This window comes from Proteus sp. Marseille-Q3619 (genome assembly GCF_965283115.1).
The window spans coordinates 2,249,188-2,306,858 of record NZ_CBDIMP010000001.1 but is presented as its reverse complement, the minus strand read 5'-3'; the positions used below and the strand labels follow the sequence as shown (position 1 = coordinate 2,306,858).

61 protein-coding genes (1 of these 61 running past the window's edge) are annotated in these 57,671 nt (G+C 37.6%); 37 read left to right on the top strand and 24 right to left on the bottom strand.

Going from position 1 to position 57,671, the window contains the following annotated elements:
• Both ACWPWK_RS10515 and glpK read left to right on the top strand, forming a co-directional pair.
• Positions 1-116, top strand: the end of a protein-coding gene (locus ACWPWK_RS10515; protein ID WP_109373413.1) for an MIP/aquaporin family protein. It extends 700 nt beyond the left edge of the window; 116 of the gene's 816 nt are visible here — the last part of the coding sequence; the start codon falls outside the window, past its left edge; it ends in the stop codon at positions 114-116.
• Between the two features lie 42 nt (positions 117-158).
• Complete coding sequence (glpK, locus tag ACWPWK_RS10510; protein ID WP_088494086.1) at positions 159-1,691, top strand: glycerol kinase GlpK; 1,533 nt, start codon at positions 159-161, stop codon at positions 1,689-1,691.
• A 97-nt stretch (positions 1,692-1,788) separates the two neighbouring features.
• Here the strand turns inward: glpK and emrD are convergent, their stop codons facing one another.
• Positions 1,789-2,973 carry a multidrug efflux MFS transporter EmrD gene (gene emrD / locus ACWPWK_RS10505; RefSeq protein WP_109373445.1) on the bottom strand — a complete coding sequence of 395 codons (1,185 nt, stop codon included), beginning with the start codon at positions 2,971-2,973 and terminating at the stop codon, positions 1,789-1,791.
• A gap of 337 nt (positions 2,974-3,310) precedes the next feature.
• Here emrD and fpr point away from each other — a divergent pair, with 337 nt between their 5' ends.
• Positions 3,311-4,057: a ferredoxin--NADP(+) reductase gene (gene fpr / locus ACWPWK_RS10500; RefSeq protein WP_109373412.1), complete on the top strand. Its 747-nt coding sequence runs from the start codon at positions 3,311-3,313 to the stop codon at positions 4,055-4,057.
• Positions 4,058-4,130: 73 nt separating this feature from the next.
• Here the strand turns inward: fpr and ACWPWK_RS10495 are convergent, their stop codons facing one another.
• Positions 4,131-4,562 carry a DUF805 domain-containing protein gene (locus ACWPWK_RS10495; RefSeq protein ID WP_109373411.1) on the bottom strand — a complete coding sequence of 144 codons (432 nt, stop codon included), beginning with the start codon at positions 4,560-4,562 and terminating at the stop codon, positions 4,131-4,133.
• Between the two features lie 97 nt (positions 4,563-4,659).
• Between ACWPWK_RS10495 and ACWPWK_RS10490 the strand changes: the two genes are divergently transcribed.
• Positions 4,660-5,295 (top strand): DUF1454 family protein, encoded by a 636-nt coding sequence (locus tag ACWPWK_RS10490; protein ID WP_109373410.1) that lies wholly within the window; start codon positions 4,660-4,662, stop codon positions 5,293-5,295.
• Positions 5,296-5,401: 106 nt separating this feature from the next.
• Positions 5,402-6,172 carry a triose-phosphate isomerase gene (tpiA, locus tag ACWPWK_RS10485; RefSeq protein ID WP_069366847.1) on the top strand — a complete coding sequence of 257 codons (771 nt, stop codon included), beginning with the start codon at positions 5,402-5,404 and terminating at the stop codon, positions 6,170-6,172.
• Between the two features lie 100 nt (positions 6,173-6,272).
• Here tpiA and ACWPWK_RS10480 read toward each other — a convergent pair whose 3' ends face one another.
• Positions 6,273-7,274, bottom strand: coding sequence for a sulfate ABC transporter substrate-binding protein (locus ACWPWK_RS10480; protein WP_109373409.1), 1,002 nt, complete (start codon positions 7,272-7,274; stop codon positions 6,273-6,275).
• Between the two features lie 257 nt (positions 7,275-7,531).
• Positions 7,532-8,509, bottom strand: a complete 978-nt coding sequence (gene pfkA / locus ACWPWK_RS10475; protein WP_075673000.1) for a 6-phosphofructokinase — start codon at positions 8,507-8,509, stop codon at positions 7,532-7,534.
• Between the two features lie 532 nt (positions 8,510-9,041).
• On the opposite strand from pfkA, the gene fabG reads away from it, so the two are divergent.
• The 3 genes from fabG (at position 9,042) to ACWPWK_RS10460 (ending at position 11,133) form a co-directional block, all read left to right on the top strand.
• On the top strand, positions 9,042-9,797 hold the full coding sequence (gene fabG / locus ACWPWK_RS10470; protein WP_109373408.1) for a 3-oxoacyl-ACP reductase FabG: 756 nt from the start codon (positions 9,042-9,044) through the stop codon (positions 9,795-9,797).
• A 269-nt stretch (positions 9,798-10,066) separates the two neighbouring features.
• On the top strand, positions 10,067-10,621 hold the full coding sequence (locus ACWPWK_RS10465) for a hypothetical protein (protein WP_454208846.1): 555 nt from the start codon (positions 10,067-10,069) through the stop codon (positions 10,619-10,621).
• Positions 10,618-11,133, top strand: a complete 516-nt coding sequence (locus ACWPWK_RS10460) for a glycosyltransferase family 9 protein (protein WP_454209239.1) — start codon at positions 10,618-10,620, stop codon at positions 11,131-11,133. Before ACWPWK_RS10465 ends, ACWPWK_RS10460 begins: the two co-directional genes overlap by 4 nt.
• Before the next feature lie 231 nt (positions 11,134-11,364).
• On the opposite strand, the gene cpxP is transcribed toward ACWPWK_RS10460, so the two are convergent.
• Positions 11,365-11,928 carry a cell-envelope stress modulator CpxP gene (gene cpxP, locus ACWPWK_RS10455; RefSeq protein WP_109373406.1) on the bottom strand — a complete coding sequence of 188 codons (564 nt, stop codon included), beginning with the start codon at positions 11,926-11,928 and terminating at the stop codon, positions 11,365-11,367.
• 198 nt (positions 11,929-12,126) lie between these two features.
• Here cpxP and cpxR point away from each other — a divergent pair, with 198 nt between their 5' ends.
• From cpxR to trmL, 13 genes are all read left to right on the top strand, one after another.
• Positions 12,127-12,825, top strand: a complete 699-nt coding sequence (gene cpxR, locus ACWPWK_RS10450; RefSeq protein ID WP_023583423.1) for an envelope stress response regulator transcription factor CpxR — start codon at positions 12,127-12,129, stop codon at positions 12,823-12,825.
• A 12-nt stretch (positions 12,826-12,837) separates the two neighbouring features.
• A complete protein-coding gene (gene cpxA, locus ACWPWK_RS10445; RefSeq protein ID WP_109373405.1) occupies positions 12,838-14,229 on the top strand; it encodes an envelope stress sensor histidine kinase CpxA in 1,392 nt (463 codons plus the stop codon).
• 361 nt (positions 14,230-14,590) lie between these two features.
• A complete protein-coding gene (locus ACWPWK_RS10440; RefSeq protein ID WP_109373404.1) occupies positions 14,591-15,859 on the top strand; it encodes a lipopolysaccharide biosynthesis protein in 1,269 nt (422 codons plus the stop codon).
• Complete coding sequence (locus tag ACWPWK_RS10435; protein WP_208623310.1) at positions 15,856-16,422, top strand: acyltransferase; 567 nt, start codon at positions 15,856-15,858, stop codon at positions 16,420-16,422. Before ACWPWK_RS10440 ends, ACWPWK_RS10435 begins: the two co-directional genes overlap by 4 nt.
• Positions 16,423-16,428: 6 nt before the next feature.
• Complete coding sequence (locus ACWPWK_RS10430; RefSeq protein ID WP_454208843.1) at positions 16,429-17,658, top strand: hypothetical protein; 1,230 nt, start codon at positions 16,429-16,431, stop codon at positions 17,656-17,658.
• Between the two features lie 33 nt (positions 17,659-17,691).
• Positions 17,692-18,237: a glycosyltransferase family A protein gene (locus tag ACWPWK_RS10425; protein WP_454208841.1), complete on the top strand. Its 546-nt coding sequence runs from the start codon at positions 17,692-17,694 to the stop codon at positions 18,235-18,237.
• Positions 18,238-18,472: 235 nt separating this feature from the next.
• Positions 18,473-18,742 carry a hypothetical protein gene (locus ACWPWK_RS10420; RefSeq protein ID WP_454208839.1) on the top strand — a complete coding sequence of 90 codons (270 nt, stop codon included), beginning with the start codon at positions 18,473-18,475 and terminating at the stop codon, positions 18,740-18,742.
• 427 nt (positions 18,743-19,169) lie between these two features.
• Positions 19,170-19,871 (top strand): ChbG/HpnK family deacetylase, encoded by a 702-nt coding sequence (locus ACWPWK_RS10415; RefSeq protein WP_109373400.1) that lies wholly within the window; start codon positions 19,170-19,172, stop codon positions 19,869-19,871.
• A complete protein-coding gene (locus tag ACWPWK_RS10410; RefSeq protein WP_454208837.1) occupies positions 19,868-20,464 on the top strand; it encodes a glycosyltransferase in 597 nt (198 codons plus the stop codon). Before ACWPWK_RS10415 ends, ACWPWK_RS10410 begins: the two co-directional genes overlap by 4 nt.
• The gene (locus ACWPWK_RS10405; protein WP_454209238.1) at positions 20,434-21,003 is read left to right on the top strand and encodes a glycosyltransferase; all 570 of its coding nucleotides are present in this window, start codon (positions 20,434-20,436) and stop codon (positions 21,001-21,003) included. Before ACWPWK_RS10410 ends, ACWPWK_RS10405 begins: the two co-directional genes overlap by 31 nt.
• Positions 21,004-21,075: 72 nt before the next feature.
• Positions 21,076-22,242: a nucleotide sugar dehydrogenase gene (locus ACWPWK_RS10400; protein ID WP_109373398.1), complete on the top strand. Its 1,167-nt coding sequence runs from the start codon at positions 21,076-21,078 to the stop codon at positions 22,240-22,242.
• Positions 22,243-22,278: 36 nt separating this feature from the next.
• Positions 22,279-23,070 carry a glycosyltransferase family 2 protein gene (locus ACWPWK_RS10395; protein WP_109373397.1) on the top strand — a complete coding sequence of 264 codons (792 nt, stop codon included), beginning with the start codon at positions 22,279-22,281 and terminating at the stop codon, positions 23,068-23,070.
• Between the two features lie 33 nt (positions 23,071-23,103).
• Positions 23,104-23,607, top strand: coding sequence for a tRNA (uridine(34)/cytosine(34)/5-carboxymethylaminomethyluridine(34)-2'-O)-methyltransferase TrmL (gene trmL / locus ACWPWK_RS10390; RefSeq protein ID WP_036933349.1), 504 nt, complete (start codon positions 23,104-23,106; stop codon positions 23,605-23,607).
• Between the two features lie 74 nt (positions 23,608-23,681).
• On the opposite strand, the gene ACWPWK_RS10385 is transcribed toward trmL, so the two are convergent.
• The 5 genes from ACWPWK_RS10385 to ACWPWK_RS10365 all read right to left on the bottom strand — a co-directional run bounded on the left by ACWPWK_RS10385 (position 23,682) and on the right by ACWPWK_RS10365 (position 27,150).
• Positions 23,682-24,242, bottom strand: a complete 561-nt coding sequence (locus ACWPWK_RS10385; protein WP_109373396.1) for a serine acetyltransferase — start codon at positions 24,240-24,242, stop codon at positions 23,682-23,684.
• Positions 24,242-25,063 (bottom strand): serine O-acetyltransferase, encoded by an 822-nt coding sequence (gene cysE / locus ACWPWK_RS10380; protein WP_109373395.1) that lies wholly within the window; start codon positions 25,061-25,063, stop codon positions 24,242-24,244. The genes ACWPWK_RS10385 and cysE overlap by 1 nt, the downstream gene beginning before the upstream one ends.
• Positions 25,064-25,156: 93 nt before the next feature.
• Positions 25,157-26,173 carry an NAD(P)H-dependent glycerol-3-phosphate dehydrogenase gene (gene gpsA, locus ACWPWK_RS10375; protein WP_099073939.1) on the bottom strand — a complete coding sequence of 339 codons (1,017 nt, stop codon included), beginning with the start codon at positions 26,171-26,173 and terminating at the stop codon, positions 25,157-25,159.
• Positions 26,173-26,643 carry a protein-export chaperone SecB gene (secB, locus tag ACWPWK_RS10370; protein ID WP_109373394.1) on the bottom strand — a complete coding sequence of 157 codons (471 nt, stop codon included), beginning with the start codon at positions 26,641-26,643 and terminating at the stop codon, positions 26,173-26,175. The genes gpsA and secB overlap by 1 nt, the downstream gene beginning before the upstream one ends.
• Before the next feature lie 69 nt (positions 26,644-26,712).
• Positions 26,713-27,150, bottom strand: coding sequence for a rhodanese-like domain-containing protein (locus ACWPWK_RS10365; RefSeq protein WP_109373443.1), 438 nt, complete (start codon positions 27,148-27,150; stop codon positions 26,713-26,715).
• A gap of 359 nt (positions 27,151-27,509) precedes the next feature.
• Between ACWPWK_RS10365 and rimO the strand changes: the two genes are divergently transcribed.
• The 3 genes from rimO (at position 27,510) to ACWPWK_RS10350 (ending at position 31,314) form a co-directional block, all read left to right on the top strand.
• On the top strand, positions 27,510-28,838 hold the full coding sequence (rimO, locus tag ACWPWK_RS10360; RefSeq protein WP_099073937.1) for a 30S ribosomal protein S12 methylthiotransferase RimO: 1,329 nt from the start codon (positions 27,510-27,512) through the stop codon (positions 28,836-28,838).
• A 215-nt stretch (positions 28,839-29,053) separates the two neighbouring features.
• On the top strand, positions 29,054-30,346 hold the full coding sequence (envC, locus tag ACWPWK_RS10355) for a murein hydrolase activator EnvC (protein ID WP_109373392.1): 1,293 nt from the start codon (positions 29,054-29,056) through the stop codon (positions 30,344-30,346).
• A gap of 2 nt (positions 30,347-30,348) precedes the next feature.
• Positions 30,349-31,314 (top strand): divergent polysaccharide deacetylase family protein, encoded by a 966-nt coding sequence (locus ACWPWK_RS10350; RefSeq protein ID WP_109373391.1) that lies wholly within the window; start codon positions 30,349-30,351, stop codon positions 31,312-31,314.
• A gap of 51 nt (positions 31,315-31,365) precedes the next feature.
• On the opposite strand, the gene tdh is transcribed toward ACWPWK_RS10350, so the two are convergent.
• The gene (gene tdh, locus ACWPWK_RS10345) at positions 31,366-32,391 is read right to left on the bottom strand and encodes an L-threonine 3-dehydrogenase (protein WP_023583402.1); all 1,026 of its coding nucleotides are present in this window, start codon (positions 32,389-32,391) and stop codon (positions 31,366-31,368) included.
• A gap of 9 nt (positions 32,392-32,400) precedes the next feature.
• On the bottom strand, positions 32,401-33,600 hold the full coding sequence (locus tag ACWPWK_RS10340; protein ID WP_109373390.1) for a glycine C-acetyltransferase: 1,200 nt from the start codon (positions 33,598-33,600) through the stop codon (positions 32,401-32,403).
• A 270-nt stretch (positions 33,601-33,870) separates the two neighbouring features.
• On the opposite strand from ACWPWK_RS10340, the gene rfaD reads away from it, so the two are divergent.
• From rfaD to rfaC, 3 genes are read left to right on the top strand one after another with little or no spacing between them, the layout of a single operon-like run.
• The gene (gene rfaD / locus ACWPWK_RS10335; protein WP_109373389.1) at positions 33,871-34,809 is read left to right on the top strand and encodes an ADP-glyceromanno-heptose 6-epimerase; all 939 of its coding nucleotides are present in this window, start codon (positions 33,871-33,873) and stop codon (positions 34,807-34,809) included.
• A 9-nt stretch (positions 34,810-34,818) separates the two neighbouring features.
• Positions 34,819-35,871 carry an ADP-heptose--LPS heptosyltransferase RfaF gene (gene rfaF, locus ACWPWK_RS10330; protein ID WP_109373388.1) on the top strand — a complete coding sequence of 351 codons (1,053 nt, stop codon included), beginning with the start codon at positions 34,819-34,821 and terminating at the stop codon, positions 35,869-35,871.
• A complete protein-coding gene (gene rfaC, locus ACWPWK_RS10325) occupies positions 35,868-36,827 on the top strand; it encodes a lipopolysaccharide heptosyltransferase RfaC (RefSeq protein WP_109373387.1) in 960 nt (319 codons plus the stop codon). The genes rfaF and rfaC overlap by 4 nt, the downstream gene beginning before the upstream one ends.
• Positions 36,828-36,848: 21 nt before the next feature.
• On the opposite strand, the gene ACWPWK_RS10320 is transcribed toward rfaC, so the two are convergent.
• Both ACWPWK_RS10320 and ACWPWK_RS10315 read right to left on the bottom strand, forming a co-directional pair.
• Positions 36,849-37,922, bottom strand: coding sequence for a glycosyltransferase family 9 protein (locus ACWPWK_RS10320; RefSeq protein WP_109373386.1), 1,074 nt, complete (start codon positions 37,920-37,922; stop codon positions 36,849-36,851).
• 1 nt (position 37,923) lies between these two features.
• Positions 37,924-38,886, bottom strand: coding sequence for a polysaccharide deacetylase family protein (locus tag ACWPWK_RS10315; protein WP_109373385.1), 963 nt, complete (start codon positions 38,884-38,886; stop codon positions 37,924-37,926).
• A gap of 159 nt (positions 38,887-39,045) precedes the next feature.
• Here ACWPWK_RS10315 and rfaQ point away from each other — a divergent pair, with 159 nt between their 5' ends.
• The 6 genes from rfaQ (at position 39,046) to coaD (ending at position 44,959) form a co-directional block, all read left to right on the top strand.
• Positions 39,046-40,113, top strand: coding sequence for a putative lipopolysaccharide heptosyltransferase III (gene rfaQ, locus ACWPWK_RS10310; protein WP_109373384.1), 1,068 nt, complete (start codon positions 39,046-39,048; stop codon positions 40,111-40,113).
• Positions 40,113-41,246, top strand: a complete 1,134-nt coding sequence (locus ACWPWK_RS10305; protein ID WP_109373383.1) for a glycosyltransferase family 4 protein — start codon at positions 40,113-40,115, stop codon at positions 41,244-41,246. Before rfaQ ends, ACWPWK_RS10305 begins: the two co-directional genes overlap by 1 nt.
• The gene (locus ACWPWK_RS10300) at positions 41,243-42,346 is read left to right on the top strand and encodes a glycosyltransferase (RefSeq protein ID WP_109373382.1); all 1,104 of its coding nucleotides are present in this window, start codon (positions 41,243-41,245) and stop codon (positions 42,344-42,346) included. The genes ACWPWK_RS10305 and ACWPWK_RS10300 overlap by 4 nt, the downstream gene beginning before the upstream one ends.
• 81 nt (positions 42,347-42,427) lie before the next feature.
• Complete coding sequence (waaA, locus tag ACWPWK_RS10295) at positions 42,428-43,705, top strand: lipid IV(A) 3-deoxy-D-manno-octulosonic acid transferase (RefSeq protein ID WP_075673244.1); 1,278 nt, start codon at positions 42,428-42,430, stop codon at positions 43,703-43,705.
• Complete coding sequence (locus ACWPWK_RS10290) at positions 43,705-44,484, top strand: glycosyltransferase family 2 protein (protein ID WP_109373381.1); 780 nt, start codon at positions 43,705-43,707, stop codon at positions 44,482-44,484. The genes waaA and ACWPWK_RS10290 overlap by 1 nt, the downstream gene beginning before the upstream one ends.
• A complete protein-coding gene (gene coaD / locus ACWPWK_RS10285; RefSeq protein ID WP_109373380.1) occupies positions 44,474-44,959 on the top strand; it encodes a pantetheine-phosphate adenylyltransferase in 486 nt (161 codons plus the stop codon). Before ACWPWK_RS10290 ends, coaD begins: the two co-directional genes overlap by 11 nt.
• Here coaD and mutM read toward each other — a convergent pair.
• Positions 44,956-45,780 carry a bifunctional DNA-formamidopyrimidine glycosylase/DNA-(apurinic or apyrimidinic site) lyase gene (mutM, locus tag ACWPWK_RS10280; RefSeq protein WP_109373442.1) on the bottom strand — a complete coding sequence of 275 codons (825 nt, stop codon included), beginning with the start codon at positions 45,778-45,780 and terminating at the stop codon, positions 44,956-44,958. The genes coaD and mutM overlap by 4 nt on opposite strands.
• Positions 45,781-45,881: 101 nt before the next feature.
• On the opposite strand from mutM, the gene rfaL reads away from it, so the two are divergent.
• Entirely contained in the window at positions 45,882-47,141 is a 1,260-nt protein-coding gene (rfaL, locus tag ACWPWK_RS10275; RefSeq protein WP_109373379.1) for an O-antigen ligase RfaL, read from the top strand.
• Between the two features lies 1 nt (position 47,142).
• Here rfaL and ACWPWK_RS10270 read toward each other — a convergent pair whose 3' ends face one another.
• The 7 genes from ACWPWK_RS10270 to radC form a co-directional block, all read right to left on the bottom strand.
• Positions 47,143-48,312: a glycosyltransferase family 4 protein gene (locus tag ACWPWK_RS10270; protein ID WP_109373441.1), complete on the bottom strand. Its 1,170-nt coding sequence runs from the start codon at positions 48,310-48,312 to the stop codon at positions 47,143-47,145.
• On the bottom strand, positions 48,312-49,415 hold the full coding sequence (locus ACWPWK_RS10265) for a glycosyltransferase family 4 protein (protein WP_109373378.1): 1,104 nt from the start codon (positions 49,413-49,415) through the stop codon (positions 48,312-48,314). Before ACWPWK_RS10265 ends, ACWPWK_RS10270 begins: the two co-directional genes overlap by 1 nt.
• A 3-nt stretch (positions 49,416-49,418) precedes the next feature.
• Positions 49,419-50,420, bottom strand: a complete 1,002-nt coding sequence (locus ACWPWK_RS10260; protein WP_109373377.1) for a glycosyltransferase family 9 protein — start codon at positions 50,418-50,420, stop codon at positions 49,419-49,421.
• A 138-nt stretch (positions 50,421-50,558) separates the two neighbouring features.
• Positions 50,559-51,686: a glycosyltransferase family 4 protein gene (locus ACWPWK_RS10255; RefSeq protein ID WP_109373376.1), complete on the bottom strand. Its 1,128-nt coding sequence runs from the start codon at positions 51,684-51,686 to the stop codon at positions 50,559-50,561.
• A 149-nt stretch (positions 51,687-51,835) separates the two neighbouring features.
• Positions 51,836-52,003: a 50S ribosomal protein L33 gene (rpmG, locus tag ACWPWK_RS10250; protein WP_006534250.1), complete on the bottom strand. Its 168-nt coding sequence runs from the start codon at positions 52,001-52,003 to the stop codon at positions 51,836-51,838.
• A gap of 11 nt (positions 52,004-52,014) precedes the next feature.
• Positions 52,015-52,251: a 50S ribosomal protein L28 gene (gene rpmB, locus ACWPWK_RS10245; RefSeq protein WP_036914542.1), complete on the bottom strand. Its 237-nt coding sequence runs from the start codon at positions 52,249-52,251 to the stop codon at positions 52,015-52,017.
• 247 nt (positions 52,252-52,498) lie between these two features.
• A complete protein-coding gene (gene radC, locus ACWPWK_RS10240) occupies positions 52,499-53,170 on the bottom strand; it encodes a RadC family protein (RefSeq protein ID WP_109373375.1) in 672 nt (223 codons plus the stop codon).
• A gap of 302 nt (positions 53,171-53,472) precedes the next feature.
• Here radC and coaBC point away from each other — a divergent pair, with 302 nt between their 5' ends.
• The 3 genes from coaBC to slmA all read left to right on the top strand — a co-directional run bounded on the left by coaBC (position 53,473) and on the right by slmA (position 55,841).
• On the top strand, positions 53,473-54,684 hold the full coding sequence (gene coaBC / locus ACWPWK_RS10235; RefSeq protein WP_109373374.1) for a bifunctional phosphopantothenoylcysteine decarboxylase/phosphopantothenate--cysteine ligase CoaBC: 1,212 nt from the start codon (positions 53,473-53,475) through the stop codon (positions 54,682-54,684).
• Positions 54,668-55,126: a dUTP diphosphatase gene (gene dut / locus ACWPWK_RS10230; protein WP_006534255.1), complete on the top strand. Its 459-nt coding sequence runs from the start codon at positions 54,668-54,670 to the stop codon at positions 55,124-55,126. Before coaBC ends, dut begins: the two co-directional genes overlap by 17 nt.
• 112 nt (positions 55,127-55,238) lie before the next feature.
• Positions 55,239-55,841: a nucleoid occlusion factor SlmA gene (gene slmA / locus ACWPWK_RS10225; RefSeq protein ID WP_109373373.1), complete on the top strand. Its 603-nt coding sequence runs from the start codon at positions 55,239-55,241 to the stop codon at positions 55,839-55,841.
• 308 nt (positions 55,842-56,149) lie between these two features.
• On the opposite strand, the gene pyrE is transcribed toward slmA, so the two are convergent.
• On the bottom strand, positions 56,150-56,794 hold the full coding sequence (gene pyrE / locus ACWPWK_RS10220; protein WP_109373372.1) for an orotate phosphoribosyltransferase: 645 nt from the start codon (positions 56,792-56,794) through the stop codon (positions 56,150-56,152).
• Between the two features lie 81 nt (positions 56,795-56,875).
• A complete protein-coding gene (gene rph / locus ACWPWK_RS10215; protein ID WP_072064701.1) occupies positions 56,876-57,592 on the bottom strand; it encodes a ribonuclease PH in 717 nt (238 codons plus the stop codon).
• Between the last annotated feature and the right edge of the window lie 79 nt (positions 57,593-57,671).

Sequence of the window (57,671 nt, the reverse complement as noted above, 5' to 3'; positions counted from 1 at the left end):
TCTTAGTTCCAATGATTGCTCCATTTATCGGTGGTATCTTAGGTGCATTGGCTTACCGTAAATTAATTGGCCGTCACTTACCTTGCGATACCTGCAAAATTGAAGACGATAAATAAAGTTAAGAGCAATATTGTTGATTATCAGAACAGGTTACTAACATGACAACAGAAACAAATACATCGAATACCGAGAAAAAATACATTGTTGCACTGGATCAGGGTACAACCAGTTCACGCGCCGTAGTCATTGACCACGATGCCAATATCGTCAGTATTTCACAACGTGAATTCACCCAAATCTATCCTAAGCCAGGCTGGGTTGAACACGATCCAATGGAAATTTGGGCGACACAAAGTGCAACCTTAGTTGAAGTATTAGCAAAAGCAGATATTCCATCCGACCACGTTGCAGGTATTGGTATCACAAACCAACGTGAAACCACTATTGTATGGGATAAAGAAACGGGTAAACCTGTTTATAATGCAATTGTATGGCAATGCCGTCGTACTGCGGATTTCTGTACTCGCTTAAAAGATAAAGAAGGTGTTGAAGAATATATCCGTCAAAACACGGGTTTAATGGTTGACCCTTATTTCTCTGGTACAAAATTAAAATGGATCCTCGACAACGTCGAAGGTGCTCGTGAAAAAGCAGAAAAAGGCGAATTGTTATTCGGTACTGTTGATACTTGGTTAGTTTGGAAAATGACACAAGGTCGCGTTCACGTTACAGATTTCACTAACGCCTCACGCACCATGTTATTTAATATCCACTCTTTAGATTGGGATCAAAAAATCCTCGATCTGCTGGATATTCCTCGCAATATGCTACCAAAAGTTGTGCCATCTTCAGAAGTTTATGGCCAAACAAACATTGGTGGTAAAGGGGGTACACGTATTCCTATCGCGGGTATGGCGGGTGACCAACAAGCTGCACTTTATGGTCAACTTTGCGTACAAAGCGGTATGGCAAAAAATACCTATGGTACAGGTTGCTTCTTACTGATGAACACAGGTAAAGAAGCGGTTCGCTCTAATCATGGTTTGTTAACAACAATCTGTTGTGGTCCTCGCGGTGAAGTGAACTATGCCCTAGAAGGTGCGGTATTCGTTGGTGGTGCTTCCATTCAATGGCTACGTGATGAGTTAAAACTCATTGATGAAGCCACTGACTCTGAATACTTCGCAACTAAAGTTAATGATACTAATGGCGTCTATGTTGTTCCTGCATTTACAGGTTTAGGCGCACCATATTGGGATCCGTATGCCCGTGGCGCTATTTTTGGTTTAACCCGTGGCGCTAACCGTAATCACATTATTCGTGCAACCTTAGAATCTATCGCTTATCAAACACGCGATGTGCTTGATGCAATGCAAGCTGATTCAGGTGCACGTTTACAATCACTACGTGTTGATGGTGGTGCTGTTGCTAACAACTTCTTAATGCAATTCCAATCCGATATTTTAGGTACTCGTGTAGAACGCCCTGTTGTTCGTGAAAGTACCGCATTAGGTGCAGCATTCCTTGCAGGTCTTGCTATCGGTTTCTGGAATGATTTAGAAGAAGTGAAAAACAAAGCCGCTATTGATAAAGAATTCCGCCCTGGCATCGAAACCACTGAGCGTAACTATCGCTATAATGGTTGGAAAAAAGCCGTCGCTCGCGCTCAAGAGTGGGAAGATCGCGGTTAATTGCAGTAAAACAGTTTGAGAGAGAAGTAGCCTAGGCTACAAAACCAAAATGCCGAGACTTTTATCTCGGCATTTTTTATTTCAGTCACTGCATCAATTAAATAGTATGTTCTTCATGGCTAAAACGATGAGCCAAAGGAAGCCAACAAAGCATAATCGCCACTGACATAGCAAACATAATCATACCTAAACTAAATTGATTATGTTGTGGCAGTAAAGCAGAAAACCATGTTGCTACACCGGAACCTACATTTTGTAAACCACCCACCAGCGCACCTGCTGAACCCGCTAAATAAGGGAATGGCTCCATCGCCCCTGTTGTTGCTAATGGGAATAGCATACCTGCACCAAAGAAAAACAGTGCTGCGGGTACTAATAAAGTCCAAATATTAATAATATTTAGCCAACCAGGGATCCACATTAAAATCCCTGCGGATAAACAACAAAACACAGAATGCCACATCAGCTGTACAAAGGTTTTGCCTTCACGACCTGCATACCAAGCACCAAAAAATGCAGCAGGAATAGGCAAAATAAATAATATACTGATAGTGATACTATTTAATCCCAATACGCCGCCCATCAATACACCGCTTGATGCCTCAAAGACGGCAATACCTGATAACGCACAAATCAGCATAATTAAAAATGCACTGAAGGTACTGTTTGAAAGCAGTAAGTAAAATGATGATAACATTTTACGCTTTTCAACTTGTACAGGACGTGTTTCAGGCATCCAACGATACATACAGAAAAGAACGCTACTTCCCAATAATAATAAGAAGATATAACACGCATGCCAGCCAAAGAAGTGAGCGACCACACCACCAATCATAGGCGCTAATAATGGGCTAACTAAAACGCCCATATTTAACAAGCTATTGGCGTAACGTAATGCAGTTCCTGTATATAAATCACGAGGTTGGGTACGTGTCATTACACCTGCAACACCAGTTCCCATCCCTTGTAAGGTACTTGCAATCACCAGTGTGGTTAAATTTTGCGAGAAAATCGCCACAAGTGTTGATAAACAAAAAATAGTCATACCGACTAAAATAACAGGACGGCGCCCTACTTTGTCGGAAATAGGTCCATAAATTAGTTGTGAAAAACCATAAGAAAAAAGATAGGCACCCATAACTTGCTGTACCGCTCCGGTTGGCTCACCAAAGTAAACGGCTATATCAGCAATAACAGGAACATAAATAGTTTGAGTCATTTGACCCACAGCAACCAGTGCAATTATCAATAATAATAGATTTGCATGCTCTAACTTTCTCATTTCTTTTCTTTGCTCAAGAATTTCAGATAAATAAATTAACGGACAAGCACACACCACAGAGAATTTATAAAAATAAACTCCGCAAAATGCATGCCTTTTCAGAATGAGACTAAGTTAACAAATTTGGAGAAATTTGCGAGATAGCCAGCAATTTTTGTATGACACCTAATGTCAGAGAAAAACACCATAGCTGTCAATATAAATGTACATATTGTGTCATTGATTGACAAAATCTCAGATAAATAACATCACCACACCATCTTGATAAATAAAAAATCGCTTTCTATTTAGAATAAATAACCAACGTAAGCATGTTTATCAAAAGGAGATAATCTCTATGGCTAATTGGGTGAATGGAAAAGTTACTCAAGTTCATCACTGGACTGATGCATTAATGAGTCTTGTCATCAATGCTCCTATTGATAAGTTTACAGCTGGGCAATTTGCAAAATTAGCATTAGATATTGATGGCGAGCGAGTACAACGAGCCTACTCTTATGTGAATGCACCTAATGATCCCAATTTAGAGTTCTATCTGGTGACTGTGCCTGATGGAAAATTAAGCCCTAAATTGTGCGCGCTAAAAATAGGTGATGAAGTTCTTGTGACCAAACAAGCCAGTGGCTTTTTTGTATTAGAAGAAGTACCCACCGCGAATACACTTTGGATGCTTTCGACAGGCACCGCTATCGGCCCTTTCCTCTCTATTTTACAATTAGGTGAAGATCTCTCTCGATTTGAAAATATCGTTCTTGTCCACGCTGTTCGATATGCTAATGACTTAAGCTATTTACTTTTAATGGAAAAACTCGTTGAACGTTATCAAGGCAAATTACGCATTCAAACCGTTGTCAGCCGTGAAAATCATATTGGCTCATTAACAGGACGTATTCCTGCACTCATTGAAAGTGGGGCCTTAGAAAAAACAGTTGGCCTAACCATCAGCCCAGAAGAGAGCCATATTATGTTGTGTGGTAATCCACAAATGGTCAGAGACACTCAACAACTCTTGAAAGAGCAGCGGGAAATGCGTAAGCACTTACGACGAAAACCTGGGCATATCACCAGTGAGCAATATTGGTAATATGAAAAAGAGAAATAATAATAGGGGCGAATTCTTCTCTTTCGCCCTTATTAATTTATTTTAATAAAAAGTATTAGCGTAAGCGTCGGTAATTCACTTGCTCAGTTTGTTTACCAAAATAGTTTTCACCGTCATTACCAATAAATACACCACAATCAAGCAACATAATCACCCCAATAAAAGAAGGAAGAAAACGTCCAATCGCCCATTGCCAAAAAGGTTCTAAACTACTGGTATCGGCTAATCCTAACATCACGGCAAGTAAGAGTAATAAGAGCCATATTCCTCTTTTATTTCTATCATGCAGTCTTTTTGTAAAAATCGCGCATAAAGGATAAAGAATAAAAAAGATGAGTATCCACGTAACAATAGCTGGTAAGGGATAAATCATATCATTAATAATAAATAAGCCTAAAAAAAGAGCAAAACAAGCCCCTAAACCAGCCCAAAAATCACGACGTCCAATTCGTCCTTTGAATGAAAATGCCCAATGTTGTAAGGTCATAAATTCTCAATAATTTACTTAATTTGTGAATTACACTGTCCATTTGGTATCAAATAATACAGACTAGCCAATAACAGCACAGATAAGCGGAGGACAGATGATAAAAGCAAACACACTTTCTACGTTATACCTGATAATCATAAGTATTGCTCTTTGTTTGCCAGCTTCTGTTTTTGCAACAGAAATGTCTGTCGCACAAAAACAGCCCACTAAAGATGATATTGCCTATCTTAAACAAGATGCACCTGTTTTTGAAATAACCATTCCAGAGCTAAGAGCTAAGTTCAATCAACAAAATCCATTGTTATCGCTTAACGAATATAAAATTATTACTAATCACGATATTGCGATCCCTCTTGTTAGAGCCGCAACGCGTATCACGCCTTATCTCTATTCATCTGCAATATTAGAGCGCGGGAGCGAAAAAATAAAAAGTTTACAACTCACGCTGATCCACTCCCCTGATTCACCTGAATTAGAAAAGATAAATCGCGAGATCACAACGCAATACATTATCACTTTGATCGCCCAATTTGACTCATCAATAACCCAAGAGCAAATTCAAGAGGCTCTCAATTTATTCGCATTTAAAAATCAAAATTCTGATTATATTAGCCATGATGTGGGTGCTATTCGCTATATTATTGCTCATGAAGATAATCAATTAACCACCTTCGCCATTGAACCGATTAAGCTTTCTTTAAACAGCAAGATCGTTTCAGCTATTCCGTGATAAAAAACAAAGCTATTCTATTCATTGTTCTCTATACTGTTGTGCATCAACAGAATTCGTGTTTATTAGCAAACTAAATTTAAACCACTCGGTTGGAGGAAAAGTTATGCGCCATCCATTAGTCATGGGTAACTGGAAACTCAACGGCAGCATTCATATGGTTCATGAATTAATTGCTGCATTACGTAAAGAAGTTAGCGGTGTTGCGGGTTGTGATGTTGCTATCGCACCACCAGCAGTTTATCTATGCCAAGCACGCCATGAAATTGGTGGAAGCCGTATTGCATTAGGTGCTCAAGATACAGGTGTTAACTTATCAGGTGCTTTCACTGGTGAAACTTCAGCAGAAATGCTGAAAAACGTTGATGTTAAATACGTTATCATTGGTCACTCTGAGCGTCGTACTTATCATAAAGAATCTGACGAGTTTATCGCTCAAAAATTCGGCGTGTTAAAAGAGTTAGGTTTAACACCAGTATTATGTATTGGTGAAACTGAAGCTGAAAACGAAGCTGGCAAAACTCAAGAAGTATGCGCTCGCCAAATCGATGCTGTGTTAAATGCACACGGCGCAGCAGCATTTAAAGACGCGGTTATCGCTTATGAGCCAATATGGGCTATCGGTACAGGTAAATCTGCAACTCCAGCACAAGCTCAAGCTGTTCATAAATTTATTCGTGATCATATTGCGAAGAAAGATGCCGCTATCGCTGAACAAGTGATCATTCAATACGGTGGCTCTGTTAACGATAAAAATGCAGCAGAACTGTTTGGTCAACCAGACATCGATGGCGCATTAGTTGGTGGCGCTTCACTGAAAGCGGACGCATTTGCCGTTATCGTTAAAGCAGCAGCACAAGCTAAAGCGAAAAAATAATTTTTATCTTTCTGGCCTATGCCATTAATCGATAAAAATAGAGAAAATCACCTTACTGAAGATAAAGCAGAAGGTGATTTTTTTGTTTCTAGTCGTGCGATCAGCGACGACTTATTTCATCAAACACACCGCCTGTCGCAAAATGTGTTTTCTGTGCAGATTGCCAATCGCCAAAAACATTATTAAGTGTAAATAACTCTAGTTTTGGAAAACTGCTTTGGTATTTTTCCGCTATCGCTTTATCTCTAGGGCGATAATAGTTTTTCGCAGCGATTTCTTGTCCTTGTGGTGAATAAAGATAGTCTAAGTAAGCGGTAGCGATTTCTCGTGTGCCTCGCTTATCAACCACTTTATCAACGACTGAAACGGTTGGCTCTGCAAGAATAGAAACTGATGGAGTAACAATTTCAAATTTATCAGCCCCTAATTCATTAATCGCTAATAAAGCTTCGTTTTCCCATGCAATCAATACATCACCAATGCCCCGTTCAACAAAGGTATTTGTGGCTCCTCTTGCACCTGAATCTAACACCTCAACTTGCTGATAAAGTGCTTTGACGAAGGCTTTGGCTTTTTCACTGTCTTGATGATTGGCTTTTAATCCATATCCCCACGCTGCAAGATAATTCCATCTCGCACCGCCTGAGGTTTTTGGATTAGGGGTAATAATTGAAATACCTGGTTTGATTAATGAATCCCAATCGACTATTTGTTTAGGGTTTCCTTTTCTGACCAGAAAAACGATTGTTGACGTGTAAGGGGCAGAATTATCAGGAAGTCGTTTTAGCCACTGTTTATCAATACTCCCTCTTTGAGCAATTGCATCTATGTCATAAGCCAGTGCTAAGGTAACAACATCCGCTTCAATACCATTTATTACCGATGTTGCTTGCTTTCCTGAGCCACCATGTGATTGACGAATAGTCACGTTATCTCCCGTCTTCTGCTCCCAATGCTGGCTAAATGCTTGATTATACTGCTGATAAAGTTCTCTCGTTGGATCATAAGAGACATTCAATAATTGAATATCTTTAGCCCATAAAATATTGGAAAAAAGTAATGCCATTAAAGCGGTTGATAACACACCCCATTGTTTAAACATATCTATCCCCCTATCGTTAAGTATTTAACTAGGCTGACAGAAAGTTTTATAACGATGAAATAACAAAAAGCCGATGGATATACACAACAGGAATATATCTATCAATATAAAGGGGATCAGAAGAAATAAAGGAGGATAGAGATCGCTAAATGAAATGTTTTCACTCGAGAAACTACTCTGACACAAAAAAGTATCAGAGCAGTTCACGAATAAGGATAGAACTCAGAAAGGCTTTGGTATTACGGTGAGGCTATTGCTTAGTACAATTTTTTCGCGGTTTCATACCAATCAGCCTTAAAGACACGTTTCATATTCATAACCGCATCAATAATATCATGGTGAACCAGTTTTTCGTTTTGAATACCGACACAACGACCGCCATAGCCTTCTAATAGCAGTTGTACAGAGTAAGCACCCATGCGAGAAGCAAGAATACGGTCGTAAGCAACTGGAGAACCACCACGTTGGATATGACCTAATACCGTTGCACGCGTTTCATGTTTAGTTTCAGCTTCAATAAAACGCGCTAATTCATGCACATCACAAACGTGTTCAGTGATTGCAACGATGGCGTGACGTTTACCACGTTCAATACCCGCTTTGATTTCTGCCAGTAACTCATCACGATTAAAAGGTAATTCAGATTCAGGCAGAACAACAAATTCACAGCCCCCTGCGATTGCCGCAGACAGTGTTAAGTCGCCACAGTAACGTCCCATCACTTCTACGATAGAGATACGTTTGTGAGAAGTTGAAGTATCACGTAAGCGGTCAATGGCTTCAACAGCCGTTTCTAATGCAGTGAAATAACCAATAGTGTAGTCAGTACCAGCAACATCATTATCGATTGTGCCTGGTAAACCGATACATGGAAAACCTGCTTCCGTTAATTTTTTTGCACCTAAATAAGAACCATCACCACCAATAACAACTAAGGCATCAAGCTCATTTTGTTTCATGTTTTCGATAGCAACAGCACGTACATTGTCTTCACGGAACTCAGGGAAACGAGCAGAACCAAGGAATGTACCACCACGGTTGATCATGTCTGACACGCTAAAACGGTCGAGTTTTTTCATGCGATTTTCGTATAGCCCCATGTAGCCATCCATAATCCCATAAACCTCTAAACCTTCACTTAGTGCGGCACGGACAACACCACGGATCGCGGCATTCATACCTGGTGCATCACCACCACTTGTTAAAACCCCAATTCTTTTGATCCCATTGACCATGATTACCTCTGATTCTTATTCGATGTAATTATTGCAAAATTGTTGGAATAACTTTTTATTTCAATACCGGCTTATCTGGTGTAATTTTCCGATATCGTAAATGCTGAATTGATTCAACAATACCATTGTACGCATATTTTTTACCAGTTCATCATTATCGTACATTTTTTTTCATAAACTTGATGCGCATTAAACTAATCAGGTAGCCTGTATAAATATTATACTAGTCTATCTCAAACGCATTTCGCCAATAAGTTAACACTTTTTATACAGACACTTTACTGCCTTTTTGCATTCATCTCAAAAAAACGCTATTTACGCTAAAAAATAGCATCGGCATATTTTGATAAATATTCAGTTTTCTCTGGTGTGATGCTCTATCTACCGTTTATCTCTCTATTTTGTGATGTCATCCTTTCAAAGAAAAAGATGATCTAGGGTACATTTGTGACCAGCAACAAAGTTCTCTGGTTGATTTACCGCTTTTCAATCTAGACTGATACAGTGGAACTCACACTTAATAGGAGGTTTTATGTTTGATTTAACGGGTAAAATCGCTTTGGTTTCAGGTGGTGCAAAAGGCATTGGTAAAGGTATCGTTATCGCCCTAAAAAATAGTGGTGCGAAAGTGATTATTGCCGATATTGATGATGTTGCAGGCAATAAAACAAAGCAAGAATTGGATGTTGAGTTTATGCACCTTGATGTCACTCATCAATCTGCCTGCGAAAAAGTGGTTGATGATGTCGTGAAAGAGTACGGTAAACTCGATATTCTTTGTTCCAATACCGGTATTTTCCCTCAAGCCACTATTAAAGAGATGACGGAAGCCGATTGGGATAAAATGCATACCGTTAACCTCAAGGGGATGTTTTTCTTAGTAAAAGCAGCCCTTCGCGTAATGGAAAAACAAAAACAAGGTCGTGTAATTATCACTTCTTCTATTACAGGCGCTATTACGGGTTATCCGGGTTGGAGCCACTATGGTGCAAGTAAAGCAGGACAATTGGGTTTTATGCGTAGCGCAGCACTAGAATATGCACGTCATGGTATTACCATCAATGCTGTGATGCCAGGAAATATCCTCACCGAAGGCTTACAGGCGCAAGGTGAAGCCTATTTAAATCAGATGAAAGCGTCTATCCCAACACATACTTTAGGTGAACCAGAAGATATCGGCTATGCCGCCGCATTCTTTGCGTCGAATGAAGCCAAGTATATTACAGGTCAAACAATTATCGTGGATGGCGGGCAGATTTTACCTGAATCTCCAGAGGCGTTGTTGTAGCTTATATAGTATAGAGATATTATTTTTATGATATCTCTATACTACCTTAATTACTCTCCAGCTACACACCTGATTTAGTTCAATTAAATCAATGGATTAAATTAGAATCAAAGCTGTATATTAAAATACTATACAATCATTTATTGTTATGTGTTACCGTTGCATGTAACCATGTCTATATACATTAACAATATCTATTATTAGCCGTATTTTTATGAAGAAAAAAATTTGCAACATTAAGAGCTTGGAATAGAAAACGAAATTATGTAATGAAAGATATTCGCTATTATTTCAACTTGTTTATAGAAAAAATCCTTTGGGATAAACCTAAAAAAACAACTATTGATTTCAACTCAGTAAAAACAATACTAATTTTGCGCAATGAAGGAAAAATAGGTGATGTCATTGTAGACACGGCTATTATAAAGATACTATCTCAACACGGCTATATAATTGATATTTTAGTTACATCAACAAATGACTCGATATTAAAATATAATAATAATATAAGAAAAATATATATTGCCAATAATATAAGTCTTAATGATTTCATGAAGAAACACAATCACAATGTTAGTAAGGACGTTGTGAGAAAATTAAATGAAAATAATTATGATCTAATCATAGATCCATCTATGTTTAATATTCCTATACATAGACCTAGGCTTTTAAAAGAAATTTCAGCAAAAAACGTTATTAGTTTTAATAAGAAAAATTGGTTAAAACATTATAGTAAATCAATTTATTTTGATTATAATTTAGATCATATAAAAAAATCATATGAGCTATTATTAGCAGAATTTAATATTAATGAGAAAGCATAGATTATGATATTTGCTATCCCAATGATATTGATGAAGAAATAGAGAGTTATTTATTTACTCTACCTAAAAACACTAAGAATATCATAATAAATATATTTGCTGGTAGTGATGACCGTTGTTTATCTTTAACTCAAGCTAAAGAAATAGATGAAAAATTAAATTCCCTCTATAATGATATTAATATTATTATTTTAGATCATAAAAAAGTAATACCAGACAATACATTTAACCATGCAAAAATATATATACCAAAATCACTACAACACACTATTGCATTGATCTCAAAAGCAGATCTTGTTATATCACCCGATACCTCTATTGTGCATATTTCTGCAACATTCCGACGCCCTCTAGTAGCAATATATAAAGATGCTATCCACAATAATAAATTGTGGGGACCCGGCTATGATAATTCTCAACAGATTTTCGTTTCTAATGCAAAAACATATGAAGACAATAATATTGTTGAACAAATAATAGCTGCATCAGAGAAATATTTAGCCCCAAAATAGCAGTAACTCTCTTTATAAAAGAACTACTAAAATAATAAAAAAATACTCAGATAAAATATAAGGCACTTTTGAAATTTCTTATCTTGTAATTTTAAATAGAGTTACTCAATAAAAAAAAGCCCCTCTCCAGAGGGGCTGCAAAAGACAGGGATGGTGTCTATGGCAAGGAAAAAACTTCGTTGTTGCTACTTACTCTCTAACTAGGTACTGCTTTACTACACTCTTACTTCACTACTGATTCTGTTGACCTTGTTGGTCAACAGATGACATTTGCTGTTGGTAATTCTTTTCCAACTGCGCTTTCTGTTCTGGGGTTAACAGCTGATACATTTGGTTATGGACTTTCGCCATTTCAACATGGCGCTCAATTGCTTGTTTATCCATATCTTGCATCTGTGCTCTTACAGCCGCTTCATCAAATTTCTCAGCTGTGACTAATTTATGCATATTCTCATGACGCTGACGGAAATCTCCGTTATATCTGTCTTGATGATGCTGGCGCATTAAATCGCGCATTTGTGTACGTTGTTGTTCAGTTAATGTAATTCCGTTAAACATATAGGAGTCGCCGTAGCCGTTCCCCATCATATGTCCACCGTTATTCATCATATGACCACGTTGTCCACGGTGACCTCTATAATCACGGTCGCCATGCATTCCATTGCCATAACCACAGTGGTAATTACCATTATACTGTTGCTCAGTAGGCGGATTGGTATTTGTAGTTTCAGCTAATACCATCGTCGGAGCTGCCAAAAACATTGATGCTAGTGCAACTACTGCTACTTTACGCATTGCTTCACTCCTAATTCGGTAAATTAATACCGACCTAATTAATATGACTTCAATGTGTATAATTCATATGTGTAATTCTTTGCTATGTGGATTACTATACCGTTGCGGCTGCAAACTAGCGTCAGAGCGTGTAAAAGAACGTAAAGTCATAGATTCGCGCTATTTATTATCGTATTTTTCTCTTGGAGGAATTGACGAATGCATAAAATCTTATTAGTGGATGACGATCGCGAATTAACATCGCTATTGAAAGAACTGCTTGAAATGGAAGGCTTTAATGTTGTAATCGCCTCTGATGGCGAACAAGCACTTAAACTTTTGGATGCTTCTATCGACTTGTTATTACTGGATATCATGATGCCACGTAAAAACGGGATTGAGACACTCAAAGAATTACGCCAAAATTTCCAGACCCCTGTCATTATGTTAACGGCAAGAGGCAGTGATCTTGACCGAGTACTTGGCCTAGAGCTAGGTGCTGATGATTATTTACCAAAACCATTTAATGATAGAGAGCTAGTTGCTCGTATCAGAGCTATTTTACGTCGTTCTAACTGGAGCGAACAAAAACAGACTGACAGCAATACATCTCCAACATTACAGGTCGATAAGCTACAACTTAATCCTGGTCGACAAGAAGCAAGTTTTGATAATGAACCGCTAGAGTTAACAGGAACTGAGTTTACTTTGCTTTATTTACTTGCTCAGCATTTAGGACAAGTCGTATCTCGTGAACATCTAAGCCAAGAAGTACTTGGCAAGCGCTTAACACCGTTTGATAGAGCGATTGATATGCATATTTCTAATTTACGCCGTAAATTACCAGAAAGAACAGATGGACAACCTTGGTTTAAAACATTACGTGGCCGTGGTTATCTGATGGTTTCAATAACTTGATAAATATTCTTTATGATAAATAGTCTGTCAGCGCGCATTTTCGCAATATTCTGGCTGACGCTAGCATTAGTTCTTGTGCTAGTTATGATGGTTCCAAAGCTGGACTCGCGCCAGCTTACCCCTCTTTTAGAGAGTGAATACCGTCAAGGCGTTATGCTAGAACAACATATAGAAGCAGAATTAGCTCAAGATCCCGCTAACGATCTCCTTTGGTGGCGTCGATTAATTCGTGCTATTGATAAATGGGCACCACCTGGTCAACGCTTAATTATCGTGACCAGTGAAGGCCGTATCATCGGCGCTCAACGTAATGAGATGCAGGTTGTCAGAAACTTTATTGGTCAATCTGATAACGCCGATCATCCTAAAAAGAAAAAGTATGGTCGTTCTGAGATGTTAGGGCCCTTTTCTGTAAGAGATGGTGAAGATCATTACCAACTTTATCTCGTACGTCCTTCAAGTAGCCCTCAATCTGACTTTATCAACTTATTATTTGATAAACCGCTATTGCTACTCATATTCACCATGCTTATCAGCACACCATTATTAGTATGGCTTTCTTGGAGCTTAGCAAAACCTGCAAGACAACTTAAAAATGCGGCCGATGATGTTGCTAAAGGTAACCTCCGCCCTCACCCAGAGCTAGAGACTGGTCCTCAAGAGTTTTTAGCAGCAGGCACCAGTTTCAATCAGATGATAAGTGCTCTTGAACGTATGGTTGAAGCACAACAACGTTTAATTTCTGATATTTCTCACGAGTTACGAACACCATTAACACGCTTACAATTAGCTAGCGCATTGTTACGCCGTCGTAGTGGAGAAAGTAAAGAGCTAGAGCGTATTGAAACTGAAACTCAGCGGCTTGATGGCATGATTAATGACTTGCTGGTTCTTTCTCGTAATCAACATAAAAACGAGTTATTACGTGAAACAGTAAAAGCCAATGAATTGTGGGATGATATTTTAGATAACGCTAAATTTGAGGCCGAACAAAGTAATAAAACACTACAAGTGACAACACCGCCGGGAGCATGGCCTATTTACTGTAATCCATATTCTCTGGCTAGTGCATTTGAAAATATCGTTCGTAATGCCTTACGTTATTCCAACTCTCGCATTGAAGTTGCCTTTACTGAGCAGAACCAAGGTATCACCATTATTGTTGATGATGATGGCCCAGGCGTTAGCCCAGAAGATAGAGAGCATATCTTCCGACCGTTCTATCGTACTGATGAAGCAAGAGATCGTGAATCTGGAGGCACAGGCTTAGGTTTAGCGATTGTTGAAACCGCAGTTAGCCAACATCGAGGCCATGTTAAAGCTGACGATAGTCCATTAGGTGGGTTAAGAGTAGAGATTTGGTTGCCAAGAGCAGGAGCGGGTAATAAATCACCAGCAGCTTAATAGAGTAATTAAACTGTTGTATCAAAATATACTGCCATCTATTGAAGAATAGGTGGCATATTCTTTTAGTTAGCGTTTGTTGATGCAATTCAGAATGATCTGGCTGAATCGACCGTTATTCCGATATTTATATATACCCAATCAATGCTAAAATACCCAGCTATCACTTGACCGTCTGGTTTGAAGAGTCTACTCTCACTGCGGTTTTTGCATATTGTTAAAGTATGCTTATATAACAAAACTCTTATATTACATATAGATAAGAGTTTTTCGAGATAAATTTTGGCGCTCTGGGGGCCGTAAACCCAGTGCGGTAGCTTTAACAAAATAAATTAATTATTAGATAAGGTCTTAGGATTTCATGAAGTTACTAAAAGGAGCAAGTGTATACCTAATTTCTAATATACTAAACTCAGCAATTCCTTTTCTTCTACTACCAATATTAACTCGATATTTATCAACTGAAGAATATGGAAAAATAGCTATGTTTCAAATATTTTTAGCCGGTATTGGAACATTAATTGGCTGTAATACTATTAGTGCTATAAGTCGAAAATATTTTGATGAACGAAAAAGTGACAATGAATTAAAAGAATATAATAATTCATGTCTATTTATTCTTTTTATAAGTGCTATCCTTGTATTTTTATTCATATCTATATTTATAAACTCATTGTCTGATTTTTTATCCATCCCCCCAAGTTGGATATATATAGCAATAATAATAAGTACAATAAACTACATAATATCGTTAAGATTAATTCAATGGCAAGTTAGAGGTGATGCAAAAAAATTTGGCATTCTTCAGTTATCTAATAGTAGTACCAATATAACTTTATCTCTAATTTTAATTGTAATTTTCAATCAAGGCGCACAAGGAAGAGTAGACGCTCAACTTATCTCATCTATAATATTCTTCTTGTTATCTGCATTTCTTTTAATAAAGAGTAATCTAATTTCAATACTTCAGAAACCTAATCCAAATTTAATGAATGATGCTTTATCCTATAGCATACCTTTATTGCCACACACTATTGGTGTATTCTTTATTAGTTTTATTGATAGGTTTATTATTAATAAAACAATAGGATTAAGTGAAGCTGGAATATATATGGTGGGTGTACAACTAAGCTCCACAATAGCAATTATTTTCAACTCACTATATCAAGCATATATTCCATGGTTATTTGAAAAATTGAAAAAAGATGATATTAATGAAAAGATTAAAATAGTAAAGTACACCTATTTATTTTTTATCACCTTGTTTTTTTGCAGTATCTTAATATTTATTATAAGTCCTATTTTAATCAGATTTATAGTCGGAGAACAGTATTATTCAATATCTAATATCATTGGTTGGTTATGCTTGGGTCAATTATTTGGTGGAATGTATCTTATAATGTCTGGATATATTTATTATTCAAAGAAAACAGGTCGCCTCGCCATCATAACTATATTATCTGGCATTACAAATGTTATATTACTTCTTGCATTTGTCCCTAGATATGGGTTAATTGGTGCTGCAGTATCTTTTTCTTTGGTAAAATTAATACAACTAATAACCGTATACATAGCATCTATAAAATGTGTAAATATGCCTTGGTTTGGATTAACTAGAGAAAAAACATGAACTTTATAAAAAAACTTAGAATTATTATTCTAATGAAATTAATATCCTTATTAAAGATATTAATTAAAAATGAAAAATATAATAACTTACTAAATTATTACAATTATAATTTAACCAAAGAAAGATTAAGAAATAAAAATATTTTTATTGGAAATAATACTATTATATATAATACTGAGTTTTCACACAGCCAAAAAGGGGATTATTTTTATATAGGAGATAACTGCACTATTACTGGAGCCCATCTTATAGGTCATGATGCATCTCCAACACTATTTATTGATGAATTAGTCATTCATAAAGAAGTATGGAAAAATGGTTCAAGAAAATCTTACCGAAATCCTATAAAAATAGGAAATAATGTGTTTATTGGTGTGGGTACTATCATTTTACCAGGAAGTCATATTGGTGATAATGTTATTGTTGCTGCAGGAACTGTTGTATCCAGTAATTTAGAAAGCAACTTTGTATATGCAGGAAATCCAGCTAAAAAAATAAAACCTATAGAAAGCTATATTGAAAAATATAAGAGTATATATGAATCAAATCCGGAAAAATTTTAATAAATAATGAAAGCTTATAGACATATTTATAGCCATAAAAATAATATCATTGATATGATTATATTACTCTTCTTTTTATTAGCACCTTTATCAATAACTTTCTTTGAAAAACAGAATCTTTTAATTGTCACCTTATTACTCTCATTTTATATATTCCTTAATATAAAAAATATAAATAGAGTAAAAATGGAAAAAATAAATCTAATTTTTATTTCATCCTATATTTTATATATAGCCATTTCTAGTATAGGAATGTTATTTAATTTTAACAAACTAAATTATAACTATCTAATTAACTTTTCATCACGCCTTACAACATTAACAATTGGATTGGTAATATTATATGCTATAAATTATTGGTTAGACAGAAATCCTAGGAAATTAAAAACTATACCTAGACTATCTTTCTATATATGCACTCTATTTTTATTACTAGCATATTATCAGATAATAGCTTTAACATATAACTTACCATTCGTAGAAACTAGATCATTTATTTATGGTTCCAATTCTGCTTTAAATTCCTCACTAGGATTTAGAATTACATCTATTGCTAGAGAACCAAACTACTACTCACCTTTATTATTTGAATCACTAATAATTGCATGGATCTTCTTAAAAAGAAAAAGTTTTTTTATCTTTTCCATATTAACAATTATTATAATGTATAAAACATATTCAACTGGCGTATATTTACATGCAGCATTATTACTAGGAATATTTTTATTAACAAAAAAAACTGGAGCTTCATTTAAACTAATATTGACAATAATAATTCTATTATTAATCCCAATTATTATATATATTGGATTAGACTCAACAAGTTTGGAATATTTCTCAGATAAGTTAAAAAGTGAAGTTTCTGGTGATTCAACAAGATCATACGTTATTGTAACAATAATAGCGGGTTTCCTAGACATTCCATTTATAAATCAGTTATTTGGAAATGGATTGAATAGCCTTGATTTTTACAATATTCTTGCGATAAATAATTTCAAAGAAATAGACTTTAGTATTTCAAATAATCTATTTGTTGATTTTTTATGGGATGGAGGGCTATTTGGAATACTACTTTTTTCCATTGGCCTTTTAAAAATTGGAAAAATATTGTTTGATAGTTACAGAAAAAATAAATATTTTTATGCTTCTTTTTTACTATTTTTTAGTTTTCTAATTACATCTCTTTATCGTTCAGAATATGCTTCCTTGCATTTTTTTGGACTATTGCGAATATAATTATTCTTTATCGTTTGGGGAAGGAATATAAAAATGAGTATTGACATGCTATATTCAATTTATCGTGATGGCATCTTGAAATTTTTAAAAAACATTCCCACACCAAAAGATAATGTAACAATTATTATTGTTCATCAAATTTTAGCTGAAGATAATTATGAACTTTTATTAGAAAAATTATTCCTCAGTAGAAAAGATATTAAATATTTTAAGAGTTATACTAAAGGTGTAACTAAAAGCCGTAATATAGCCATTTCGAAATCGAAAGCTGATATTGTTTTATTCTGTGATGACGATGTGAAATATATTGATAATATAAATTATATTATAGCTTCAGCTTATAGTAAGTATCCCGAATATAGTTTTTTAACTTTCTCTTACTTAAAAAACTATAGTTGGCACAAATTTAAAAAACAAGATTTTGAACATAATTATAGAACTATCCTTAATATTGGGACTATTGAAGTAACTTGTGTTAGAAAACACATTTCAGATAATCACTTTAAATTTCCTGAAGATTTAGGTGCTGGTGAAAAATACTTTCTTTGTGATGAACCGTATTTCTCTCTCAATTTCTAAAGAAAAAATTAAAAGGAAGATATATAGCAGAAATCATAGGAGAGCATCCTGATGATTCTAGTGGCCTCATCTTTAATAATATTTATGCTTTTAAATCCAGAATGTTATGTTTTCAACGGATATTCGGAACATTAAAAGGAACATTTTTATATTACTTATTTTTAATTAAAAAAAATTTTAAAAAATTTGATAGTTTTAAATCTGTAATTCATGCTTTTATATTGGTCTACTCAAAATGAATATTAAATTTAAAAAATTTGGTTTAACCTTTAATGATAAATGGAATTATAAAAACATTGATGTTTCTGATTTATTTAAATTTACAGCATATAAAGGGCACAATGAATTTAATACTACCTTACCTTTTATACAAAAAGATAAGCGAAGTATAGTTAATTATCTATCAAATAATGAAGATGACTTGTGGTCCAATGTAAAAAAGAACACAAGAAATGAAATAAATAAAATTAAAAAAGAAGATGTTAAAACAATATTAACAGCATAACTCTTACCTCATTTATAAATTTATACAATGAATTTATTGAATTTAAAAACTTATCACTAGCAAAACTTTCTGAAGAGAGATTAAAAAAATATAAAAATAATATATTATTAACCTCAACAGAATTAAATAATGAATGGCAATCCATTCATGTTTATTTAATTATAAATGATTATGCTGAATTGCTATATTCAATTACCAATCATAATATTGAACATAAAATTGTGGGTATGATAAACAGGTTTCACCATTGGAATGACCTCATCTATCTAAAAAATAGTGATTTTAATACATATGATTGGGGTGGTATCGCTTTTGGTGATATGGATGGTATTGCCAAATTTAAATTATCATTTGGTGGTGAAGAAATAATTTCAAAAATTTATTTTTCTCCATTATATTATCTAACACTACTTATTAGGGAGAAATCATGGAAAAAATAATTATTAATGCTGATGATTTTGGTATCTCTCCAACTGTAAATAAAGCGATTATCACTTGCTTTGAATATGGAATAATAAATAGCACTACAATATTAACGAATATGAATTCTACTGATGAAGCCATTCAACTCACGAAAGAGCTAAAATTGCCCATAGGTATTCACCTAAATTTAGTGGAAGGTCATTCATTAACATCTGAAATAAAAAACTTTCCTCAAATTTACAACAAAAAAAATGATAAATTGGAATTTAATATAAATAGAACATCATTAAAAATACAAAAAAAATTATCAAGTGTGATTAGAATAGAGTTAGAAAAACAAATCTGCTATTTACTTGATAATGGAATTACTCCAACCCATATAGATTCCCACCAACACACACATACTATCTTTCCTATATTTGGCATTGTAAAATCATTAGGGAAAAAATATAATTTAAAAATTAGAATACCAAGAACTACAGGCTCAAGATCAAAGTTAAAGATACTCTATAAAAAAATAATGACATTAAATTTAGTTTTAAATAAAATGAACCTAACTTCTGAATTTATTAACATTGATGAATTTAAAATTGGATATATTCATAAAGGTAACTTAGAAGTAATGGTGCATCCAGATATAAATGAAAATGGCGATATTTTCTGTAACACAACTAATACTATTCTTATAGAAAACAGAATTCTATGAAAGCATTATTACTAAATACTTCCTTTCATCCTAATTTTGGAGGCGTAGAAAACTCGCTCCGCAGTATTTGTAATTCATTATACGAATTAGGTTGGGATATAGATGTTATCACAAGTGACGATGGTTACTTACCAAGTCACGAGATTATTTTTGGTGCTAATATTTATAGGTATAAACAACGTAAATTCGGTTTATTTTTATTCTCTTTGAAAAAATTATTAAAAGAAAAAGATACAGGTAATTATGATTTAATAATATCAAGACATACCCTTACCTCATTTTCATTATTATTAAGTAATATAAACAATTTCCATTTTATAGTCCCAGGCGTTCACTTCTTTCAAAATAAAAAAAGAGGCACTGACTTTTTAGAAAAAATAAAATTTCTTTCTAATATTATTATTGAAAAATATGTTTTTAATAAAACACCTTATATTTACTGTTTTAGTAAAACGATGAATGAACAAATATCATTCTACAGAAAAAATAATAAAGAAATCATTCAAGTCCCGCCAGGGATTGATTTAAGAAGATTTCACCCAGTAAGTGAACAAGAAAAAAAATATTACGAAAAAAACACGACTTACCTTTAAATAAAAAAATAGTTTTATGCCTTGGTAGATTTGTAAAAGTAAAAAATTTTGAAGTTGTGATTAAGATGATAAGTATATTAAATGATGATTATCATTTAATACTTGTTGGTGATGGTCCATTGTTAAAAAATTATTTAGAATTAATAAATGATTTAGATATAAAACATAAAATCACAATTATTAAATCTACTTCGACCCCTGAAGAATTTTATAATTCTTCAGATATTTTTTGTTTACCTTCGACGTACGAACCTTTTGGTCAAGTACTATTAGAGGCAACAGCATGTCATTTACCAGTAATAGCATTGAATAGTGATTTTTTTCAAACTGCAAGTAAAGAAATATATAAAGACTATAATCATCTTATTACTTTTGTTGATGAAAACTCAGCTGAAAATTTTAAAAAAATTATTATTAAAATACCAACAAAAGATTATGATCAAACACAAGCAAATTCTTTCTTAAAAGAACATTCATGGGATAATTTAATACTTACGATTATTAATAATGAAAAAAATAATCTTTCTAAGAATAAATAGTATGCATATATTATTATCTCATATGTAAATTACATAGAATATATACTTTAGAATCAAGGAATATTATATAAAATGAAAATCACCATATCCGGAACCGGCTATGTCGGTCTATCTAACGGGATCCTTCTTTCCCAAAATAACAAAGTTATTGCGTTAGATATCAATAAAGAAAAAGTCGAACTCTTAAACAAAAAAATCTCACCAATTTCAGATAAAGAAATTGAAGAGTTTTTAGCTACGAAAGAACTCGACTTCACAGCAACTCTAGATAAAACAACTGCTTACCAAGATGCTGATTTTGTTATTATCGCAACGCCGACCGATTATGATCCTAAAACTAACTACTTTAACACCTCATCTGTCGAGTCGGTTATTCGTGACGTTTTAGAATATAATCCACACACCACGATGATTATTAAATCAACCATTCCGGTTGGTTTTACTAAAGAAATGAGAGAGAAATATAATACTGAGAACATTATATTTTCTCCTGAGTTCTTACGCGAAGGCCGTGCGCTTTACGATAATCTTTACCCTTCTCGTATCGTGATTGGTGAGCGTTCAGAAAGAGCAGAAACCTTTGCAAATCTGTTGGTTGAAGGTGCTCAGAAAAAAGATATTGATGTGCTTTATACTGATTCAACAGAAGCAGAAGCAATCAAATTATTTGCTAATACCTATCTTGCATTACGTGTTGCTTACTTCAATGAATTAGATAGCTATGCTCAAGCTTATGGCTTAAATGCAAAACAAATTATTGAAGGTGTTTGTTTAGATCCTCGCATTGGTAATCATTACAATAACCCATCATTTGGTTATGGCGGCTATTGCTTACCGAAAGATACTAAGCAACTATTAGCAAACTACGAATCTGTACCTAATAATATTATTGGGGCTATTGTTGAAGCTAACCGCACCCGTAAAGATTTTATTGCGGACTCAATTATTGCGAAATCACCTAAAGTTGTGGGTGTATATCGTTTAATTATGAAATCGGGTTCTGATAATTTCCGCTCATCTTCAATCCAAGGCATTATGAAACGAATCAAAGCCAAAGGTATTGAAGTGGTGATTTATGAACCAGAAATGCAAGAAGAGACTTTCTTTAATTCAAAACTAATCAACGATCTAAATGAATTTAAAGCTATTTCTGATGTTATCATTACCAATAGAATGGCTTCTGCATTAAATGATGTTGAAGAAAAAGTTTATACTCGTGACCTATTTGGTAACGATTAATTTATATCTTCCCTTTCAGATTAGGCAGTAGTTCTGATGTTATCTAAAAACACTAATTTTTTAATATCTATCATTATGCCATCCTACAATTCTGGTGAATATATAAGGAAGTCCATAGAATCCGTTCTTAAGCAAACTTATAAAAACTTTGAATTAGTTATTATTGATGATTGTTCTAATGATAACACTATTGAAATAATCTCTTCTTATGATGACGAAAGAATAAAGATATTAAAAAACGATATTAATCAAGGCGCAGGAATTACTCGCAATAGAGGTTTATCGGTATCTAGCGGTCGTTTTATTTGCTTTCTAGATAGTGATGATTCTTGGCGAGAGGATAAACTAGAAAAACAGCTTAACTTTATGTTATCTAATAACATAGATTTTTGTTTTTCAGCCTATGATAGGGTTTATGAAGATAATACGTTTATCTGTAAAATTGGGATACCTGAAAAAGTAAGCTACTCAGATATGCTAAAAGTCTGTTCTATTGGTTGTTTAACAGTAATGTTTGATAAACATAAATTTACTGATTTCGCTATGCCTTCAATTAGAAAAAGACAAGATTACGCATTGTGGTTGAAATTATTGAAACAAACTCCCTATGCTTATGGAATAAATGAATCTTTAGGCTCTTATAACATAAGAGAAAACTCAATTTCTTCTAATAAACTTGATGCTGCAAAATATCAATGGAGAATTTATAGAGAAGAAGAAAAATTAAATATTTTTCATTCTATTTATTATTTCTCTCATTATGCTTTCAATGGTTTTTTTAGATCTAAATTTCCATCTTTAGCTAAAAAAATAGGTGTTCTAAAATAGCACTCATTCTTAATGCCCTATCTTAGGCTTAATATGCTCAATATCGTCTTATTTGAACCCGAAATTCCACCGAATACGGGTAATATTATTCGCCTGTGTGCTAACACAGGCTTTCATCTCCATTTGATCCAACCTTTGGGTTTTACTTGGGATGATAAACGTCTACGTCGTGCAGGGCTTGATTATCGTGAGTTTGCAGATATTAAACAGCACCACGATTATTATGCTTTTTTAGAAAGTGAAGGTTTAAACCCTGATAATGCACAATCACCGACAGGTGCACGTGTATTTGCCTTAACGACAAAAGGGACTCCTGCACATAGCAACGTTAGCTATCAAGATGGCGATTATCTTCTTTTTGGACCTGAAACTCGTGGTTTACCACCTTATGTATTGGATAATATGCCAACACAGCAGAAAATCAGAGTCCCTATGCTTGCAGATAGTCGCAGTATGAACCTATCAAATACTGTTGCCGTTGTAGTTTTCGAGGCATGGCGTCAACTAGGTTATCCTGGTGCGTTATTAAGAGACTGAAATGCAAAAAGCGCTGTTCATAAATAATGAGCAAGCGCTTTTTTCTATTGGATCCAAATATATTAAAACTTCATTTAGTCTATTTTTGGTCGTTTTATTTCAGCAACAACCTTCGTGATATACCGACACCCTTCCCCTACATCTTTCAACACCAATGCATGAGCGCCAATCACGGCATTATCACCTACCACTATCTCTCCGCCAATAATCGATGAGTTACAACCAATATAAACGTTATTGCCGACTCGAATATTGGCTTTGCCATCTTTCGCTTTTACACCAATCGTCACGCCTTGCATTAAGGTCACATTCTCGCCTAACTGACAGTAATTAGTCAGTACAATCCCGATAGGATGCGGTAATGAAAGACCTTTGCCTATACGTGTTCTTAGTGAGATATCGTTGCAATATTTACGATTATTGTTAGCACCAATGCGAGTGCCTAACTTTTTAAGAAAACGATGGTTAGAGAAATAAAAGAATTGGGCGACACGCCACCAAAATAGATAACGTGAGCGTTGGCAGAAAAAAACACGATGAAAAAGTCTTATCCAGCTAAAAGGCTTGTTATCACTAATATATTCAGCGTGTAAACAAGCCTTAAGTTCAGAGAGTGTGACTTCTGTTGATACCATTAAATACCATCACCACATTCAAAACCAGATACTACACCATTAAAGTGTTGATCCATATCGAGTGAAGGCTTATCACTGGTTGGTTTACCCACAATGCGAGCAGGTACACCAGCAACCGTGGTGTGTGCAGGAACTTCATGTAATACCACAGAGCCAGCGCCAATTTTAGCACCGCGACCAATCTCAATATTACCAAGTATTTTAGCACCAGCACCAATCATCACGCCTTCGCGTACTTTAGGATGACGATCACCGCAAGTTTTACCTGTTCCCCCTAAGGTAACAGATTGTAAAATAGAGACATCATTCTCGACGATAGCAGTTTCACCAATCACAATACCTGTCGCATGATCAAGCATAATGCCATGGCCAATGCGGGCGGCTGGATGAATATCGACACCAAAAGTAACAGATATCTGGTTTTGTAGGTAAATGGCAAGTGCTTTACGATCTTGCCCCCATAACCAATGAGCTATGCGATAAGCTTGTAAGGCATGGAAACCTTTTAGATAAAGCAGAGGTGTGGAGTATTTATCAACAGCAGGGTCGCGTAAACGAACAGCGGAAATATCATAAGCTGCAGATTCAATCATAGAATTATCGCTACGATATGCTTCTTCAACAATCTCACGCACAGCAATCGCGGGCATTGTCTGAGTTGCCAGCTTGTTCGCCAGCATATAACTTAAAGCGCTGCCTAAATTTTCATGCTTGAGTAATGTCGCATGGAAGAAACTCGCCAAAATTGGCTCGCAATCTGCCAAACATCTTGCTTCATTTTTAATATGATCCCAGACTCTTTTTAGCTCTTCTAGCGACATACTCACTCTCATTCTTTTACATTGAAGCCTAAGCAAAAACTTAGGCTTCTTATGTTTAAAACAGAAATAAATAACTGACTATTTAAAATAGACTTAGAACAGATTGCTGTCTATCTCATCTTTCGTTGCGCGACCTAATAAAGATAATGCCGCTTCTTTGGCATCTTTATGCTGATATAAAATCTGGTAGATCTGCTCAGTGATAGGCATTTCAACACCAACTTGTTCTGCTAATGCGCGAACTTCTTTGGTATTACGATAACCTTCAACTACCTGCCCAATTTTCTCTTGGGCAGTATCAACATCAAAACCTTGACCTAGCATCATGCCGAATCGACGATTACGAGATTGGTTATCAGTACAGGTTAAGACTAAATCACCTAACCCTGCCATTCCCATAAAGGTTGCTGCATCTGCACCTAAAGCTTTCCCTAAACGACTCATCTCAGCAAGACCACGGGTGATAAGCGCTGTACGTGCATTGGCACCAAAACCCATACCATCAGACATACCCGCGCCAATGGCGATAACGTTTTTTACCGCGCCACCCAGTTGCACACCGATAAAGTCAGGGTTTTTATAAACACGGAAACTTTTGCCACAATGGAAAAGCTGTTGAAGCTCTTCAGAGAACGTATTATCCGTTGATGCCACAGAAATCGCAGTAGGTAAACCTGCCGCAAGCTCTTTAGCAAAAGTAGGTCCTGATAAAACTGCGAGCGGGATTTCATTACCTAATACTTCACGCGCTACATCTTGCAACAAGCGACCAGTATGTGCCTCAAGTCCTTTTGTCGCCCAAACAACACGCGCATCCTGACGTAAAAAGGGTTTGATCTGTTGTAATACATCACCAAAAACATGGCTTGGGATCACAACCAGAATATTACGGCTGGCTTCAATGGCTTTTTGCAAAGAAGCTTCCATGTATAAACTATCAGGAAAGGAAACATCGGGCAGAAATGCCTGATTACAGCGAGCTTGCTCTAACGCAGCAACATGCTCAGCATCATGACCCCAAAGTACGACGTCATGGCCATTGCGCGCCAAAGTAATCGCTAAAGCGGTGCCGTATGAACCGGCACCGATAACTGTCATAGAAGCGTTCATTAAGCTTCTTCAACCCCTTCATTAGCGGCATCAGTTTGTTGCTGCTGTAAATAGTTCATAAACAACGCATCAAAGTTAACTGGTGCTAAATTCAGTTGTGGGAAAGTACCACGGCTGACTAAGTTAGTGATACATTCACGAGCATAAGGGAACAGAACGTTAGGGCAATATGCACCTAAGCAATGTGCTAATTGAGTGCCTTCGATACCTTCAACGGTAAAGATACCTGCTTGTTGAACTTCACACAGGAATGCAGTTTCGTTATCCATTGTTGCGGTTACAGTCACGCGCAGAATAACTTCATAGACGTTTTCAGCTAAAGTATTAGAAGAAGTATCCAGATCTAATTTAACTTCTGGTTGCCACTCTTTTTGGAAAACTTGTGGGGCATTAGGCGCTTCAAAAGAGATATCTTTTGTATAGATACGTTGAATTTGAAAAGTCATCTCTTGGTTTTGCTGTTCTGACATAATAATCTTACCTTTTTATATCCTTATTAATTGAATAGCAGTAAGTATAGAACTCAATCTGCCCGCTCGTTACTTTTTACCTTTAGCCAGTGGTAAATTCTCACCACTCCAGCCTGAAAGACCATCTTTTAAGATAAAGACTTTTTCAAAACCGAGTTTAATTAGGCTCTCAGCAGGTTTTGCACCTTCAATGCCTGATGGTGACACAACAATAACTGGCTGTGATTTATATTTCTCCAGCTCAGCAATATTATTACTTTTGATTTCAGAAGGCGTTAAATTGATAGAATCAATGATGTGTCCTTTACGGAACTCATCACGGCTACGGATATCAACACACACCGCATTCTCTTTGTTTATCAAAGAAATCGCTTCTGTACGGGAAATATTTTTCGTCTTAGAAAAAAGCCCTTTAAAGGTCAATACAATGACCGCCACCAGCAATGCGACCCAGACAAAACTTAACAGGGTGTGCCGGTTGAAAAATTGCATTACTTCTTGCAGCATAGGATGCAATCACTCTCGTTAGTTAAAAATAGTATCAAAGAGCCAAAGTATACCTTTGTCATGGCGCAATTACAGCCTATTCCTGCGTTTCTCTTTCTATTTTTGCGGAAAGTTTCTCAACAATCATTTTTTTTATTGACGGATTTATGTACCATTAGCATCGGATTTATGAAAAATGATGAATTAAAAAGGTCACTCCTTTTTACTCTACAAGATCCCTCTTCAGGCAAGCTATTAATAAATCAGCATCCCTTATAATGGCTACTTACGTATAAAATCGCCCATATTACGTAAGATTTATACCTGTCTGAGATACAACAACTATCTGTTATTTATTTAAAAGTATTGAGAACACGAGCATGTCGCAAACAAATCAAGTGCCTAAAATTGGATTCGTTTCATTAGGTTGTCCTAAAAATTTAGTGGACTCTGAACGTATCTTAACCGAACTGCGCACAGAAGGTTATCAAGTTGTTCCTACCTATAATGATGCTGATTTAGTCATCGTCAACACCTGTGGGTTTATTGACAGCGCAGTACAAGAATCGCTAGAAGCGATTGGTGAAGCACTCGATGAAAACGGTAAAGTGATTGTTACTGGCTGTTTAGGTGCAAAAGAGAACCAAATTCGTGAAGTGCACCCAAAAGTACTCGAAATCACAGGGCCTCATAGTTATGAGCAAGTTTTATCTCATATTCACCACTATGTACCAAAACCTGACCACAATCCTTTTCTCAGTCTTGTTCCTGAACAAGGTGTAAAATTAACACCTCGTCATTACGCCTATTTAAAAATCTCTGAAGGCTGTAATCACCGTTGTACTTTCTGCATTATTCCATCAATGCGAGGCGATTTAGACAGTCGTCCAATTGGTGAAGTATTAGGTGAAGCTAAAAGATTAGTTAATGCAGGCGTAAAAGAGTTACTTGTTATCTCTCAAGATACTTCTGCTTACGGTGTTGATACTAAACATCAAACGGGTTTTTGGGATGGAATGCCTGTCAAAACCAGTATGGTCAGTTTATGTGAACAACTGGCAAAATTAGGCATTTGGGTTCGTTTACACTACGTTTATCCATACCCACATGTTGATGATGTCATTCCTTTAATGGCTGAAGGTAAAATTCTACCTTATTTGGATATTCCGCTTCAGCATGCTAGCCCTAAGATCTTAAAACTAATGAAACGCCCAGGTGCCGTTGAACGTACCTTAGAGCGAGTAAAGCGCTGGCGTGAAATTTGCCCTGAATTAACCTTACGTTCTACCTTTATTGTTGGTTTTCCGGGTGAAACAGAAGAAGATTTCCAAATGTTGTTGGATTTCCTCACCGAAGCACGTTTAGATCGCGTAGGTTGCTTTAAATACAGCCCTGTTGATGGTGCAAAAGCAAATGAACTGGCGGATCAAGTGCCTGAAGAAGTGAAAGAAGAACGTTATCATCGCTTTATGCAGTTGCAACAACAAATTTCGACTGAACGCCTGCAAGAAAAAATCGGCAAAGTATTGCTGGTTATGATTGATGAAGTCGATGAAGAAGGCGCGATTGGTCGTAGCATGGCTGATGCTCCTGAAATTGATGGTGCTGTTTACCTCAATGAGCAATTTGATGTAGAGCCAGGGCAAATCGTGCGTGTTCTTATTGAACATGCTGACGAATATGACCTTTGGGGTACTATCGTCGAATAATCTCTCTCGTGGACAGCGTGATATTCTATTGCGCTGTCACACAGATTGCCTCTTTTTTCCGCTCTCCTATTATTATTGCTTTATAATCTCTTATTAATTGAATAGATTACCTGTTAGGTATTATCTGAAATTTCGGCTTTATTTCGTGTTAGCTGGTCAGTTGTTTTGTGACATGAAATAATCTTACAAACTGTTATGAAAGGTACGTTGGTCAGATGGCAGAGAAAATGGATCTTCAAAAAAAAACACATCCGTCTTATCGTGTATTTTCTTTACCGTTAATCACGTTGCTTATTAGCACCTCCCTCTTTTCTGCATCCCCTATTTTTGCGAACACATTAACGGATAATCGTAATCAGCTAAAAGATTTACAAACCACGATTGCTGAAAAAGAAAAACAGGTTCAAGAACAACAAAAACAACGTACAGCCCTTCTTAATCAATTAAAAACACAGGAAACCCAAATTTCTAGTGCTGGTCGCTCTGTGCATGAAACACAAAACCGCTTACAAACGTTAGGCAAAGAGATCAAAACCATTACTGCAAATATTGCACGCTTACAAAAACAGTATCAATCTCAACAAGAATTATTAGCTCGCCAAATGGATGCGGCTTATCGCCAAGGTAAACATCAAGGTATAGAGCTTCTATTTCGTGGTGAAGAAGGCCAACGTGAAGAGCGTATCTTAGCGTATTACAGCTATATTAATGATGCGCGTAAAGAAACAATGGCAGAGCTTGCTCAAACCTCAAAAGAACTTGAAGCGGAAAAAAACGCTCAACAAGCAAAACAAAATGAACAAAAACAAGTTCTCACAAAGCAACAACAAGAGAAGCAAAAGCTTGATAACGCATTAGCCGCTCGCCAAAAAACGCTAACTCAACTTGAATCAACATTAAAAGCGGATCAGAAAAATTTAGCCACCATGCGGGCTAACGAAGCACAGTTAAGAAATAAAATTGCACAAGCAGAGCGTGAAGCCAAAGCCCGTGCTGAGCGAGAGGCCCGAGAAGCCGCTCGCATTGCAGCAAAACAGCGTGAAGCACAACAACGAGGTTCAACCTATAAACCAACAGCCGAAGAGCAATCATTGATGTCTCGTACAGGCGGTTTGGGTAGACCTGCTGGACAAGCCATTTGGCCTATCAGAGGCTCTTTATTACACCGTTTTGGTGAGTCTATTTCTGGCTCTGGTGAATTACGTTGGAAAGGTATTGTTATACCTGCGGCACAAGGTACCGAAGTGAAAGCTATTGCTGATGGTCGCGTGTTGTTAGCCGATTGGCTTCAAGGCTATGGTTTAGTCGTCGTGGTTGAACACGGTAAAGGCGATATGAGCCTTTACGGTTATAACCAAAGTGCTTTAGTGAATGTGGGGCAGCAAGTTAAAGCTGGACAAGCTATTGCTTTAGTCGGTAACAGTGGTGGACAAGAGCGTTCAGCACTCTATTTTGAAATTAGACGTCAAGGGAAAGCGGTAAATCCAGTTCCTTGGCTTGGGAGGTAGGTTTGAAATTACTTGGCACATTACAACGCAAGCGCTCTTTTTTACTTAGTTTAATGTTGCTAAGTCTGGTTGTGAGTACTCCCGCATTCGCAGCCAAATTAGCCATTGTGATTGATGATTTTGGTTATCGTAAAAAAGAAGATAACCAAGTTTTACAACTTCCTACGGCAGTTTCTATCGCTATTTTGCCTGATTCCCCTCATGGTAAAGAAATGGCGACTAAAGCCCATGCTCAAGGACGAGAAATCCTGATCCACATGCCAATGGCTCCTATTAGCAAACAACCTCTAGAGCGCGATACCCTAAAACCTTCTATGGGTCAGGATGAAATTAACCGCATTATTCAGCATGCTATTAGTAATGTTCCTTTCGCTATCGGTATGAATAACCATATGGGCAGTGCGATGACATCCAATAGACAAGCGATGGATAGAGTCATTAAAGCCCTTAATCACTCAAACCTCTATTTTTTAGATAGCGTGACCATTGGTAATACACAAGCGGCCATTGCTGCAAAAGCCGCAGGTGTTCCCTCTTTACGCCGTCATGTTTTTCTTGATAACGTACAAACCGAAGCTGAAACAAGGCAACAACTGGCTCGCGCTATTGCTTTAGCACGAAAGAATGGCTCTGCAATTGCGATTGGACACCCTCACCCCTCAACCGTCCGAGCATTACAGCAGCAGTTACCTTTATTACCTGCTGATATTCAACTGGTTGCACCGAGTACTCTATTAAAACCACAGGCAGAAAAACCAATACAACCAGAACCACCAAAAGTTGTACCACCAACAGAACAACCACAAGAGCCAAAACCTGCGTCTTGGTTAAAACCCGCACAAGAAGCCATTATTTCGATGAAAAAAAGTACGCTGATTAATACCTTATCAAGCGGGTTTAACTCATCAGAAAAAAAGAAAATACCGAATACGCCTACTCCGAACGAAATCGGCGAAGTTGAAAAATAATGTAACAAAAAAGAGCCTTAAAAGGCTCTTTTTTTCCTTAGCTCTCACATATCACTGCCAATCTAAAATCACTTTACCTGATTGGCCTGAACGCATGATATCAAAGCCTTTTTGAAATTCATCAATTGGGAATTGATGAGTAATAATAGGCGAGAGATCAAGGCCAGACTGAATAAGTGCCGCCATTTTATACCATGTTTCGAACATCTCACGACCATAGATACCTTTAATAAACAATCCCTTAAAGATAACTTGTCCCCAATCAATCGCCATATCAGAAGGCGGAATACCTAAAAGGGCAATACGACCGCCATGATTCATAGTATTCAGCATGGTACGAAACGCAGGTGGTGCGCCTGACATTTCTAATCCCACATCAAAACCTTCTGTCATGCCTAACTCTTTCATCACATCGATTAAGTTTTCTTTGCTGACATTAACTGCTCGGGTAACACCCATTTTTTTCGCAAGATCAAGGCGATATTCATTAACATCCGTGATCACCACATGACGTGCACCGACATGTTTACAAATTGCAGCAGCCATAATACCAATTGGGCCAGCACCAGAAACCAGCACATCTTCTCCCACTAAATCAAAAGATAGCGCGGTATGTACAGCATTACCAAATGGGTCAAAAATAGCGGCAAGCTCATCAGGAATATTGTCTGGAATTTTAAATGCATTAAAGGCAGGGATAACCAGATATTCAGCAAAACAGCCTGGACGATTTACACCCACACCAATAGTATTACGGCATAAATGCGTACGACCACCACGGCAATTACGGCAATGACCACAAGTGATATGCCCTTCACCAGAGACGCGATCACCAATATTAAAACCTTTAACTTCCTGTCCTATTGCAACAATTTCGCCGATATATTCATGACCTACAACCATGGGAACAGGAATTGTTTTTTGTGACCACTCGTCCCAGTTATAAATATGAACATCAGTGCCACAAATTGCTGTTTTACGAATTTTGATCATCACATCGTTATGACCAAGTTCAGGTACTGGGACATCGGTCATCCAGATACCTTCTTGCGCTTTTAATTTTGACAATGCTTTCATATGGGAACCTTATGCAATCACATTAAGTTGTTTGCCGATTTTGATAAATGCCGCCACTGCACGCTCAATTTGTTCAGCAGTATGTGCTGCCGACATTTGTGTACGAATACGAGCTTGGCCTTGTGGTACAACAGGATAGAAGAATCCTGTGACATAAATCCCTTCATCAAGTAAGCGGGTTGCAAACTCTTGGGCTAATTTAGCGTCGCCTAGCATCACCGGAATAATCGCGTGATCAGCACCCGCCAATGTAAAGCCTGCCGCACTCATTTTTTCACGGAAAAGCGAAGCGTTACGCCATAAACGAGCGCGTATTTCATCACCGGTTTTCAGCATATCTAAAACAGCAATAGAAGCAGAAACAATCGCAGGCGCTAACGAGTTAGAGAATAAATAAGGACGAGAACGCTGACGTAACCACTCAACCACTTCTTTACGTGCAGCGGTATAACCACCCGATGCACCGCCTAAGGCTTTACCTAAAGTGCCCGTGATAATGTCGACTCTGTCCATCACATCACAATACTCATGAGTTCCGCGGCCTTGTTCACCCACAAAACCCACGGCATGCGAATCATCGACCATCACTAAGGCACCAAATTCATCCGCTAAATCACAGATACTTTTAAGATCGGCAATCACACCATCCATAGAAAATACGCCGTCTGTCGCGATCATAATGTGGCGAGCATTCTCTGCTTTGGCTTTTTCAAGTTGTGAGCGCAGTTCTGCCATATTGTTATTGGCGTAGCGATAACGCTTCGCTTTACATAAACGCACACCATCAATAATAGAAGCATGGTTTAAGGCATCAGAAATAATCGCATCTTCAGGCCCCATTAATGTTTCAAATAGTCCGCCATTAGCATCGAAGCAAGAGGAATACAAAATGGCATCTTCCATACCCAAAAATTCAGCAATTTTATTTTCTAATGTTTTATGTGAATCTTGAGTACCACAAATAAAGCGCACTGAAGCCATCCCAAAACCATGGCTATCCATACCTGCTTTTGCTGCTTCAATCAGTTTGGGATGATTAGCTAAACCTAAATAGTTATTGGCGCAGAAGTTAATAACATGGCTTCCGTCAGCAACGGCGATATCTGCGCTTTGCGAAGAAGTGATAATGCGCTCGTTTTTAAAGAGACCATCTTGACGAGTTTGTTCGAGTTGTTGATTAATTTGTTGATAGAAAGAGTGGGTAGACATACTTTCTCCTAAGACTACAGAACGAAAAGAGGTAACATACATTTTTGATTATAATGTAGTCGTTATTGTTTCTTATTCTATGCCTTTGTTCTATTAAAAACGACAAATGTAAATAAATAATGTTATTTGTGTAATTAAGATCACTAATACACACTGTGTTTTTCGAGAATTTCAGCCTGTTGTTCCGTGATGAATACTACCGTTAATGCTGTTCAGTGTTATTATAGACCTAGAGCTAATTTTTAGATTTTTATATGAAGGGGTAGCCACATGATTATCGTCACGGGCGGTGCAGGTTTTATCGGCAGCAATATTGTTAAAGCATTAAATGATGAAGGTTATACCGATATATTGGTTGTTGATAACCTTAAAGATGGCACCAAGTTCGTGAATTTGGTCGATCTGAATATTACCGATTACATGGATAAAGAAGATTTTATTGCGAGCGTTGTTGCAGGTGATGATTTCGGCGATATCGATGCAGTTTTCCATGAAGGTGCTTGCTCATCAACCACTGAGTGGGATGGCAAATATATGATGGATAACAACTATCAATATTCTAAAGAGCTACTTCATTTTTGTCTTGAACGCCAAATTCCTTTCTTATATGCCTCTTCTGCTGCCACTTATGGCGGTCGTACAGATAACTTTATCGAGGATAGAAAATACGAAGCACCTTTAAATGTCTACGGTTATTCAAAATTCCTATTCGATGAATATGTACGCCAAATTTTACCTGAAGCAGAATCGATGATTTGTGGCTTCCGTTATTTTAATGTTTATGGCCCTCGTGAAGGACATAAAGGCGGTATGGCAAGTGTTGCATTCCATTTAAATAACCAAGTCAATGCTGGACAAAATCCTAAGTTATTTGAAGGTAGCGAAACCTTCCAACGCGACTTTATTTATGTAGGTGATGTGGCTGCGGTTAATTTATGGTTTTGGCGCAATAATGTATCGGGAATTTTTAACTGTGGTACAGGCCGCGCTGAATCATTCCAAGCGGTTGCTGACGCAGTTATTGCGCACCATAAAGATAAAGATCTCTCTATCGAACATATTGAGTTTCCAGAAAAATTGAAAGGTCGTTATCAAGCCTTTACACAAGCAGATCTCACAAACTTACGTAAAGCAGGTTATACCGCACCATTTAAAACGGTTGCCGAAGGCGTTGAGCTTTATATGCAATGGTTAAATCAAGGTAAGTAATCGCTGTTTATGAAAATCTTTGTGGTAGGGCCTTCATGGGTCGGGGACATGATGATGTCTCAAAGTCTTTATCGTACATTGAAAGCATTACATCCTGCGGCAACGATTGATGTGATGGCACCAGCGTGGTGCCGTCCATTACTTGAAAAAATGCCAGAAGTTGATAATGCTATCCCAATGCCGTTAGGCCATGGTGCATTAGCGATTGGTGAGCGTCGTCGTTTAGGAAAGCAATTAAGAGAAAATGGTTACACGCACGCTTATGTATTACCTAACTCGTTTAAATCTGCATTAGTCCCTTTCTTTGCAGATATTCCTAAGCGCACAGGCTGGCGTGGAGAAATGCGTTATGGCCTATTAAATGATTTACGCCCTTTAGATAAAGATGCCTTCCCGCTGATGGTTGAACGCTATGTGGCTCTAGCTTATGACAAGCAAAAAGTCCAAAAAGCGACAGATTTACCTCAACCTCTGCTTTGGCCTAAGTTATCGGTCACAGAGCGTGATATATCTACCGCATTGACTCAATTTTCATTATCTACACAGCGCCCTGCCATTGGTTTTTGCCCCGGTGCTGAATTTGGTCCTGCAAAACGTTGGCCTCATTATCATTATGCAGCTTTAGCACAAAAATTAATTGCTGAGCAGGGTTATCAGATTTTCCTTTTTGGCTCTCAAAAAGATAAAGAAGCGGGTGAAGAGATAAAACAAGCCCTAACGCCAGAAGCCCGTGAAGCCTGTTTTAATCTGGCAGGTGAAACCAGCCTTGAACAAGCGGTTAATTTGATTGCGTCTTGTAAAGCCGTCGTCAGTAATGATTCTGGTTTAATGCATGTGGCAGCTGCATTAGAACGCCCATTAGTCGCACTTTACGGCCCAAGTAGCCCTGATTTTACACCTCCGTTATCCTATAAAGCGCGTGTGATCCGTTTAATTACGGGCTATCACAAAATCCGTAAAGGAGATGCTGAACAAGGCTATCACCAAAGCTTAATTGATATTCAGCCAAAGCAAGTCTTTGCGGAACTTGAACACTTATTGTCAACGGAGCCATCAGCGTGAAGCGGGTATTAATCGTTAAAACCTCATCTATGGGAGATGTTTTACATACATTGCCCGCATTGACTGATGCAATAAATGCGTATCCGGATATCCGTTTTGACTGGGCTGTTGAAGAAGGCTTTGCACAAATTCCAAGCTGGCACCAAGCTGTTGATACTGTTATTCCAGTAGCAATACGCCGTTGGCGTAAAAATTGGTTTAGTGCGCCTATTCGTGCTGAGCGCGCACAATTTCGTCAAGCGATTCAAGCTCATCATTATGATGCTGTGATTGATGCACAAGGTTTACTAAAAAGTGCATTTTTAGTGACACGCTACGCCAAAGGCACTAAACACGGCTATTCTCGTCAATGCGCCCGCGAACCTTTAGCCAGTTTTTTCTATAATGTTCACCATGATGTCAGCAAAAAAATGCATGCGGTTGAACGTATTCGCCAACTCTTTGCGCTGAGCTTAGATTATCCAATCCCACAATCTCAAGGTGATTATGGGATTGCACAGCATTTTTTCTCACTTCCATCCTTTGATGAGCACCCTTATTTGGTATTTTTGCACGCGACAACTCGTGATGAAAAACACTGGCCAGAATCCCATTGGCGAGAATTAATCGCCCTACTTGCTGATTCAGGATTGCGTATTAAATTACCTTGGGGTGCAGAGCATGAACATCAACGTGCTATCCGCCTAGCTAAAGATTTTAACTATGTTGATGTGTTGCCAAAAATGTCACTCGCTGATGTTGCTCAAGTGATTGCTGGTGCAAAAAGGGTAGTTTCTGTGGATACGGGGTTAAGCCACTTAACCGCGGCATTAGATAAACCGAATATCACTCTATTTGGCCCTACCGATCCTGGTTTAATCGGCGGTTACGGTAAGGCACAAATGTCTGTGAAAGCAGAAGGTGGAGATATTGGTGAGATAAAGCCACAGCAAATATTCGACCTTCTTGATATTTAGTCTTATAAACCCTAAAGATCACTAGCCTTTTAGAGTTTTATTGACAGCATTAAAGACTTCATCAACAGTAATTACATCCATAATCGACTCTGGAGCTTCACAAAAGAGAGGCTCTTTCTTAATCACTGTATGTAGCTCAAGATCTTGGTAAGGACCTGTTGAACAAGGATTTGCGGTGACAAATAAACTCACAGTTGGTCGTTTTAATGTAATCGCTAAATGTAAGGGTCCTGTATCACCAGTCACTAATACGTTCATCATATTGATATGACTTAATAAGTCTGGTAATGACGTTTTACCAACTAAGTTTTCTATATTTTTGTGATAATTAACAGGAAGTAATTTGAAAAATTCATCAGATAAATTTTGCTCATGAGGTGCTCCAATTAATTTAATTATCAATGAATTATCACTGTTAATTAATTGTTGAGCTAACTCGACAAAATGAGAGACAGCCCATCTCCGTTCTGGCGTTGACGTCCCCATCTGAAAGCCAATCACTTTATATTCTTTTTTTGGTAATAACTTTATCTTACAAGGGATTTCCATATCAGTGCTTACATTTGTGATGCCTAAATGACTGACAAGATCTAATTTACTTTGAACAAGATGTACTGGTGTGGTGTTATGATCAGCAACAATCCATTTTGTAAACCACTTAGGAAGTTCATGAAAAGTATTACGTAAAATATATTGGCAACCTGCCATTACTGCGAATAGAACATCATAAGGGAGGTGAGAATGTAAAATTACGGCTAATTCAGGCTTATATTTTTTCGCCTGTAAGGCAATAGGAAGTAAGTTTTTTATTTTATTATCCCAATAAATCACACTATCTATTTGGTCATAGTTCTCTACTAATAACCTATTTTTCTCACTAGACACTAATGTGATATGAGCATCTGGATAATGCGCACGAATGGCTCTTATCGCTGGGGTATTAAACATAAAATCCCCAAGCGCAGTCGTTGAAAAAATAAGAATACTGTTAAATTGAATATCTGATGAAAACGTATCCGTTTTTTTCATCTTGCCAAAAAGTGGGTTATAGATATTTAAGAAGTTATGTACCCATTTTAGTTTTTTCAACTTCATCTTACTTTGCCTGTACCTTACTTTGATAATACTCAGCCAACGTCATGCCCTGCACTTTATCTTTTAAGAAACTAAATAGCGTTTCTAAATCGCTATATAGCCCTTCGATATCTTTTTCTGTGCGGAATGTGGGGCTACCACCTGGCATAAATTCAGACGAGTGCAACATAAACTCAATATGATCATGACCTTGTGCTAAAGATTTTTCTGCTACTTCAATCATCTGTTGTGCATTTCCGCCTTTAGGACGTAGCCAATTTACAGAAGGTGCTCGCTGTTTACCTCTTAATTTATCGTAACCTTGCTTAAATTTATTCATTAAAGGTGAGTGCTTATATTGAATACTCATCGGCACTTCTAGCAACGTAGAGTTCCCCGTTTTAGTGATATCCTCTAGATCCATAAAATAAGCATGACTTGGAAAATCAGTGTAATTTGTTCCGCCCGATTGCGCGGGATCACCTTTGGTAAAACGCCAATCCACTTTAGGTGTTACAGAGCAATCAACTTGATAACCAAATTCAACTAAAAGCTGTGCATAAATTTCATTAAATGCCCAACGACCCGCTCGATGACTTAACATTTTGGTTTGTAGTTTATTTTCAAGTAAGTCAGTCATTAATGCGATTTTTTCTCGCATTTGATCTTTAGGATATTCAACTAAGTAAGGCTGATGATGTAAATCATCATGGGTTAAAGGGACAAGTGGTGGGCTATTCCATGCATGCAAGTGCATACCAATTTCGCCCGTATTACGAGCAATAACATCACGAGCAAACTCAATATAAGCATCATCCATTACCATTTCATAGTTTGTTAACCAAACAGGTTTAAAATGAAAATGCTCGCAAAGTTGCTGAAAACGGGGTAGAAAGTTCGTATTTTTTGTGGTGATATCACGTTCGTTTTCCCAAAGATTATCGCCTTCGGTATCTAATGTGATAATAAATGCTGGTTTTTTCATGCATACCCTGCCAATTAATGGATAATAGGCTAATAAATTTATATTTAATACTATGGCATGCAGTGTAAAACATCAATTCAATCAATATAAATTAGGTTTTATGGATGCTTTTGGCTGTTTTGTTTACAATTAGAGTATCTCACTAAAGCTAAAGTAATTATGACTAATATAAATCAATCATTTAATAGAATACTGGTTATTAAACTCCAACATCATGGAGATATGTTATTAACGACGCCCGTTATATGCTCATTAAAATCAGCTTATCCTAATGCAACGATTGATGTTTTATTATACAAAGAAACATTACCTATGCTTGAGCACAACCCATTCATCAATAATATTTTTTATCTTGATCGTAATTGGAAACATCAAGGTAAATTCACTCGATTAAAAAAAGAGTGGGAGCTTGGTCGAATATTAAAAAAACAGCAATATGATTTAGTTGTTAATTTAGCTGATCAGTGGAAAGCTGCAATTTTTGCTTTAGTCACTAAAGCACAAGTGCGCTTAGGTTTTGAATTTGAAAAGCGCAAAAACAGTCAGTTTTGGCAAAAATGCCACAATATTATTGTCTCTACGGCAGATCATGGACAGCTACACACTGTTGAACAAAATCTGAGTATCCTTGCTCCACTTAATATTCCTATCATTTCAGATGTTATGATGGCTTATAGCGAAGCAGATAAACAGTGGTTAACTGAGACTATTGAAAAATATCATCTCCCTAAAAACTATATCGTTATACAACCAACCTCTCGCTGGTTTTTCAAATGCTGGGATGAAGATAAAATGGCGACTTTAATTACAAAGCTTCAGCAAAATCATTATTCCGTAGTGTTAACTTCGGGCCCAGAAGCAAAAGAATTAGAGATGATACAAACTATTTTGGCACACTGCCCAAACAAAGATGTGATAACAGTTTTAGCTGGACAAACATCTTTATCTCAACTTGCTGTATTAATTGATAATGCAGGACTTTTTATTGGTGTTGATTCTGTCGCAATGCATATGGCAGCTGCATTAAAAACACCTTTAGTTGCTCTTTTTGGTCCTTCTAAACTTGAACATTGGCACCCTTGGCAAGCCGTAGGTGAAACAATATGGGCAGGCAATTATGACGATATTCCACACCCAGACCATATAAAGACAGACACCCAACAACGTTATCTTTCCGCTATTCCGGTTGATGTGGTTTACAACACAGCTATAAGGCATTTATCTTAATGAATCACCCGTTACGACTCGCCATTGTCAGACAAAAATATCGCCCAGATGGGGGAGCAGAACGCTTTATTGCGCGCGCGTTAGATGCATTATCCAACGATGACCTTGAACTCAATGTGATCACGCGAGAATGGCAAGGTAATACTAATCCAGATTGGCATATTCACTTATGCAATCCACGAAAATTGGGTAGGATTAGCCGAGAATCGGGTTTCGCTAAGGCAGCTAGAGCATGTTGGCAGGAAAATCATTTTGATATTGTTCAAAGCCATGAACGTATCGCAGGTTGTGATATTTTTCGTGCTGGTGATGGTGTACATCGCCGATGGCTATTACAACGCCAAAGAATATTGCCTAATTGGAAAGGTCGTTGGCTATTTTATGATAGATACCACCGCTATGTAATGAATGCAGAAAAACAGATGTATGCCGATCCCGCATTAAAACAAGTTATCTGTAATTCACAGATGGTTAAAAATGAAATTATTGAGGATTTTGGTGTTTCTGCCGATAAAATAACTGTCATTTATAATGCAATTGACCATAATGCTTTCGTACCTGCAACAAGTTCTCAAAAAGGGACATTAAAAACACAATATAATATTCCACACGATGTACCTTGCTTTATTTATGTGGGATCAGGCTTCGAACGTAAAGGTTTAGCGGCTGCTATCTCAGCAATAGCAAAGACATCAGCTATATTGTTAGTTGTTGGAAGTGATAAAAATCAGCGTAAATATGAACAACTCGCAACACAATTAGGTTGTGAGCAACGTATTTTCTTCTTAGGTATGCAGAAAAAAACACTCGATTTTTATCAAATAGCGGATGCATTACTACTTCCTACTCTTTATGACCCTTTTCCTAATGTTATTCTTGAGGCATTATCGTGTGGTTTACCGGTGATCACCTCAACGACTTGTGGTGGTGCCGAATTTATTCAACATGGTAAAAATGGATTTGTTTGTGATGCATTAGATATTTCAGCATTAACTGATGCGATTACACAGATCCCAAAAGAAACAGCGTGGACTGAGATGTCACAAGTGGCGAGAGAGACCATTCTCCCTTATACACCACAACGATTATCAGGCGAGCTTATTTCACTTTATAAACGGATATTAGCCTTGTGAGTCAACAACATATACTTTTTATTATTGATGGATTACCGGGTGGTGGCGCTGAAAATGTCACGCTCAGGCTAGCTAATGGTTTTCATCAAGCAGGATACCAAGTCACATTATTATCCTTACATAATAAATTAGCGTATGAACTACCTGATTTTATTGATTATATTGTTGATCATGATAACTATCGTGGAATTTTTAGAAAATTAACTGAAATATCGCGTAGAGCAAAATCGCTTGATAATGTACTCACTCAACTTTTTGCTAAAAAAGGGCGCCCAGCGCTTGTTCTTTCTAATTTACATAAAACAGACCGTATTGTTTGTCGCTCTAAACAACTAAAAAGCTGCAATGTTTGGTACTGTATTCACGGCATTTACTCTCAATCTTATCTTGGCAATAAATCAGGATTTTCATATTGGTTGAAAAAAATAAAAATCCAACGAGTTTATCGAGATAAAAATCTCGTTTGTGTTTCTAATGCGGTAAAAGATGATCTAATCAATGCCATTGGTATTCATGCTGAACAACTAAAAACTATTTATAACCCATTTAATATTGAAGAAATACAGCAAAAAGCCACCCTTTCTAATCCATTTGCCGAACAAGATTATATCCTGCATGTGGGTCGATTACATGAAGTAAAAAGACAAGACAGATTAATTGAGGCTTTTGCTAAAGCCGATTTACCTTGCCAACTCATTATATTAGGTGAAGGTACTCCCACCGTTAAACAGCAATTAGAAGCTCAAATTAAACAACTTAACTTAGTGGAGAAAGTCACACTTGCGGGTTTTATCTCAAACCCTCTCCCTGCAATCAAAGGCGCTAAAGTGGTTGCATTAAGCTCTGATAGTGAAGGGCTTCCTACTGTATTAATTGAAGCATTAATATGTGGTGTGCCTATCGTCAGTACTCGATGCCCTGGTGGGGTCAGCGAAATTATGACAGACGAGCTTTCTGATTACCTCTCTACAATGGATAGTGACTCTCTCGCAGAAAAACTTCGCCTTGCGTATTATTCACAGCCTCAAATATTGCCATCATCCTATGCAAAATTTGAACTAAACCATATTTTAAAGCAGTATATCGCTTTAATTCCTTAATCCGCGCTTACTTGTTTTACACACTTTCTCTCACACAGTGTGATACTATAAGCGTTCGTCCAGATAAGTGAATTTGATAGCATGTTGTTGCGTTTATATCAGGTACTTCTTTACCTTATCCAACCTCTGATTTGGTTGCGTCTTTTATTACGCAGCCGTAAAGCACCCGCCTACCGTAAACGGTGGGGAGAGCGCTATGGCTTTTGCAAAGGCAAAGTCGTCCCTCAGGGTATATTATTGCATTCCGTTTCTGTCGGTGAAACACTCGCCGCAGTGCCGCTTGTTCGAGCCCTTCGTCATCACTATCCTGATTTGCCCATTACCGTCACTACTATGACACCAACTGGCTCAGAACGTGTGCGTTCTGCATTTGGTGATGATGTTTACCATGTCTACCTTCCTTATGATTTACCGGGGTCAGTTAATCGTTTTCTTAAAACAGTTGACCCCAAATTGGTGATCATTATGGAAACGGAGTTATGGCCTAACCTGATTTCAAAACTTCATCAACGAAAAATCCCGTTGATTATTGCTAATGCACGTTTATCAGAACGCTCTGCTGCGGGTTACCAAAAATTGGGCAGCTTTGTCAAAACGATGCTCCAAAAAATCACTTTGATTGCCGCTCAAAATCAGGAAGATGGTGAACGATTTATCGAGCTTGGTTTAAAACGTTCGCATTTACATGTTACAGGTAGCCTAAAATTTGATATTTCTGTCACCCCAGAGTTAGCCGCAAGAGCGGTTGCTTTGCGCCGTCAATGGGCTGCTCACCGCCCGGTTTGGATAGCAACAAGTACCCATGAGGGTGAAGAAACCATTATTTTAGAGACACATAAAAAGCTACTGACACAATTTCCTCAGCTTTTGTTAATTTTAGTACCTCGCCACCCAGAGCGTTTTCCTAAAGCCGAACAATTAACACGCGAAGCAGGGTTAAAATATACCTTACGAAGTACCGATGCTGTGCCAGATGCACAAACGCAAGTGGTTATTGGCGATACAATGGGCGAGCTTATGTTGCTCTATGGTATTGCAGATTTAGCCTTTGTTGGCGGGAGTTTGGTTGAGCGTGGTGGTCATAATCCTTTAGAAGCCGCTGCTCACGCTATCCCTGTTATCATGGGACCTCATACTTTTAATTTTAAAAATATCTGTGCCAAACTTGATCAAGCTGAAGGATTAATTACGGTTACAGACAGTGAATCGATGGCGACTGCTATTGCTTCATTGCTTAATGATGAAGATTATCGCCGTTATTATGGTCGTCATGCAGTTGAAGTGCTTCATGAAAATCAAGGGGCATTACTGCGTTTACTTACCTTACTTTCACCTTATCTTCCTCCACGGAGTCACTAATGAGCCAAAGTAAGCGCCTTTCTGTAGTGATGATCAGCAAAAATGCAGCTGATATCATTGGTGAATGCTTAGACTCAGTACAATGGGCTGATGAAATCATTGTATTAGATTCTGGTAGCCAAGATGACACCTGCCGTATTGCGACAGAGAAAGGGGCGAAAGTCTTTGTAAACAGTGAATGGCCTGGGTTTGGTAAACAACGCCAGTTAGCGCAGCAATATGCCTCTGGTGATTATATTTTTATGATTGATAGTGATGAACGTGTCACTCCTGAACTCAAAAGCAGTATCCTCGCAGTATTGCAACAACCTGAAGAAAATGTCATTTATAACTGTGCTCGCCGTAACTTATTTATGGGGCGATTTATGAAACACAGCGGTTGGTATCCCGATAAAGTGACACGTTTATATGCCCGTGAGCATTATCAATATAATGATAATTTAGTGCATGAATCATTAGAAACAAAAGGTGCAACAGTAAAAACCTTGCAAGGTGATCTACTGCATCTTACCTGCCGTGATTTAATGGAATTTCAGCAAAAACAGCTAAAATATGCCTCCGAATGGGCAAAAGAGCGCCATCAACAAGGTAGAACAACAAGTTATGGTTCTATCTTAAGCCATACTGCTGGTGCTTTTTTTAAGACATGGTTGTTAAGAATGGGGTTTTTAGACGGGAAACAGGGATTAATACTGGCATTTGTTAACGCACAGTATACCTTTAATAAATACGCCTCTTTATGGGAACTCAGCCAGAAGACTGTAAATCATGAAAAATAAAGCTATCTATCCCGGAACCTTTGATCCTATCACTTATGGTCATATTGATATTTTAACGCGTGCGGCAGGTATGTTTGATACTGTTTTATTAGCGATTGCTGATAGCGCCCGTAAAAATCCTATGTTCACCTTAGAAGAGCGGGTTAATTTAGCCAAAGAAGTGACAAGCCATTTACCTAATGTTGAAGTGGTGGGATTTAGTGAACTGATGGCTAACTTTGCTAAGCAACAACAAGCCACCATTTTAATTCGCGGTGTCCGCTCTGTTTCTGATTTTGAATATGAATGGCAACTTGCGAATATGAACCGTCACTTTGCGCCTGATCTTGATAGTGTATTTTTACTGCCTTCTCAAAATCTTTCATTTGTCTCTTCATCTTTAATTAAAGATGTGGCGCGCCATGACGGTGATGTCTCTACGTTTTTACCTGAAGTTGTCACCACCGCCATGCTAAAAAAACTCGGTAAAATTTAGCGCTCATTTTCACCATGTTGGCAATGTCGGCAGAAAAATGTGCTACGTTGCCCTTGTTTAATACTTTCTATCGGTTGACCACAAATTAAACAAGGCTTGTCTTTACGCCCATAAACAAATAACTCTTGCGCAAAATAACCTGGCTTACCGTCTGACTGCAGAAAATCTTTTAGCGTTGTGCCACCTTGTTCAATAGAACGGGTTAATACGCGCTTAATCGCCGTGACAAGAACTGCACATTCTTCTTGCGTTAAACTACTGACTTTTCTATCTGGCATAATTCCTGATGAAAATAGTGCCTCATTAGCATAAATATTGCCTACACCAACCACTAATTTATTATCCATTAACCACGGTTTTATCGCCGTTTTTTTATTTTTGGATTGTTGATAGAGATATTCGGCATTAAATTCATCAGAAAGTGGCTCTGGCCCTAAATGCGCTAATACAGAGCTTGTGGCTAAGTCTTCACACCATAGCCAAGCACCAAAGCGTCGTGGGTCGGTATAGCGGAGCACTTTACCATCACGAAAAATCAAATCGATATGATCATGTTTCTCTTCAGGTTGTTCCTCTAATAGAATACGAACACTCCCTGACATTCCTAAATGAATAATGATCCACCCTGTATTAAGCTCGATTAGCAAATATTTAGCACGTCGCTTTACACTTAAAATAGGCTCATCCAGTAACGTTTTTATTTTTTCTGAAACAGGCCAACGTAATTTGCTATTACGTACAATGGCATAGTGCAACACATTGCCCACAAGATGAGGCTCAATACCTCGGCGACTGGTTTCGACTTCCGGTAATTCAGGCACAAGTTGCTCCATGATTATCAGATAAGAGATACAGCGATAAACACATTTTTATTGTATGATCGCCACTCTATCAAAAGTATAAAGGATGATGGCAGATTATTATGATGGTGTTTAAAGACTATAGTAAAAAATCCCTGTGGAATTTATCCATTATTGGGCTTTACATTATATTGATCTACTTACCAGATATCACTCGCTATAAAAATATTGTGATGGGATTGATTGGTGCAACCGCACTGTGGTATCTGGTGCGTGATTTTAAAACTATCTGCAAGATATTTAAAAATAATCTGTCATTCTCACTGCTATTTTTATTGTTGGTGATTGCTTATTCCATCCTAATTTCTGTCGAACCTAGTATTAGTATTAAAGAGATTAATAAGCCGATACTAAATGGCTTACTGCTTTTTGCGGTAACTTTTCCGATCGTATTATATAAAGAAAAACCTACCGATATTGCAAAGATGGTGATGATAGCTTTTGCAATTGGGCTATTGGTGATTATGGCTAAGGAACTGGTGCAGTATTATTTGGAGTATCAACAAGGTATTTGGCCTTTTACAATAAAAAGTCAGTTAATTCATAGAGAAATATCTTATGCTTTGCTATTTTTTTTCCCAATCACTATCTCAATCTGGTCATTAAAAAAACATCATAATATAATTGAATGGATTATATTTAGCGTTATTACATTAGCTTTTATCGTATTGATCTTTGCCACATTAGCGCGTGGTGCATGGGTATCATTAATAACAATTACTCTATTTATGCTACTATTAAATCGTCAATGGCTAGTACTTTTATTAAGCCTAATATTTAGCTTACTTTTACTTATCTCTGCTACTCAATATTCTTATTTTAAAATCATCCCTGGGTACTTACAAAATAAATTAACTCAGGTAGATAGCGGCAAACGATTCGAAGGTGGAACACAAGGTTCAGCTTTAGATCTTATTTTAGAGCAACCAGTAAAAGGCTATGGTTATGGCAATCAACTTTACCATAACGTCTATAATGAACGCGTTAAAGAGCATCCAGAATGGAAATTCAAGAAATCCATTGGACCTCACAATGTCTTTTTAGCTTTCTGGTTTGCAGGCGGTATATTAGGGTTGATTGGTATTCTCTATTTTTGCTCTTCCATTATTGCCCAAGGTATTCAGCTAATAAGAAAAAACCAAGGTATTATTCGCCAAGCATCCCTTGTATTACTTATGTCTTTCCTAGGTGTTTATGTACTGCGTGGATTATTTGAAAATGCCTATATCAATCAGGTGGGTATTTTGGTGGGATTAATGTTGGCGTTGCGACATGCTTTACTCAATAATCAATCAGCAACACCGTCAGATAAACAGCAATAGATCACTGAATTAACGTCTCTATTGTCTTTAGAATAACCTCAGCCCGTTTATCCCAGTTGTAATAGTTTTCAACTAATGAGCGGGCATGGGCGGTTTTTTCACTTGCTCGTTGTGGATTATCTCTTAACTGTATTATCTGTTTTGCAAAACTTTGTGCATCGCCACTATCTGCAAAACTTACCGCTTTTTCATCTACAACATCACGGATTGAAGGAAAATCTGAAATCACCACAGGTTTTTCCATCGCCATATACTCAAATAACTTAAGGGGTGAAGTATAACGGCTTCCAATACTGGTTAACGTAAGCGGGAGTACACAGATATCGTGCTGGGCAATCGCTTCAAAGCGTTTTTTCGGATCAATAAACCCCAAAAAATTGACCTTATCTTTTACATCCATTTCTTGCGCTAATAAGGTTAATCCTCCAATCTGCTCCGGCGTTCCCCCTGCAATATTCAACCGTGCGTTATCAAGATATTTCATTGCTCGCATCATGGTAGGAATACCCTTCCATTTATGCAGGCTACCTAAATACAGCACTTCAGTTATAGTTTTATCTAATAAAGGAGGAGTAATCTGATAATCCATCGCGGCATGCAAATCAACACCATCAGGGACAACCGTTATTGGTGTAGTAACTTGATATTGCGAAACAATATCATCTCTGAGTAATGAAGTAAGAACGAAAATACCTGTCGCTTGGCTGTAAACCAATTTCTCCATTTTTAATAATTTATGGTATTTAGCACGATTCTTTTTTTTCTCAAATGAATGAGACTCGGCAAAAGATTGCGCAAATATTTCATGGCTTTCAAAAAAAAGGGGAATTTCTGGATAGCTTTCACAAAGATAACAAGCCAGTTTTAAATTACGGGTAAACAATGCATCAACGTTATTTTGCTTAACCCAACGCGCTATCTGTAATGAGAAAAGTTTTTGTGAATTAAATGGGAAATACCATTTACGACGAATATCTCTTAAGGAAACTAAACTTGCATTAGCATGGATTGAACGACCTAATATATCGCTATCTCGATATTGTCCTTTTGGTGTAACTAAAGTGACATGTGCACCCGCTCTGGCAAAAGCATCAACATTTTGCAAAATTTGCAATGAAGCAACTCGTAAGTCAGGAACTGGGTAAGGATCAAGATAGGCAATCTTCATTATTATGACGCCAATGTCTGTAATAAACGTTGTGCAGAATGTTGCCAAGTATAACGTGTTTCTATACGTGAACGTGCATTCTCGCCCATTGTTTTACCTCTGTCGGGTAATTCGCGAAGATGATTAATTGCCATCACAATTTCATCTGCACTACCTGGGGCGACTAAAACCCCAGCGGTACCTTCATTACCGACAACTTCGGGAATACCTCCGATATGGCTAGCAATAACCGGTTTAGCACATGCCATCGCTTCTGCAATCGTAATGCCAAATGCTTCATCCCCAGTACTTGGGAAAATACCAGCATCACTTGCTGCATAAAATTCAGGTAATTGGTTATGCTCAACGGGTTGATGAAAAATAACTTGTTCAGCAATGCCTTTCGCTACCGATTTACTCTTCAATCGCTCTAGATCATCACCCGTACCGATAATCAAGAGCTTAACATCTTCACCTTTCAGCTTTTCAATGGCATCGATTGCGACACTCAAGCCTTTCCAACCAACTAATCGTCCAGCAAATGAGAGTAAAAAAGTAGACTCACCTATTCCTAATCGCTCACGTAACGAGGTAGTCATAGGTTTAAATTTTTCAATATCCACACCATTATAAATCACACTAGGGAATTGCTTAAAATGATGTTGGATTTGCCAAGCATTAAAATGGCTACATGCTACCCATGCTGAAATCTTTTTACCTAATCTGCGATCACCTTTAAAAAAGCTGGTTCCTCCACTCATATAGCAAAAACGCGTTGAGGATAATTTAGGCATCATAGAGGGCCAAAAAAAATCAAAAGGTTTCGTTAAAATAACCCAATCGAATTTTTGATTGATAACATCTTTTTTAGCGTGTCGTGCAAAAGTGTAGCGCTCAACAATACGACGAAAACGACCACCAAGATCGATAACTTTATCTCGCGGTGTATAAGGATAAGTGTGTACCTGTATTTGGCGTCCCGCCAGATTGTGTCGAATATCGCCATTACCACCATAAAGATGAACTTCATGCCCCGCATCATGCAATTGCTTAGCCAGTTCCCAAACCGCTGTTTGGATCCCGCCATAAGACATGGTGATTGTGACATCAATTATACCGATCTTCATGGATTACTTTTTCACCTTCATTCCATCAATAATATTACGCACTGCACCCCACACTTCTTCGACTGATATATCAGCCATATTATCTTCACGGCGGGCATTGTCCAACGACGTTGGATGCTGGATAACCTGACAACAAGAATGCTGTAATGGCGCTAAATAACACCCTGGGTGATAACTATGATATAACGCCACCATTGGGATATCTAAAGCCCCAGCTAAATGTGTGGGACCTGTATCTACCCCAACATAAAGCGATAAATTCGCCATAATTGCCGCATTTTGCCGCATTGAAACTCGACCCGCTAAGGCTAAACAATGCTGTTCACCCATTTGTTTAGCTAAATCAATGGATAATTGTTCACTTTCCTTACTACCTAATAGCAAAAAGTACGCACTCGCGTCATGGGTAATAATCTGTTTTGCTAATTGTAGAAAATTTTCCACAGGCCAATCTCGATAGGCTTTAGCTGGAAAACTTTGCAGTTGAAAACCAATAATATTCTTATTAATTAATGAATTATCTTTTAAAAACTGTTGTGCAAAAGTCGCTTCTTCCTCATTGATAAAGTAACGCAATTGCCAACAACTCGGATAAATCCCTAATGCATTAATTAATAAGGCACGTTCTTTTTGTGCAACTATCGGCGACTTGGGACGAGCAACCCAAGTCACATTGCCTTGTTGCTGAGAAATATCAGCAAAAGCAACGGTATGATGAGATTGGCGACGAGCATAATTCACCAAATCACGATCATTACCGTATACCAAAGCCAAATCATAAGGCTTATGAGGTAACCAACCAGTCCAAACCGCCCTTTTTTTAGAAAAATGCCTAATGCTATCAATATCAGGGTTATGCTCAAGAATGCATGCGCTACGCTTATGTGCAAATACATGAATATGAGCATTGGGCCAGCGCTGTTTTAAGGCATGAATAACGGGAGTGATAAGTAATGTATCACCAAAACGCGCTACCGCTATAACCAATATATTTTTCGGATCCATATGCTTTTTATTTGGCTTAAATGATACATTTACTTCTCAGACTATACACTAAAAAGTATTACAAATATTCATCAATAAGATGAATACACCAAGTTGATAATAGAGATAATCGTTTCACGGCTTTATTATCAACATGAATCATACTGATTTATTTTTATTGTTGATTGCCTGAATAAAGATCCTTTCCATCTTATCTAACATATTATCCAAACTAAATCGTGAAACGGCATGTTCAAGCGCTGCTTGTCCCATTTGTTCACGCAATTTATCTGAGCTCATTAATTTAGCTAAATGACGGGTTAATAATTCTTGTACTTGCGGTACTAATGTAAATCCTGTTTTACCATCAATAACTGCTTCGCTAATCGCGCCAACCGTAGTTGACACGACAGGTAAACCACATGCCATCGCCTGCATAATACCTTGTGGTACACCTTCATTACCAAAAGAGGGTAACGCAAAGAGATCCATTGCATTTAAACAATCTGGTACATCATTACGATTACCAAGGAAAAAGATACTCTGTTCTAAACCAGCCTCTTTCACCATTGGCTCTAGGTTTTTACGCTGAGGGCCATCACCTACAAAAATTAATTGCCAGTCTGGAAACTGCTGATGTAACAATTTCCATGCTTCTACTAAATATTTATGCCCTTTCCATACTCGCATGGTAGCAACAATCCCTAATGTTGGTTTATTAGGTATGCCAATTTTTTCTCTGGCTTGCTGTTTATCTTGTGGAAAAAAACGTTGCAAATCAATTCCTGTAGGAACTGAGGTCATTTTTTCTAATGGAAATTTATTATGCTGATGGAGTGTCTGGCGTAATTTCTCACCTGTTGTCACGACATGCGCACAAGATGAAAGATAAAGCCATCGTGTTGGTAATAAACGTGAAACATCCGTAGAAACATGACGAGTTCGAACAACTACGGGTGAATGACGTAATGTGACACAAGAAGCGGCAACTAACCATGCATCAGTTGAACTATGGGTATTGATAACATCAAATTGGTGACGATGTGACTTTAACCATTGGCGAAGTGCTTTTAATGCTGAACTGCGTTTTTTTTCAATCGGTAGAGTGAAAACCTCAATACCATAATCCGGTGCAGCCTTCGCAATTTTAGATGTAGGACAACACACTAATGCAACTCGGTGCCCTCTGCGGATCATGCCTTGAGATTCCGTCAGTATACGAATTTCCTGACCACCCCAGCCACAAGATGACTCTGTGTGTAATATTGATAATACTGACTTGCTCATCCGCAATCCATTCACCCGATGATTTTAAAAGAGCCATAGTATAGCTAAAGAGTAAGCGAAGATCACAATAGCTTTACTTTGTTATACTTAGCGGGCTCCAGATAACAAAAAACCCGACACTAAGGTCGGGTTTTTTAAGAAAACTAAAATTATTTAATTTTAGCTTCTTTATAAAGCACATGTTGACGAACAACTGGATCGAATTTTTTCATTTCCAGTTTTTCTGGCATAGTGCGTTTGTTCTTCGTAGTGGTATAGAAGTGACCTGTACCAGCAGAAGAAACGAGTTTAATTTTCTCGCGAATACCTTTAGCCATTTTTCAGCTCCTTAGAACTTCTCACCACGGGCACGTAAATCTGCTAATACAGATTCGATGCCTTTCTTATCAATCACACGCATACCTTTAGCAGATACACGCAGAGTTACGAAACGTTTCTCAGACTCAACCCAGAAACGGTGAGAGTGCAGGTTTGGCAGAAAACGGCGTTTAGTCGCGTTTAATGCGTGAGAGCGGTTGTTTCCACTCACAGGACGCTTGCCGGTAACTTGGCAGACTCGGGACATGTCTATTCTCCAAAAATCTAATCAGCTCGAGCTTTAATATCAGGTTTGACCGCCTCGTCAGGCTTTGGAGCCCATCTCAGCAACTTTTAACGATTGAAAAACTGTGTAAACACCTCAGAAAAAACTTGCTGAGATAGGCTCTTCTCGCCAAACCCAAGATCCTCAAAGGTGGCGTAGTATACGCCCAATGGCCTCAACGCTCAAGACCCGTACAAATAAAGATTGACAATAATTACAAAAATATTTGCTATAACCAACCACGTTCTGCAAAAGAAACACAGTTATCATGCCCTATCACAAGGTGATCGAGTACATTTATGCCAACCAACTGACAAGCAGTAAAAATTTTTTCAGTCAATTGTTTATCTGCAAGGCTTGGTTCTGAATGACCAGAGGGATGATTATGAGCAAGAATGATAGATGTTGCATTCTTTTTTATCGATTGACGGACAATTTCTCTCGGATGAACCTCTACTCGGTTAATTGTTCCTTTAAACATTTCTTCAAATGCAATCAATTGGTTTTGATTATCAAGAAACAACACCACAAACACTTCTCGGTCTCGCCAATGAAGTAATTTTTGCAAGTAATGCTTTGTGTCTTCAGAAGAAGAAAGTACATTTTTATACATAAATTGTATTGTAGAAAAACGCTGAGCCATTTCATTGATAGCTTGCAACTGGGTAAACTTTCCCACGCCAACACCTTTAAAACGCCCTAATGTTTCATAATCAGCATTAATAACGTGATAAAGAGAGCCACATTCTTTAAGTAAAAAAGCAGCAAGCTCTAATACAGATTTTTCATAAGTGCCGGTGCGTAAAAAGAGCGCCAATAACTCAATATCAGTGAGTGATTCCACGCCATAAAGTAATAGTTTTTCTCTAGGTAAAAGTTCACTAATCGATTGATTTTCCATCCGTGGACTCCTTAATAAGTAAAGGTAGTGGTATTAATGATCTATTTTATTTATTCACATAGGCATTAAGATCTAGGAGAAACATCACTCATCATTAAATGCCAATCGCAAAACAACTGTTGTTTTATACAGTTAATTTACTATAAACTACTAATCTTGTATAAAAAAGACACATATCAAATTTATGCGAGATGAATCTCAAAAATTTAATCTATAAAACATGAAGTTACATAGAATTCCGAATTCACGATTACCTTGTGGTAAAATTACGGGCAATTATTTATGTACTTAGGCATTTCATCATGACTACACTTCACGACAAAAAGATTATTCTTGGTATCAGTGGTGGTATCGCGGCCTATAAAGCACCAGAACTTGTACGCCGTTTACGTGATAAAGGCGCAATTGTACGAGTTGTAATGACACCCGCTGCTCATGCATTTGTGACGCCTTTGTCACTACAAGCGGTTTCTGGTTTTCCTGTTGCTGATGATTTACTTGATCCAGCGGCAGAGGCCGCTATGGGACATATTGAATTAGGTAAATGGGCTGATTTAATTCTACTTGCACCCGCGACTGCCGATCTTATTGCACGTTTGCGAGTGGGTATGGCAAATGATTTACTTACCACACTCTGTTTAGCGAGTAGCGCGCCTATCGCTATTGCGCCTGCAATGAATCAGCAAATGTACAGAGCCACAATTACACAAGAAAATTTATCTGCTTTAGAACAACGTGGCTGTTTAATTTGGGGGCCTGACTCTGGTAGTCAAGCTTGTGGTGATGTAGGCCCAGGACGAATGTTAGATCCTCTAACTCTCGTCGCATTAGCTGAAAAACAACTTGCTTTACCGCCACAAGATTTTGCAGGTAAAAAAATCACGATAACCGCAGGGCCTACTCGTGAAGCCTTAGATCCAGTGCGTTTTATCAGCAATCATAGCTCAGGAAAAATGGGGTTTGCAATTGCACATGCAGCCGCATTACGTGGGGCTGATGTCACGCTTATCGCAGGACCTGTCACATTACCGACACCGACTTGTGTTAAACGTATTGACGTTGAAAGCGCACAAGAAATGTACGAACAAGTGATGTTAATCGCACCTTCACAAGATATTTTTATTGGTTGTGCAGCTGTTGCCGATTACCGCGCTAAACTTATCGCGACTGAAAAAATAAAAAAACAAGGTGATGAAGTCACCATCACTATGGTAAAAAACCCCGACATTGTCGCGAGTGTTGGAAAAATGGTTGAACACCGTCCTTTTGTTGTTGGATTTGCAGCTGAAACCCAGAATGTGGAAGAATATGCCCGCAAAAAACGAGAACAAAAGCAGCTCGACTTGATCTGTGCCAATGATGTTTCAGCAGAAAATCAAGGCTTTAACAGTGACAATAATGCATTACACCTTATTTGGGCTAATGGAGAAACGCGCTTACCACACAGTAGTAAAGCACAACTTAGCCATCGCCTACTTGACGAGATAGCCAAACATTATGATGAAAAAAATTGATGTTAAAATCCTTGATGCACGTATTGGTCAAGAATATCCACTTCCTGCTTATGCCACAACAGGCTCTGCTGGTTTAGATTTACGCGCTTGCCTTGATGCACCATTGGTTCTTGAACCAGGGCAAACCGAATTATTACCTACAGGTCTTGCTGTACATATTGCCGATGAAGGATTAGCAGCAATGGTGCTTCCTCGTTCAGGTTTAGGCCATAAACACGGTGTTGTATTGGGTAACTTAGTTGGTCTGATTGATTCTGATTATCAAGGTCAACTTATGGTATCAGTTTGGAATCGCGGTCAAACAGCGTTCACCATCGAACCGGGTGAACGTATTGCTCAAATGATCATCGTGCCCGTAGTTCAAGCTGAATTTAATATTGTTGAAGATTTTACTGCAACGGAACGTGGTAGCGGTGGCTTTGGTCACTCTGGCCGCCAATAATAAAGACGTCTTGCATTAATTATATCAATGACGATATCACTCCCTTTGCACTAAAAACCTTAGTGCAAAGGTTTACTGATTTGTTTTGCTTTTAGCAGGGGCCTTATCAGTCATGGCAGAAGAAAAAGAAACCAAAAAGAAAAGAAATAGACGGGATGAAATCTTACAGTCACTTGCCCAAATGTTGGAATCAAGTGACGGTAGTCAGCGCATTACAACGGCGAAGCTTGCCGCTACTGTTGGTGTATCTGAAGCTGCGCTCTATCGACATTTTCCAAGTAAAACCAAAATGTTTGATAGCTTAATTGAGTTTATCGAAGATAGCTTAGTCTCTCGTATTAATTTGATTTTAAAAGACGAAAAAGATGCTGTGGCAAGAATTCGCTTAATTCTTGTCTTGATCCTTGGTTTTGCTGAAAAAAATCCAGGGTTATCTCGTATTTTAACGGGTCATGCTTTGATGTTTGAACAAGACAGATTACAAGGGCGAATAAACCAGCTTTATGAACGCATTGAAGTCCAGCTTCGACAAGTTATCAAAGAACGTAAAATTCGTGAAGGGAGTGCCTTCTTACATGATGAAGCATTACTTGCTTCACAATTACTCGCTTTTTGTGAAGGCATGCTAGCGCGCTTTGTACGCACAGAATTTCGCTATCAACCCACTCAAGAATTTGAAGCCCGCTGGCCATTAATTTTGGCACAGTTACAATGAAATGATGGACTCGTGATTTAACTCAACAATTTGAAATTTACAGATATGCCGTTTTTTTCTTATTTGTGTTAACATGCGTCCTCTGGTACAGAGTTACCTAAATGTATTTATCAGGAATGGCACTCGTGCAGTTCCTACATTGTGGCATTAGCGACTCGCTTTGCCCCTGCTGTAAAAGTCCTTTTTATATTTCAATATCTGTGATAATTGTCGCAGAAGATTCATTGTACTACTCACCCCGCCCATAATTGGGCGAGGGCTTTTTTTTATCTATAATCGGTCAACTCGTTTATCGCGTATTAACTTTATTAATTCACACCGTAGCGTTCACGATAAGCTTTAACCGCAGGTAAATGCTCAGACAGAGTCTTGCTCTCACTTAGGTAGCTAATTAAATCATCCAAAGTAATAATCGAATACACTTGGCATTGATAGTCACGTTTTAACTCTTGTATTGCAGAAAGTTCTTCTCGCCCTTTCTCTTGTCTATCCAAACTTAATAACACCGCAGAAAGCGTTGCATCATGCTGTTTGATGATTTCCATTGACTCACGAATTGCAGTACCTGCTGTAATGACATCATCAACAATCACTACATTACCTTTCAATGGGCTTCCTACTAATGTTCCTCCTTCACCATGATCTTTAGCCTCTTTGCGATTAAAACAGTAAGGGATATCGATATCATGATGTTCAACCAATGCGACTGCCGTTGTAGTTGCAATAGGGATCCCTTTATAAGCAGGTCCAAACAACACATCACAAGACACATTATTATCTAATAATGTTTGCGCATAGAACTGCCCCAGCAAAGCCAAATCACGCCCTGTATTAAATAAACCGGCATTAAAAAAGTAAGGACTCACCCTTCCTGATTTCAGCGTGAACTCACCAAATTTCAGGACATTTTTTGCTAATGCTAGTTCGATAAAGCGGCGTTGGTAGGCTTTCATTTCTTTCTCCTCTCTACGTTACTTGATGACAAATTTTAGGCATAAAAAAAGCGACTTCTCAGTCGCCTTTAAAAATAGAATTTATTGCTTAAGCGCCTCTTTTTGCGCTTCAAATATTTTCTCTAATCCCCCCTTCGCAAGGGCGAGTAAAGCAAGTAATTCTTCATGGCTAAATGGTGCGCCTTCTGCCGTACCTTGAACTTCAATCATACGACCATCATCGATCATCACCACATTCATGTCTGTTTCTGCTGCTGAATCTTCAACATATTCAAGATCGCATAATGGTTCACCATCAACAATACCCACAGAGACTGCAGCTACCATTGATTTCAGAGGGCTTTTTTTCAGTTTGCCTTCTTCAACCATTTTATTTAAAGCATCAACTAATGCGACACAAGCACCAGAGATAGATGCAGTACGTGTACCGCCATCCGCTTGGATAACATCACAATCTACAGTGATGGTAAATTCACCTAATGCTTTTAAATCAACCGCGGCACGTAATGAGCGAGCGATTAAACGCTGGATCTCCATAGTACGACCCGTTTGTTTACCACGAGCCGCTTCACGAGCATTACGACTATTTGTTGCGCGAGGAAGCATGCCGTATTCTGCGGTCACCCATCCTTGCCCTTGTCCTTTCAGAAAACGAGGTACACCGTCTTCTACAGTGGCATTACACAAGACTTTAGTATCACCAAATTCGACTAATACAGAACCTTCAGCATGTTTTGTATAGTGGCGAGTAATGGTAATAGGACGTACTTGGTTTGCTTGTCTGTCTGCTGGACGCATGGTGTTATCTCCGCTTTCTCTGACATATTGGGGGCGCATTATACGACCTAAAATGGCTTATGCCTATCCTTGTATTGAT

Excerpts from the sequence above, each read along its gene's own strand:
- ACWPWK_RS10480 (WP_109373409.1), bottom strand. The coding sequence starts at position 7,274 with ATGTTTAAACAATGGGGTGTGTTATCAACCGCTTTAATGGCATTACTT.
- ACWPWK_RS10440 (WP_109373404.1), top strand. The coding sequence starts at position 14,591 with ATGAAGTTACTAAAAGGAGCAAGTGTATACCTAATTTCTAATATACTA.
- rfaD (WP_109373389.1), top strand. The coding sequence starts at position 33,871 with ATGATTATCGTCACGGGCGGTGCAGGTTTTATCGGCAGCAATATTGTT.
- ACWPWK_RS10435 (WP_208623310.1), top strand. The coding sequence starts at position 15,856 with ATGAACTTTATAAAAAAACTTAGAATTATTATTCTAATGAAATTAATA.
- cpxR (WP_023583423.1), top strand. The coding sequence starts at position 12,127 with ATGCATAAAATCTTATTAGTGGATGACGATCGCGAATTAACATCGCTA.
- ACWPWK_RS10385 (WP_109373396.1), bottom strand. The coding sequence starts at position 24,242 with ATGGTATCAACAGAAGTCACACTCTCTGAACTTAAGGCTTGTTTACAC.
- ACWPWK_RS10290 (WP_109373381.1), top strand. The coding sequence starts at position 43,705 with ATGAGCCAAAGTAAGCGCCTTTCTGTAGTGATGATCAGCAAAAATGCA.
- slmA (WP_109373373.1), top strand. The coding sequence starts at position 55,239 with ATGGCAGAAGAAAAAGAAACCAAAAAGAAAAGAAATAGACGGGATGAA.
- ACWPWK_RS10415 (WP_109373400.1), top strand. The coding sequence starts at position 19,170 with ATGGAAAAAATAATTATTAATGCTGATGATTTTGGTATCTCTCCAACT.
- ACWPWK_RS10320 (WP_109373386.1), bottom strand. The coding sequence starts at position 37,922 with ATGAAGTTGAAAAAACTAAAATGGGTACATAACTTCTTAAATATCTAT.
- rph (WP_072064701.1), bottom strand. The coding sequence starts at position 57,592 with ATGCGTCCAGCAGACAGACAAGCAAACCAAGTACGTCCTATTACCATT.
- rpmG (WP_006534250.1), bottom strand. The coding sequence starts at position 52,003 with ATGGCTAAAGGTATTCGCGAGAAAATTAAACTCGTTTCTTCTGCTGGT.
- ACWPWK_RS10420 (WP_454208839.1), top strand. The coding sequence starts at position 18,473 with ATGAATATTAAATTTAAAAAATTTGGTTTAACCTTTAATGATAAATGG.
- emrD (WP_109373445.1), bottom strand. The coding sequence starts at position 2,973 with ATGAGAAAGTTAGAGCATGCAAATCTATTATTATTGATAATTGCACTG.
- pyrE (WP_109373372.1), bottom strand. The coding sequence starts at position 56,794 with ATGAAAGCCTACCAACGCCGCTTTATCGAACTAGCATTAGCAAAAAAT.
- envC (WP_109373392.1), top strand. The coding sequence starts at position 29,054 with ATGGCAGAGAAAATGGATCTTCAAAAAAAAACACATCCGTCTTATCGT.
- ACWPWK_RS10305 (WP_109373383.1), top strand. The coding sequence starts at position 40,113 with ATGAATCACCCGTTACGACTCGCCATTGTCAGACAAAAATATCGCCCA.
- secB (WP_109373394.1), bottom strand. The coding sequence starts at position 26,643 with ATGTCAGAACAGCAAAACCAAGAGATGACTTTTCAAATTCAACGTATC.
- cpxA (WP_109373405.1), top strand. The coding sequence starts at position 12,838 with ATGATAAATAGTCTGTCAGCGCGCATTTTCGCAATATTCTGGCTGACG.
- ACWPWK_RS10340 (WP_109373390.1), bottom strand. The coding sequence starts at position 33,600 with ATGTCTACCCACTCTTTCTATCAACAAATTAATCAACAACTCGAACAA.
- ACWPWK_RS10495 (WP_109373411.1), bottom strand. The coding sequence starts at position 4,562 with ATGACCTTACAACATTGGGCATTTTCATTCAAAGGACGAATTGGACGT.
- trmL (WP_036933349.1), top strand. The coding sequence starts at position 23,104 with ATGCTCAATATCGTCTTATTTGAACCCGAAATTCCACCGAATACGGGT.
- ACWPWK_RS10315 (WP_109373385.1), bottom strand. The coding sequence starts at position 38,886 with ATGAAAAAACCAGCATTTATTATCACATTAGATACCGAAGGCGATAAT.
- rpmB (WP_036914542.1), bottom strand. The coding sequence starts at position 52,251 with ATGTCCCGAGTCTGCCAAGTTACCGGCAAGCGTCCTGTGAGTGGAAAC.
- ACWPWK_RS10490 (WP_109373410.1), top strand. The coding sequence starts at position 4,660 with ATGATAAAAGCAAACACACTTTCTACGTTATACCTGATAATCATAAGT.
- ACWPWK_RS10410 (WP_454208837.1), top strand. The coding sequence starts at position 19,868 with ATGAAAGCATTATTACTAAATACTTCCTTTCATCCTAATTTTGGAGGC.
- cpxP (WP_109373406.1), bottom strand. The coding sequence starts at position 11,928 with ATGCGTAAAGTAGCAGTAGTTGCACTAGCATCAATGTTTTTGGCAGCT.
- ACWPWK_RS10260 (WP_109373377.1), bottom strand. The coding sequence starts at position 50,420 with ATGGATCCGAAAAATATATTGGTTATAGCGGTAGCGCGTTTTGGTGAT.
- rfaQ (WP_109373384.1), top strand. The coding sequence starts at position 39,046 with ATGACTAATATAAATCAATCATTTAATAGAATACTGGTTATTAAACTC.
- coaBC (WP_109373374.1), top strand. The coding sequence starts at position 53,473 with ATGACTACACTTCACGACAAAAAGATTATTCTTGGTATCAGTGGTGGT.
- ACWPWK_RS10400 (WP_109373398.1), top strand. The coding sequence starts at position 21,076 with ATGAAAATCACCATATCCGGAACCGGCTATGTCGGTCTATCTAACGGG.
- ACWPWK_RS10255 (WP_109373376.1), bottom strand. The coding sequence starts at position 51,686 with ATGAGCAAGTCAGTATTATCAATATTACACACAGAGTCATCTTGTGGC.
- tdh (WP_023583402.1), bottom strand. The coding sequence starts at position 32,391 with ATGAAAGCATTGTCAAAATTAAAAGCGCAAGAAGGTATCTGGATGACC.
- coaD (WP_109373380.1), top strand. The coding sequence starts at position 44,474 with ATGAAAAATAAAGCTATCTATCCCGGAACCTTTGATCCTATCACTTAT.
- fabG (WP_109373408.1), top strand. The coding sequence starts at position 9,042 with ATGTTTGATTTAACGGGTAAAATCGCTTTGGTTTCAGGTGGTGCAAAA.
- ACWPWK_RS10365 (WP_109373443.1), bottom strand. The coding sequence starts at position 27,150 with ATGCTGCAAGAAGTAATGCAATTTTTCAACCGGCACACCCTGTTAAGT.
- dut (WP_006534255.1), top strand. The coding sequence starts at position 54,668 with ATGATGAAAAAAATTGATGTTAAAATCCTTGATGCACGTATTGGTCAA.
- glpK (WP_088494086.1), top strand. The coding sequence starts at position 159 with ATGACAACAGAAACAAATACATCGAATACCGAGAAAAAATACATTGTT.
- ACWPWK_RS10265 (WP_109373378.1), bottom strand. The coding sequence starts at position 49,415 with ATGAAGATCGGTATAATTGATGTCACAATCACCATGTCTTATGGCGGG.
- tpiA (WP_069366847.1), top strand. The coding sequence starts at position 5,402 with ATGCGCCATCCATTAGTCATGGGTAACTGGAAACTCAACGGCAGCATT.
- pfkA (WP_075673000.1), bottom strand. The coding sequence starts at position 8,509 with ATGGTCAATGGGATCAAAAGAATTGGGGTTTTAACAAGTGGTGGTGAT.
- gpsA (WP_099073939.1), bottom strand. The coding sequence starts at position 26,173 with ATGAACGCTTCTATGACAGTTATCGGTGCCGGTTCATACGGCACCGCT.
- ACWPWK_RS10395 (WP_109373397.1), top strand. The coding sequence starts at position 22,279 with ATGTTATCTAAAAACACTAATTTTTTAATATCTATCATTATGCCATCC.
- waaA (WP_075673244.1), top strand. The coding sequence starts at position 42,428 with ATGTTGTTGCGTTTATATCAGGTACTTCTTTACCTTATCCAACCTCTG.
- cysE (WP_109373395.1), bottom strand. The coding sequence starts at position 25,063 with ATGTCGCTAGAAGAGCTAAAAAGAGTCTGGGATCATATTAAAAATGAA.
- rfaL (WP_109373379.1), top strand. The coding sequence starts at position 45,882 with ATGATGGTGTTTAAAGACTATAGTAAAAAATCCCTGTGGAATTTATCC.
- fpr (WP_109373412.1), top strand. The coding sequence starts at position 3,311 with ATGGCTAATTGGGTGAATGGAAAAGTTACTCAAGTTCATCACTGGACT.
- ACWPWK_RS10430 (WP_454208843.1), top strand. The coding sequence starts at position 16,429 with ATGAAAGCTTATAGACATATTTATAGCCATAAAAATAATATCATTGAT.
- rimO (WP_099073937.1), top strand. The coding sequence starts at position 27,510 with ATGTCGCAAACAAATCAAGTGCCTAAAATTGGATTCGTTTCATTAGGT.
- radC (WP_109373375.1), bottom strand. The coding sequence starts at position 53,170 with ATGGAAAATCAATCGATTAGTGAACTTTTACCTAGAGAAAAACTATTA.
- ACWPWK_RS10465 (WP_454208846.1), top strand. The coding sequence starts at position 10,067 with ATGAAAGATATTCGCTATTATTTCAACTTGTTTATAGAAAAAATCCTT.
- ACWPWK_RS10425 (WP_454208841.1), top strand. The coding sequence starts at position 17,692 with ATGAGTATTGACATGCTATATTCAATTTATCGTGATGGCATCTTGAAA.
- rfaF (WP_109373388.1), top strand. The coding sequence starts at position 34,819 with ATGAAAATCTTTGTGGTAGGGCCTTCATGGGTCGGGGACATGATGATG.